Origin of the sequence: Vibrio sp. 10N.261.55.A7 (genome assembly GCF_002877365.1) — a bacterium.
Taxonomy (GTDB): Bacteria; Pseudomonadota; Gammaproteobacteria; order Enterobacterales; family Vibrionaceae; genus Vibrio.
The window spans coordinates 1-57,671 of record NZ_MCWZ01000298.1 but is presented as its reverse complement, the minus strand read 5'-3'; the positions used below and the strand labels follow the sequence as shown (position 1 = coordinate 57,671).

Below are 57,671 nucleotides of genomic sequence, written 5' to 3'. Positions count from 1 at the left end.
ACTATCCATAGTGACCAATCCTTGTAAATAATTGCTTTGAAATAGGAAGCCCTGAGCAATGAGCTTCTTGTTTTAATTGGTATTCGTTTCAATTCTGCTGCTGAAGCAGTAGAGGTTATGCCGCTATACCTTCAGGCAGCATGACCTGTATGGCATTATCACTTTGGCGTATTGGATACGTTGATAATTGAACGTTTGGCTCTTCAATGCAAATCCCTGTTTCTAAATTAAAATGCTGTTTGTACAAAGGCGAGGCCACACATGGTTGCTCATCAAGTGAGCCAATGATCCCTCGTGAGATGACATTGACGCCACTGAATGGGTCCAAGTTCGAGAGCGCATACAATTTGCGGCTTCGACCGCAGTAGAAGATGGCGACTTGCTGTTCTTCTACTTTGGCGCAGACACCCATGTTGGGGAGTAAATCGTCGGTTGAGCAAACGGTAATCCAGTTCTTCATGATGTTTTTCCTAATAAATGCTGACTTAAATTGGGTTCATTACACTTCAACAACGTCGATCTCTTCGCCGAAATCGTGCTTGGCAACGGGCGTCGGAAAGCGCTGTTCACGAATGGTGGTGAACGTTAGGTTTTGATCGGTTTGCTCGCTGTTGACGAAGTGCTTAAAGCGTTTCATTTTTTGCGGATTTTCGATGGTGGTTTTCCACTCACATTGATACTTGGCAATGTTGTTTTCGATCTCTCGCTCTAGCTCTTCGCCAAGACCAAGCTTATCTTCAATCACGACCTGCTTGAGGTAATCAATGCCACCCTCAAGGTTTTCAAGCCAGACAGAGGTGCGTTGAAGACGGTCGGCCGTTCGAATGTAAAACATCAAAACACGGTCAATGTATTTCACTAATGTTTCGGTATCGAGATCGCTGGCAAATAGATCAGCATGGCGCGGCCTCATACCACCGTTACCACATACGTACAGGTTCCACCCCTTATCGGTGGCAATGATGCCGATGTCTTTTGATTGCGCCTCGGCACATTCACGGGTACACCCTGATACTGCAAATTTGAGCTTGTGGGGAGAACGTAGGCCTTTGTAGCGATTTTCAATATCGATAGCGAAGCCAACGCTGTCACCCACGCCATAACGACACCAAGTGCTGCCGACACACGATTTCACGGTGCGAACCGACTTGCCGTATGCGTGTCCGGTTTCAAAACCAGCGTCGATGAGCTCTTTCCAAATGTCTGGTAATTCATTGAGTTGCGCGCCAAATAAATCAACACGTTGGCCACCAGTGATCTTGGTGTAAAGGTTATATTTCTTAGCGACTTCGCCCAATACGATCAGTCGATCTGGTGTGATCTCACCGCCCGCAATACGTGGGACAACGGAATAGGTCCCGTCTTTTTGCATGTTGCCAAGGTAAACATCGTTAGTATCTTGCAGTTCGATGTGTTCATCTTCCAGAATGTAGTCATTCCAGTAAGACGCTAAGATAGAGCCAATCGCGGGTTTACATAAGGTACAGCCAAGGCCCTTACCATGGGACGCTAATACGTCATCAAACGTCTGAATCTTGTTTACCCGAATAATGTCACTCAGCTCTTGTCGCGAGTAAGCAAAGTGTTCGCAGATGTCGTTGTTCACTTCAACGCCAAGGCTGCTTAGCTCGCTATCCAGCACCTGTTTTGCGAGTGCACTACAACCGCCACACCCTGTTGATGCGTTGGTGGTTTCTTTTAATGCAGCCATGGTTGTGCAGCCAGATGCGACAGCCTGTTTGATATCGCCTTTGGTCACATCAAAACATGAACAGATCATCGCTGTATCGGGCAAGGCGTCGATGCCCAGTGCTGAAGACTCGTCTTGCGCGACATTAGGTAGAATCAATACCGACGGGTTTTCTGGTAATGGCATGTCATTTTGCATCATTTGTAGCAGTGTGCCGTAAGCTTCAGCGTCACCAACAAGCACTGCGCCCACGATCTTCTTGCCATCTTCTGAGATGATTAAGCGTTTATAAACCTGTTCGATCTCGTCGCTGTAGGTGTATGACTGAGCGCCAGGTGTGCGGTCATGAACCTCACCAATACTGGCGACATCGACACCAAGCAATTTGAGCTTGGTGCTCATGTCGGCTCCAGTAAACTCAAGATCGCTCGATGAATCGACCAACACATGCGTTGCCGCCACTTTCGCCATTTGATAACCCGGCGCGACTAAGCCGTAGATTTTCTGATCCCAAAGAGCACATTCACCAATGGCGTAAACGTCAGGCAGATTGGTTTGACAGTGATTGTTAATCACAATACCGCCACGCTCACCCAGCTGAATGTCGGTGTCACGAGCCAACTCATCTTGCGGGCGTATGCCGGCAGAGAAGACAATCATGTCGGTTTCAATATGGCTACCATCAGCAAAGTTCATTCGGTAACGAGACGTCTCGCCCGCAATAATTTCTGTGGTCGCTTTTTCGGTATGAACCGTTACGCCTAGGTCTTCGATTTTTCGTTTAAGCAGCTCACCACCACCGGCGTCAAGCTGCACCGCCATAAGTCGTGGCGCAAATTCGACCACGTGTGTTTCAATGTCGAGGTTTTTCAGCGCGTTGGCCGCCTCTAGACCTAAAAGCCCCCCACCGATAACAACACCCGTTTTACTTTGCTTGCTAGACAGTGCGATGGCATCCAAATCATCCAGTGTTCGGTATACATGACAATGTTCTTGATCGTTGCCCGGAATAGGTGGAACAAAAGGGAATGAGCCCGTGGCAAGAATCAGTTTGTCATACGCTTCAGTGCGACCACTGGCAGTGATCACTTGTTGGTTATCCGTATCGAGCTGCGTGACTTTCTCGTTCACCACGTAACTCACCCCGTTTTCTTGGTAATACGCCTCGCTGGTTAAGGCGAGATCCTCTGCACTTTTTCCTTCGTAGTATGACGTCAGTTGAACGCGATCATAAGCGAGATATTGTTCTTCACTAAAGGTGATGATCTCAACATCGTCAGTGGGAGACTGAATTAATGTATCGATGAACTTGTGGCCAACCATTCCGTTGCCCACGACGACAATCCTTTGTTTACTCATTTGCTTACTTCCTATGTAATAATTCTTTGTTGCGTGTCTAAAGCGAAACGTTTTAAACTTAAAACGCTAAGCTGACAGTCTTAGGTGATGCTCTAATTGGTCACTATCCGCGATATGTTTGGTGCGCTGTTCCAGCCATTGCATTTGCTCTGAAATAGAAACAACGTGGCCGATAACAATGAGCGCAGGAGACTGAATATTGTGTTGCTCTTTGATTTCCGTCAGGTCGGCGAGTGTGCCGGTGATGGTTCTGTGCGCCGCGGTGCATCCTTTTTCAATAAAGGCGATTGGCGTCTCTTTATCCATTCCTGCCGCGAGCAACTGTTGGCGAATCATATCGGTTTGGCTCAACCCCATGTAAACGACGAGCGTTTGTTTTAATGCCGCCAGTGCGCCCCATTGAATGTCGAGCTTCTTATCAGCATGGGCAGTAATGAATGTGCACCCTTGAGCGATACCACGGTGTGTTAATGGAATCTGAGAGTAGGTTGAACAACCTGAAGCGGCGGTTATTCCTGGAACCACGTTCACTCGTACGCCGTTTTGAGCCAGAAGCAGCATCTCTTCGCTGCCACGACCAAACACGAACGCGTCTCCGCCCTTAACTCGACAAAGGTTCTTTCCTTGCGTAGCGAGGTCGATCATTAACTCATTTATTTCGAATTGTGTTTTGCTGTGGCTGCCTTTCTTTTTGCCCACATAGATCTTTTCAGCGTGGTTGGGGAAAGTGGCACGAATTTCTTTGCTGACTAGATTGTCATAAATGATGACTTCGGCGTTATCTATCGCTTTAGCGCCTTTAATTGTCATTAACTCAGGATCGCCTGGGCCTGCGCTGACTAAGGTGACAACCCCGTATTGTTTGGCTTTCATCTTCATTGCGTTACTCCATTAACTGCAAGGTGTTCGGGTTGAAATTGATTAATAGGAGTTGAGCAAAGAGAGTGCCAGTTAGCCGAATAAGAGTAATGGAATATTTATTATTAATTTAAATCAGTGACTTAAGTTTGTTTATTGTCATATTCAGTGAATTTATGTTTGAGAGGATAGGCTGAAAATTGTGAGTTATTGTCCACTATTGGTGCAACTGGCTGTAACTTGGTGCAAAAAAGCATTCTAAGTTATTGATTGATATACCTATTTAGGGGTAGGCGGATAAGGGTGGGAACTTAACTTTCTGATATATATAGTATTTAAATGAGTGCCTTGGGGTCTTGGGATTCATCCCGTGTCTGGCGTAAATGTTGCTACTTGAAAAGTAGGAAGAGATTAAGCTCAACATGGATGAGGCAACAATGAATAATAATAACGAAGGATGGATAAAGACGACGTGCGCCTATTGTGGTGTGGGTTGCGGAGTAGAAGCGCGTCCAATGTCGTCAGGAAAGCTGGAAGTACGTGGTGACCAAAGCCACCCCTCAAACTTTGGCAAGCTGTGCACGAAAGGGATCGCGCTCGGAGATACAGTGATACATGATGGTCGATTGCTTCACCCTACTCAAATAGTCGATCGACAATACCATTCTCAAACCAATAGAAAACAGCTTCAGTGGGACGAGGCAACCGAGCTCGTCGCCAACAAGTTTACGCAAGCGATAGCGGAGCATGGGCCAGACTCTGTTGCATTTTATGTGTCAGGTCAACTGCTGACAGAAGATTATTACGTTGCCAATAAGCTGATGAAAGGTTTTATTGGAAGCAGCAATATCGACAGCAACTCGCGCTTATGCATGGCCTCATCAGTGGTGGGACACAAACGTGCTTTTGGTACCGATACCGTCCCCGTCACCTATCAAGATCTTGAACAATCTGAATTGGTCGTCATTGTGGGCTCCAACCTTGCCTGGTGCCATCCCGTCTTGTTTCAACGTCTTCGTCAGGCAAAGCAAGCGAATTCAGCAATGAAAGTCATTGTTATTGATCCTAGAGAAACCGAGACCTGCACGATTGCGGATCAGCATTTGGCGATTAAGTCGGGCGCTGATGTCGCATTATTTAATGGCTTGCTTAAGTACTTAGACGACAATGGAAGCGTGGATCGTGAGTTCGTGGCTACGCACACCCAGGGTTTTGACAGTGCGATTGCGCAGGCAAATGAATACATAGATATTGAGCACATTACGGGTTTAGAACTCGCTGAATTAGCCGACTTTTACCACGCGTTTTCGAACACAGAGAAGGTAGTGACGATTTACTCGCAAGGCGTTAACCAGTCAAGCCAAGGCTGCGATAAGGTCAACAGCATCATTAACTGCCACCTGGCGACAGGAAAGATTGGTAAGCTAGGGTCTGGCCCATTCTCGGTGACGGGTCAACCCAATGCGATGGGCGGAAGGGAAGTGGGTGCATTGGCCAATACATTGGCAGCGCACATGGAGTTCGACGATCCACTTCAGCACCAACTGATCAGTCAATTTTGGCAAACCGATACGCTTGCCAAACAGCCGGGTCTTAAAGCGATTGAACTCTTTGATGCGATGGCCGATGGCAAGATCAAAGCGGTATGGATCATGGGAACCAATCCAATGGTTAGCCTGCCTGACAGCGCAAAAATTAAAGCCGCGCTAGAAACCTGTCCCTTTGTCGTTGTCTCTGATTGCATTGAAGATACCGAAACAACGCGCTTGGCAGATGTCTTATTGCCTGCTCAGGGGTGGAGCGAAAAATCGGGCACTGTCACGAATTCTGAGCGCAGGATTTCAAGGCAACGACGTGTGCTACCCAGCCCTGGAAGTGCCAAGCCAGATTGGTGGATCATCAGCTCAGTGGCAAAGAAAATGGGCTTTAACGATAGTTTTGACTACCGCCATGAAGGTGAGGTGTTCAAAGAGTATGCGGCGTTGACGTCGATAGGGCACGAGCATAAACCGAGAGACCTAAACCTTATCGGTTTAACTCAGCTGGATGACTTTGGCTACAGTCGTTTGACTCCGCAACAGTGGCCAGTCACTGAACTTCAGTCTGAGCCTGCCTATCATACTTTGTTCCAAGACCATCGCTTCTTTACTGATAGTGGCAAAGCCAACTTTGTGGCCGTGAAGCACGCTAAGCCGCTAGGTGAAACCAGTAGGCATTATCCTTTGGTCTTGAACAGCGGTCGAACGCGAGATCATTGGCATACCATGTCTCGTACTGGGTTATCCGCGAGGCTCGCTTCTCATTCTCCAGAGCCTTTTGTGCAAATTCACCCAGTAACGGCTCAGGAATACGGAATCATAGACAAACAGTTGGTGGAAGTAACGAGTGACATAGGAAAAGCGGTCGCTCGCGCCTGTGTGACTCACGAGGTTAGCCAACAGCAATTGTTTATGCCTATCCACTGGAATGCTGTGACAGCAAAGCAGAGTAAACCCTGTGAGCTCATTCTACCCATCAGCGACAAGTTATCAGGGCAGCCAGAGTTTAAACACACACCTGTTAGTGTCGCGCCATTATCCATGGTATCAACGGCGGTTATCTTGTCGAGAGTGACGCTTGATTGTGACCCGTTTGACTATTGGAGTCGCCAAAAGGTGGAAGGTGGGTATTTGTACCGAATAGAGTCTTATTTAGAAGAGAGTGAACTCACTGCGTTAATTAAATCATCAATGTCTCAGTCGACAGGCGAGATGATGGAAACAAAAGGAACGAATTTTTACCGTTCAGTGAACGTGTTGGAGGACAGTTGCCAGCGACTGGTTTGGGCGGGGGCGGACATTAGCGAAGTCGAGATAGAGGGTTTGATTGAACAATTCAATAAAACTTACGATGAGCAAACCAAGTTTGATGCTGTGTTGGTTTCAGGCGAACAAAACGCTGCGTAATCATCGAGTCGGTCATTATGCCCGACGGTTTAAAAGTTAGCTGAGTGAAATCCGTTTGATGGCGTCTGTCTTTCTCTTCTATCTTTCTTTTAGCGCGTAGAGTTGGAGGGTAATGACATTGCGTGTAAATTTGCGACTTTGATTCTCGTGTCGAATTTCTTGTTTGATATACTCATTGTTCACCGATACAGAGGATAGTGATGATATGTCGAAGACCGCTAAGATATTGAATGAAGATAAACTGGTTAAAAAAGCGCTAGATGTCGGTTTTAAGATGGCAAAACTACAGGGACTTGATTTACCTGCTTCATCTGCGCCGATTAAAGTGAAAGCGGTGTATTTGTTTTTAGTTGAGGTTAACCAAATTACCCCTCTACCAGACAGTAAGTTAGATGGCGCTAACATCAAAAAGCGATTGGCGTTATGGATGCACAATGCCTTACCTGATAACGATCCATTGAAGTAATTCGAATTTCCAATAAAAAGAGCCAAGTCAGTGACTTGGCTCTTTGCGTTTTACTTACCTTTTTCTGTATTAACTAGTACGTTGCTTCACGTTCTTCAGCTGCTTTCTCCCAGTTAGGCACAATGGTTTTTAAGAACTCTTGTTTCTCTTTATTCATTGCTTCCATATCCATACCTAGCGCTTGCTGTGCTTTCGCTTTGGTTGAAATGTCTGGTATTTCAATCGGCTCAGTAATGCCTTTCGTCGCGAGTAAGCGGATCAACTTGGTTCGTGCATCTGCCGCACTGTCGACGGCTGTACCAAGAACCTCAAGTGCAATTTCAGGCGCATGCATGTGAATACCATGCGATGCGATAGCGTAGTCCCAGCGCCATTGAGCATGACGAATATCCATGAGAATAGGTGCCATTTCTTCTTCTGTCGCACCGGCATCCCATGCCGCGCCTGCTTCAAAGTGAGCAGCAACGATTTGTTTCTCGGCAGTCAGTTTCATGTTCAACACTTGCGCTTTACGTGATGACACGATCTCTCTTAGCTGATCTTTTGTTTGCGTGTGGCATTGTGCACACGTGTCTTCGAATCGATCAAATGGGTTACCTACCTTATGGTCGGTATAAACAGTGCCATCTTCCTTGGTGACTTTCGGCATATGACAGTCCACACACACGACCTTATTCTTGCCATGAATACCATCGCGCCATGTTTCGTAACCTGGGTGCTGAGCTTTTAGCATCGGCGCTTTCGACACTTTATGTGTCCAGTCTTTGAAGTTAAGTGCGTCGTAGTACTCTTCCATTTCGCTCACTCGAGTTCCTCTATCCCACGGGAACTTCACCGCTTTCGTTGGGCCTGTGAAGTAGTACTCTACGTGACACTGGGCGCACACTGAGGCTTGTTGATCAAGACGAGATTGATGCTCAAATGGCTTATCAATCGCTTCGAACGCGCGTTCAACATAAGGCTTGGTAATGGCGAGTGCAGGCTCACCGTTTTTGAACTCTTCGCTGCGAGTGTCATGACAATCCGCACAGCCGATAGGGTTGGCGATTTCAGCGCCTAGACGAGCCCATTTTCCTTCAAAGTAACCATCTTCACCGCGCTCTTCTATCACTCGGCCTACGTCTGGGCTTTTACAGCTCCAACATGCCATCGGCATAGGACCCGATGCTTCGTCGGTTGGGCCTCCGGTACGAAGGGTTTGGCGTACATCGTCTACAGCAAAAAAGTGGCCGCGTGCCTTATTGTAATCTTTAGCAAACCCGTAGCCTGCCCACATGATGACCATATTAGGGTCTTCTGCTAAGGCATCTTCTAGGTGTTCACTTTCTGAGGTCGCTTTCCAAGATTGGTATTGATCAGGGTGTTTTTGCTCGTAGGTATGGTTACGAGGGTCAGCTTCAGCTAATCCTTTTTCTTCAGATGCAGAAACGCTAGTAGCGCCAAATATAACGGTGGCGACTAATATCATTGCTGCAGCGGAATTAGGAATCCAATGCAATTTTTTCACAGTGTTATCTCCGTATTCTGTTTGTTATAAACAGCGTTGTGAACTGGCCATACCAAAATAAAGAATTGGAGAACTGTGAGAGAGTGTAATAGAAGTAACAATAAATAATAATTGCTTACATTAAATAGGTTGTTTTAGATCAATTCCTAGTGGTGATGTAGCTCACGATTATCCCTTTCTAACCCTAAAGTGGTACCAATGTGTTTTTTTAGATCAAATTTATCAATAACTTAGTGTTATTAACCTTGTAATAAATAAGGTGATGAGTGTCTACTTTTTGAACTGTATTTCTACCTCTAAATAGGCATGAGAGTATTATATTTATATAGCGTTGTGGCTTATCCCGAAATAAGAATTGATATCATTTAGAGTTTGAATTTAATAACTCTGGAAGACGTTAAATTTGATCAGTAAATAACAATTGCGAATAGTTATCATTATTAATTTATATTTTGTAAGACTTTGAATTAATTAGTGGCTACTTGTTTTGGTTAGCGCTGATATAAGGAAAGGATAAAATGGGCAATATAAAGTTGGCCATAGCCATTATGCTGAAGTCTCTTCTTGCATTTTGCCTCTATGGTTATTCTCTTCATGCCGTTGCCGATACTTCAACCTTGCAGTCTGAAGATACGACAGGTAGACATGAAGTTACGCTTATCCGTGACAAGGATTACAAATGTGTCCAATGTCATAAGGATTCAAAGGAAACGCTTGCAGGCTCTCACGGAGAAGAAGCACACAGTGCGCTTGGCCGAGAGGTTAACTGTACCGACTGCCATAATGGAATAGGCCCTGATCACCGAGAAGGTGCCCCTGAAGTCAATAAATTCTCTAGTGCACAATCTAAACAAGGCACGGATAAGGTTTTTCTCGATCCAGAATTAATTTTGGATGCGAACAGCCAATGTACGGAGTGTCATACCCCTTCTAAACTGCAAGAGAAAAATTGGACGCACGATGTCCATGCTAAAAATCTAACCTGCTCAAACTGCCACGATGTGCACGCGAATAAAGCGAAGGTGCTGGGTATCGAGCGCAAAGAAACCATTCAAATGTGTGTTGATTGCCACTCTGACTTTAACCAAAAAGAAGAGGAGAGGTAGTATGAGCTGTTCTAGACGAAATTTTTTAGCGGGAGCGGGTGCGGTCATTATGACCACCGGCGTCGCGGGTACTGCTGTTCTCAATAGTCGAAAAACATTGGCTAATGTTGAACAAGAGGGTGGCAAGCTATACGGCATGGTTCACGATGAAACCGCGTGTATTGGTTGTACGGCCTGTACCGATGCCTGTAGAGATGTGAATAAGGTTCCAGAAGGTGTGTCTCGATTAGAGATTGTGCGAAGTGAGCCAATGGGTGAGCACCCTGATGTCGAGTACCGATTTACTCGAAACTCTTGTCAGCACTGTGATAATGCACCGTGTGTCATGGTTTGTCCGACAGGCGCAGCCTACAAAGATGAAAAGACGGGCATTGTGGATGTGCACAAAGAGAAATGTGTCGGTTGTGGTTACTGTCTATTAGCGTGCCCTTACCAAGTTCGATTCTTCCACCCTGAAAATGGCTCTGCCGACAAATGCAACTTCTGCCGTGATACCAACTTAGCACAAGGAAAATTACCTGCGTGTGTTGAATCTTGTCCAACCAATGCCCTCGTGTTTGGTGACCTAAATGATCCTGCGAGCGAGATCAGTAAGTTACTGAACAATGAAATTGTCTACCGAGACAAGCTGCATTTAGGTACCAAACCTAAGTTGTACAAAATACCACATCAGAAAGGGGAGGTTTCATCATGAGTGCATGGGATACCGCATTTCAATCTGGTACGGTTGTATGGGATTGGATCATAGCTATCTATCTGTTCTTGGCGGGAATGTCAGCCGGTGCAGTAATGATTTCAATTTACTTAAAAAGAAAAGTCATTGAAGGCGATGCTGCTGATAATGGCATCTTAAAAGCCACTGCGTTCTTAGCGCCCTTTGGCATTGTTGTTGGCTTGACGATTCTCGTCTTTCACTTAACGAAGCCATTAGATTTTTGGAAGATCATGATCTTCTATAATCCTACGTCTGTAATGTCTATGGGTGTGATGCTCTTTAATGTCTATATGGCGGTGCTGTTCGTTTGGATTGGTATCATCTTTAGAGTGCCGATCGTTGGTTTCTTAAAAGGAAAGTTGGGTTTTGTCGATGGCCTTCTGGTTAAGTTTGGTCAGTTTGAAAACGCAATAGAAGTCTTCCTCGGAATTCTAGCGGTGACACTCGCAGCCTATACAGGTTTCTTGCTTTCAGCGCTTCAGACTTTTCCTATGTTGAACAACCCTGTATTGCCAATACTGTTTCTGTTCTCTAGCTTATCTTCTGGCGCAGCGGCGTGTTTACTGTTCGGGATTCTTGTATTTAAAGAACCGGCAAGCAGTGCCAGCGTAAAATGGGTACACGGGTTTGAACGTCCAGTGGTTCTGTTTGAGTTGTTTGTTCTGTTGACCTTTTTTACTGGCCTTATTTTCAGCGGAGGACAAGCTGAGGTAGCCGCATGGAATGCGATTGGCAGTGGCTTCTGGGCGCAGTGGTTCTGGGTCGGCGTGATCTTTATAGGCATGTTATTACCTTTGACCCTAAACGCAGTGACACCGAAAGAAGTTCAGCATAATAATGGCTTTATCTTGGTCGTTACAACGCTAAGCCTTCTGGGTGTACTGATGTTAAGAACATTCATTCTCTATGCCGGTCAAATGACAATGGTATAAATATCAAAGATGCTGAAGATTAAGAGGTTATAAGCGAGGAATGATAGGAGAGCTAGGCTTCATCACATTGTTATTGGTCGCAGTATTGAGCTCGTTCATCGCACTTTATTATGGTGTTGAACGGTGGTTCACAAGCCATGGGCAACTCAGCTTACTGCTTCCAGTAACACGGATTAATGCTTTGCTCTCGCTAACAAGTCTATGTTTGTTAGGAATCGCATTCGTCACAGACCAGTTTGGACTAGAGTACGTGGCTTCCCATTCAAACTCTCAATTACCTGTATTTTTTAAAGTCGCGGCGATTTGGGGTGGGCACCAAGGCTCAATGTTATTTTGGGTCATGACATTGTGCTGCTGGGCCGCTGTCATCTCATTTATTCAGCGAGTTGATTCCGTTCAAGGCAAATCCAGTTACCTACACGATGTGCTGTGGGTGATGAATTTGCTCATTGCAGCGTTTGGCTGGTTCACGGTATTTGCTTCCAATCCTTTTGAATCATCCAGCACTTTGCTAGCTGAAGGCCGAGATCTCAATCCAATGCTTCAAGATGTGGGTTTGATTTTTCATCCGCCTCTTCTTTATCTTGGTTATATTGGTTACTCAACGGTTTTTGCGTTTGCTTGCGCAGCAATGATGCAAGGCGAGGTTAATAACCATTGGCTGATACTCAGTCGTAATTATACGTTAGCCTCTTGGGTATTTTTGACGGCAGGGATTGTTCTAGGCTCTTGGTGGGCGTATTACGAGCTAGGATGGGGCGGCTGGTGGTTTTGGGATCCTGTCGAAAATGCCTCTTTATTACCCTGGTTAACTGGGACAGCGTTATTGCATGCTCACCTAGCGGCGCATCGCTATAACATGTTTCATCTTTGGTCGATTGGGCTGTCGATTACGACGTTCTGTTTCAGTATATTAGGCACCTTTATTGTCCGCTCTGGGGTGCTGACTTCGGTTCATGCATTTGCCGTCGATCCAAATAAAGGCATTGCGCTCTTACTGATTCTGGTGATTGCGTTACTGGGGTCGTTAGGGCTCCTTATCTTGAAATACGATTCATTAAGCAGCCAGCCTTTGAAAGCGTTAGTGAGTAGAAGCTACCTGCTGTTAACCTCGATTGGATTGTTGGTCGTTGCAACCTTTACCGTTTTTCTCGGCACCTTTTACCCCATGGTTTATGAGCTGATGGGGTTAGGCAGTATCTCTGTTGGAGCGCCCTATTTTAATACTATGATACTGCCTATCACGGTTCTAGCGTTAGTGGGGATGGGATTGGCCCCTTTGCTAAAGTGGTACAGGGGCAAAGCGGTTGATACCAAGGTGTTCGCATTCTTAGCTTGCTCCGCTTTGCTTTTGGGCACGGGCGTTTACTGGTTATTGCTTACCTTCATTCAATACCCACAAGTCGCAGCGGATGACTTGCTTGTAGACCAGTTTAGTGCTCTTGCGTGGTCTATTTGGGTGCTTGCCATGTGGGTGGGGGTGACTCATGTGTATTCGTTTGCGATGAGTCATTTTAACGCTAAGCAGTGGCCAACTGTGTTCGCTCATATCGGTCTTGCAGTCGCATGTATAGGCGCTGTCATGAATAGTGAGCACTCACAAGAAATAGGTCGTAAATTATCGAGTGAGACGCAATTTAGTTTCCAGCAGTGGCAAGTTGTTTATCATGATACGCATTGGGTTATTGGCCCGAATTATACGGCGGAACAAGCTGAAATTGAGCTCTTTGACTTGAATGGACAATCCATTACTTTATCGCCAGAGCGTCGACACTATCCTGTACGCGTCATGAATATGAGTGAGCCAGCAATCAAAATCTTCTGGCATGGTGATGTTTATGTCACGTTAGGAGATAAGCTTGGCTCTAACAGTTATGCCGTCAAAATTCAGTATAAGGCGTACATTCGCTGGGTTTGGTTTGGCAGTCTATTAATGATGTTAGGCGGTGCTATGAGCGTATTGTCGTCGAAAAAGGTGAAAATAAAACGACATGAAGAAATCCAAAGTACGTAACCTATTCCTCTTATGCTTATTGATTTTTGGCTTTGCCAGTGTGGTCATGACAGGCATCTTTCAACAAGAGGCCAGCGGTGTTGTCGCTGGCAAAGATCGTGAATTCCCTCATTTTCAGTCAACCAGTTTACTTGAGGATACCCTTATCATCGATGAACGCATGGTTTCGGGGCAGGGTTATCAACTGATTAATGTATGGGCAAGCTGGTGCGGCGTCTGTTTGAGTGAACACGATTTTCTTGTTGAGTTGCAGTCTCAAGGCATTCCAATTATCGGCTTGAATTATCGCGATAAAAAAGCACCGGCAAAAGAGTACTTGGTCGAACAAGGTAACCCTTATACCACCGTTGTTTTCGATCCTAATGGCCAACTTGCTATCGATCTTGGTGTGATTGGAACGCCAGAAACCTATTTGGTTGATAATGATGGGGTCATCATTAAAAAGGCGCTCGGTCGGTTAACGGACAAGGTTTGGAAAGACCATTTCGAATCGTACTTTAATGAAGGCTAGCAATATGAAAGTACTCGTCATCTTTTTATTATCGGTATGTTCAAGCTTCTCTCTGGCCTATGCACAAACCGATGGAATCTTTGCTGCGCCAACGAAAGAAGCCACGGAGTTGGTGGAACTGTTTGAATTCAAAACACCAGAATATCAAAAGATTGCCGTGAGTTTAGCGAAGTCATTGCGTTGCCCTCAGTGTCAAAATCAAAATTTAGTGGAATCCAATTCCCCCATTGCCAAAGATCTTCGGTTCATTGTATTTACTAAGATTAATCAAGGTGAATCTGAGGAGCAGGTGATTGAGTTCATGACGTCTCGCTACGGGGAGTTCGTATTGTACAACCCACCTAAAACATTGAAGAACGCGCTGCTTTGGGGATTGCCTCTACTTGTTATGCTCTTATTTGCGTTGTTCTCTTATCGCTCAATATCAACCCACTCTACGGATGAAAAGCACCACGAATAAGTGTCGGAGCTGAAGGCTAATACTAGGCAGTAACCATTCGGCCTGATACTTGTCAAAATACATCACGTCATTTTTCATCTTTTACCTACCATTGCGGTTGGACACTTCCAAACGGTTATTGAAACTGGACGATAGAAGCTGAAGCCGTTTCGTTCGCCGCTGCTTTTATCTAACGTTCCTCTTTTATCGTACGTACCTCTCTTATCTAAGGTTACGACAGTACAAAAGAGTTTGACCCTAATCATGGGGCACTCAATAACCATTCAATCCCCCTATTTTTTTGTTAGAAATTACGAAATTGACATCACAGAGTGGAGTAATTGCGGTAAAGTGATGGCAATTCGAACCATCAATTAATAAGACTGTGTGTGCGTTATTCTGTAGAACAACATGATAAAAATGGCTTTTTAAAAGCGCCTCTTTGGCTTTGGTTAGGGTGGCTATTTCTCGCGAAAGCTTGGATTGTATTTATCGTGGCCGGAGCCAGCAGAGAGAGCGGGGCGAAAATTCTCGGCATTGTCTATCCTGATCAAACTACGCTCTATATTGGATTGGCGATGGGAGTACCCAGCATCATCTTCATGTGGTTCATTGGTTTACGTAATGTCGAGCGTCATTGGATAAACAAAATTGTAAGCTGGGGACGCTCGATTACGCTGTTAACGGTATGTGCTCAGTTCGCGCTTACCGTCTATCATGTGCATTTAGAACATGGTGCGTTCACCTGGGCAAATGGTGTGACCCTAATGCTATTATTATGGCTTGCGATCTATTTAGTAAAAAGCCGCAGTGTTAGAGATAGCCTCAGCATCCCTTCACTGACCTAGCGATGCAAAATTGGGTAACCATGTTGAATAGCGTTGATCAGGGTGTTGTATGAAGCACGGTCAAAATTAATTTAAACCGGGCTCTCAACAGAAAGAGCCCTGATGCAAAGAGCAAAAAAGTGTCAAGAATTCAAAATCAGAGGACAAGTTAATGTCACAACCACAAAGTGCAATTCTTCCTGAAGCAGGACCATTTGCGCAATATACACTGTTAAAGATTAAGCAAAACGCAGCAAACGTCATTAGCCGCTTACAGGCACTCCCTTCTCTCATCGAAGGGTTGAATGACACACAACCTGACGCGGGCTTAACGGTTTCAATCGCATTTACCAAATCATTTTGGTCGCAATTAAATCAACAAACACCGAGTGAGCTGATTGATTTTCCTGCCCTGGGCAGTGGTGACATCACGGCACCAAGCAGCGATGTTGATGTGTTGATTCACTGTCATTCAAATCGCCATGATTTGCACTTCTATGTATTGCGAAAGCTGCTGGCTGATATTTCAGAAGATGTGGATGTAGTCGATGAAACCAATGGCTATCGCTACTTGGACTCACGCGACATGACCGATTTTGTCGACGGGACTGAAAACCCGAAGAATGAAGTTCGAAATGAAGTCGCTATTATTCCTGAAGGTGACTTTGCTGGTGGCAGTTACGTGATGGTTCAGCGATTTGTGCATGATCTTCCGGCGTGGCATCGACTGAATGTGGCAGCGCAAGAAAAAGTAGTGGGGCGCACTAAACCCGACTCTATTGAGCTTGATGATGTACCCGCGGCTTCTCATGTGGGTCGTGTTGATATTAAAGAAGATGGCAAAGGGGTGAAGATTGTTCGTCACAGTCTGCCATACGGAAGCGCAAGCGGTGAACATGGCCTATTGTTCATTGCTTATTGTAACCGTATTCACAACTTCAAAGTGATGCTAGAAAGCATGTATGGCGTCACAGATGGCAAGACGGACCAATTGCTGCGCTTTACCAAAGCGGTAACCGGCGCTTATTTCTTCGCACCTTCTGCGGAAATGCTGCAAACGCTAGCGCTAAAATAGTCGAATAGGACTTTAATAGAAAACGAGCCATGTGCTCGTTTTTTTGTTAAAGATTCAACCGAATTGACCGATAAATACTTAAGCGCCGATCTTTCATCGAGAAATGTCAGTGCCGATTTATTGTTGAGCGAACAACTATCGATTTGAACACTAGAGGAAAGCATGGCCATCACCGTTAATACCAATGTTTCAGCACTGACAGCGCAGCGCCATTTGGGCAATGCGACCAACATGCTGAATCAATCTCTTGAGCGTTTAGCTTCAGGGAGCCGTATTAATAGTGCAAAAGACGATGCGGCAGGCTTGCAAATCTCGAATCGATTAGAATCTCAGATGCGTGGTCTTGATGTTGCGGTTAGAAATGCCAACGACGGTATTTCTATCATGCAAACTGCGGAAGGCGCGATGCAAGAATCAACCAACCTTTTGCAACGCATGAGAGATCTCTCATTGCAGTCCGCGAACGGTTCAAATAGCGCATCAGAACGTATTGCCCTACAAGAGGAAATGAGTGCTTTAAACGCAGAATTGAACAGGATTGCTGAAACCACCTCTTTTGGTGGTCGAAAACTGCTCAATGGCTCGTTTGGAGAGTCTTCCTTTCAGATTGGGGCGAGTTCGGGTGAAGCGGTACAAGTGTCCTTAAATTCCATGCGTTCGGATAATATGGGCATGGGTGGCTTTAGCTACATCGCTGCTGGAAAGGCAGACTCCAACTGGCAAGTAAAACCGGGTTCACAATCCTTGACCATGCAATACACCGATGCCGTTGGTGAGCAACAGACGATTCAAATCGAGGCCAAAGTGGGCGATGACATTGAGCAGCTTGCGACCTATATTAACGGGCAAACGGATCAGGTATCTGCGTCAGTTAATGAGCAAGGACAGCTTCAGGTTTATATGTCGGGTAAGGAAACATCGGGCACCATCGCATTCTCAGGAGATCTATCGTCAGAGCTTCAATTGTCACTCGCGGGCTATGAAGCGGTTGATAATGTAGACATTACTGACGTTGGTGGGGCGCAAAGAGCGGTCTCTATCATTGATACTGCCCTTGAGTACGTTGATAGCCACAGGGCTGAACTGGGTGCAATGCAGAATCGGTTTAGTCACGCCATCAATAATCTCGATAACGTTCATGAGAACCTGGCGGCCTCGAACAGTCGTATTAAAGACACCGACTATGCGAAAGAAACCACGCAAATGATTAAGCAACAAATCTTGCAGCAGGTTAGTACGTCTATCTTGGCTCAAGCTAAACAGCAGCCTAATCTCGCGCTTACCTTATTAGGGTAGGACATACGCAACTCGTCTATTATCCCGTCTTTTTTACAAAATAATCCTTCTCGACTACACCGACAACAACCCCATTTTCTTGAGCTAAAAATAAACACATTGTTTTCTTTTTGTACGAAAGATCACCTTTTTACCTCCAAACGCATTTTATTTATAAAAAACTTAAAAAAAGTCTCAAGGTTTGGAAAATGGTGCCGTTAATTTAAATAACTTTAAAAGAACAGCTTGGTTTTTCGAGACATCGAAAACCTGAAGTAACGAAAAATCAATTGGAGATATACCATGGCAGTGAATGTAAATACTAACGTATCAGCGATGACAGCACAGCGTTACCTAAACAGCGCGAACAATGCACAACAAACATCAATGGAACGTTTATCGTCGGGCTTTAAGATCAACAGTGCAAAAGATGACGCTGCTGGCCTTCAAATCTCGAACCGATTAAATGTTCAAAGTCGTGGTCTTGATGTTGCAGTACGTAACGCAAATGACGGTATTTCAATTGCACAAACCGCTGAAGGTGCAATGAATGAAACAACCAACATTCTACAACGTATGCGTGACTTGTCTCTGCAATCAGCGAATGGCTCAAACTCAAAATCAGAGCGTGTAGCGATTCAAGAAGAAGTAGGTGCACTGAACAACGAATTGAACCGTATCGCAGAAACCACGTCTTTCGGTGGTAATAAACTACTTAACGGCACGTTCGACACTAAATCATTCCAGATTGGTGCAGACAACGGTGAAGCGGTAATGTTGTCTCTAAACAACATGCGTAGTGATAACTCTGAAATGGGCGGCACAAGCTACAAAACGACGAACGGTCAAGACAAAGACTGGTCAGTACAAGCTGGCGGCAGCGACCTAACCATGACGTTCAAAGATAAGTACGGTCAAGATCAAGCTCTTACCATTAACGCTAAAGCGGGTGATGATATCGAGCAACTTGCGACTTATGTGAATGGTCAGCAAGACTTCATCAAAGCTTCTGTAAATGAAGACGGCCAACTGCAAATGTTAGCCGGCAGCAATAAAGTAGATGGTGACGTAGCATTTGGTGGTGCATTAGCGGGTGAACTTGGCTTTGAAGCTGGCCAAGCGGTAACGGTTAACACGATTGACGTTACTTCAGTTGGTGGTGCTCAAGAGTCAGTGGCGGTTATTGATTCTGCATTAAACTTTGTCGATAGTCATCGTGCTGAATTGGGTGCATTCCAGAACCGTTTTGACCACGCAATCAGCAACTTAGACAACATTAACGAAAATGTGAACGCGTCTAAGAGCCGAATCAAAGACACTGACTTTGCTAAAGAAACGACGGCACTGACTAAATCTCAAATTCTTTCGCAAGCATCAAGCTCTATTCTTGCTCAAGCGAAGCAAGCACCGAACTCAGCGCTAAGCCTTTTAGGTTAAGCCTAGTGGAATCAGGCTTGGTTCTTACACCAAGCCTTTGAGACGAAATTCTCAAAGTGGCTCTTCATTGAGCAAACCAAAAACTCAGCCTCGGCTGGGTTTTTTTTGTTTTCGGTACGGGTGAACGTAACAAAAAATTTGCATTTAATTTCTAAAGTGGTTTTGTCTTGATTTTAAGGCAACAACGCACATAACCTGAAATGAAGGAAATTATTTTTTACCGTACTGTCATTCTAATTATTTGTTCTTACTCGACTTTTTGTTCAGTTAAGAATTAAATGAAAATAATTTTAATTTTTTCCTAAAGCTTATTTCCTCTTGGCCGTTACAGGACTGAGAGAAATGAGATGCGTCAAAGTGAGGTGAGAGACACGACGGCGCATCAACCTAAATGCCGAAGGAGATCAATAATGGCAATTAACGTAAACACAAATGTGTCGGCGATGACCGCGCAGCGCTATCTGAATGGTGCTGCCGACGGGACTCAGAAGTCGATGGAGCGCCTATCGTCCGGTTATAAAATCAATAGCGCAAGGGACGATGCGGCAGGTCTTCAAATTTCCAATCGTCTAACCTCGCAAAGTCGTGGTTTAGATATGGCGGTTAAAAACGCCAATGATGGTATTTCGATTGCTCAAACGGCTGAAGGAGCGATGAACGAAACAACCAACATCCTCCAACGTATGCGTGATCTATCCCTTCAATCTTCTAACGGCTCTAACTCCCGTTCTGAACGTGTCGCGATTCAAGAAGAAGTCACGGCCTTGAACAACGAGCTGAACCGTATTGCGGAAACCACCTCATTCGGTGGTAACAAGCTGCTTAATGGTTCTTTTGGCAACCAATCGTTCCAAATCGGTGCCGGTTCAGGTGAGGCTGTTATGCTGAGCATGAACAATATGCGTTCTGATACCATGGACATGGGCGGTAAAAGCTATGTGGCGACGAACGGCCAAACTCCAGACTGGAGAGTCGATGCCGCAACAGACCTTACCCTGGACTATAATGATCAGAACGGTGAAGCAAAAAGCCTAACGATTAATGCCAAGCAAGGTGACGATATCGAACAGCTTGCGACCTACATTAATGGTCAAAGTGAAGACGTTAAGGCTTCCGTTGGTGAGGAAGGTAAACTACAACTGTTCGCATCAAGCCAAAAAGTATCGGGTGATGTGACCATTGGTGGTGGTTTAGGCGGTGAGATTGGCTTCGGCGCAGCGCAAGACGTAACGGTTGCCGACGTTGATGTGTCGACCGTTGCAGGTTCACAGTTGGGTGTGTCAGTGATTGATGGCGCACTAAAAGCGGTGGACAGCCAGCGAGCATCTTTAGGTGCATTCCAAAACCGTTTTGGTCACGCAATCAGTAACTTGGACAACATTAACGAGAACGTGAACGCGTCTCGTAGCCGTATTCAAGATACCGACTACGCGAAAGAAACAACGCAAATGACGAAATCGCAGATACTGCAACAAGCGAGTACGTCAGTGCTAGCTCAGGCGAAGCAGTCACCATCTGCAGCCCTTAGCTTGTTAGGTTAATCGGTAGGTTTCGTCAGGAGCTTATTGGGAACGGTGACCGAAATGGTAACCAACCTATAAGGTGGAAGGGAGATTGTTATGGAAATATCATCCAACACATCGAACATCCAGCCTTACGGCTCAAATGGTGGCATTAAATTTGCTTCAGAAAACAATGGTGCCCCGAACGTTTCCTCTCGAACAGAGGGTAGTAAAGCGTCAGAAGTAAACCAGAAGCACGTTCAATCTGTTGAAGCAACAATCGAGCTCGTCAAACAGCGAGAAAAGCTTAACAAGCAAGAACGTGAAATGATGGTAGAACAGATGAATGATTTTATCTCTTCTATTAATACTGGTTTATCTTTCCGAGTTGATGAACAATCAGGAAGGGACGTTGTTACCATCTATGAAGCCAGTACTGGTGATATCATTCGCCAGATACCGGAAGAGGAGATGTTAGAGGTGTTGCGACGCCTTCGAGATCAAGCCGCCCGTTATTCATCTGGGCTGGTTATTGACAAGGTATAGAATCGTGTTTTTTGAGGTGATTTAATGAGTTTAGGCCCTATGGGGATGAATACTGGCATGGATATCAATTCCATGGTCAGCAAAATTGTCAATGCGGAGCGTGCGCCGAAGCAGCAACGTATTGATAATGAGCGGACCAATATTGATGCTAGTATCAGTGCCTATGGTCGGCTCAAAGAGTCGCTGGATACGATGAAAAATCTCATGGCTAGCTTTCGTCAAGAGAAAGCGTTTGCAGCTAGAACTGTCGGCACTACGAATGAAAGTGTCGTCGCTGCAACCGCGACTACGGAAGCGATGGCTGGGAGATATGCTGTCGATGTGTTGCAGCTTGCGCAGAGTCATAAAGTGGCGTCTGATGTGTTATCTACAGACGACAAATTTGGCCCTGGTAAGCTGCAGATTCAACTTGGCAGAGATGACTTCACGATTGATGTCAGAGAAAACGCCACATTGGTTGATGTGGTTAGAGAAATAAACAACAACAAAAGTAACCCAGGCGTTCGTGCCTCGGTGATTAATGATGTCGAAGGGCCAAGGCTCATCGTTGCATCAAACCTGTCTGGAGAAGAAAACTCCATCAAGATCTCCGCTGAGGCGGGATTCAATGACCCTCTAAATAAGCTTGAATACAAAACGCTTGAAGAGCGAGTCAAAGACCTTGAAAAAGCCCGTGCAGCAGCACAAGAATTAATAAACCCTTTGTCTCCCCTTGAGCAAAAGTTTGCTCAAAAAGTTGCGGACACCATCAGTGACGCGGCAAAAGGGATTGATGAAGAGCTCGCTGATGAAGCGTCAGAAGCGGCGTTGTCTGTCGACCCATCTGCAGATAAAGCCGGGAATGAACTCTCAAAAGAGGGCATCACAGCAGCGGCAGATGCGAACAAATATTTAAAACCGCAAGACCGAATTCCAGGGTGGACTGAAACCGCTTCAGGCACACTGCTGGATTCTTATTACGAGCCAGAACCTGAATTAGACGCCAAAGCGTTAGAGAAAGCGCCAGATGTACCGGGGTGGAACAACAGTGCATCGGGCACATTAACGGACTCGTACGTCACGCCTAAAGAAGCTAAGCAAGCACTTGACCGCAAGCTCGCAGACGAGAAAGCTGCGATTGAGCGTGCAGTAGCGTCAGGTGAAATGACGCCAGAGCGTGCAAAGCAACTTGAGCGTTCAAAACTGTCACCAGAAGAGCGAACTTATCTTGAGCGTGTTGACCAAGCCGATGCTGATCTTTTGTCTGCGCAGAAAGCCTTTGATACTTATGTTGGTATGACTCAGGTTCAGGCAGCACAAGACTCTAAAGTCATGCTCGATGGCGTGGCTCAGCTTTCTAGTCAGAATAATGTGATTGAGAATGCTATTGAAGGCGTAGATTTGACCGTTAAAGGCAAATCGGAAGTGGGCAAAGCACCTGCCGAAATCGACATCGAATATGACAGACAAGGTGTCCGAGAAGACATTGAGCAGTTTGTTGCTGCGTATAATCAGTTCTATCAAACCAGCAAAGAGCTAGGCAGTGTTGATCCACGAACCGGTCAGGCAGGACCGCTTGCGGGCGATAGTATCGTCAGAAGCGCAGATTCAAGGCTAAAGTCGGTGTTCTCATCGAGCATTGAGCCTGCTCCTGATGAATTAAAGAGTTTGACCGAGTTTGGTATCACGACGACTAGGCAAGGTACACTCGAAATTAATTACAATATGCTGGATCGCCAACTGAACAATAACTTCACTAAGATTGGTGATTTCTTTGGTGGAAACCAAGGTTTTGCTAAAAAAGTTGAAGATGCGATCAACAGTATGACTAACGCAACGGGTTCGATTCGAACTCGAGAGCAAAGCTTAGTGGAGAAAAATTACCGCTTAAACGACGACCAAGCGGCACTCGATCGCCGTATGGACGGTTTAGAAAAGCGTACCCACTCAAAATTTGCCAGCATGCAAGACACAACCAGCAAAATGCAGTATCAGTTAGCCGGAATGATGAACGCATTAGGACAATAAAAAGCAATGAGCTTTAGGAAAAGGCGATGGTGTTAACTGAGGTTATGGTGCAAACCCGAGATATTCGTGAGATCGATCACCAAATTACACTGACTTTGCAGAAAAATGACTTTGATGCTGAAGAAATCGTTGGGCTGGTCGATAAAAGGGAACAGATATTGCAAAATATCTTAAACTATATAAAAGAAAATCCGAGTTTTGCTGAGTCAGAAGATTGGCTCTCTTTAGTTGAACAGACCAAAAAGGTTGTTGCATTAATGCAGTTAGAAACAACACAGCTTGGTAATAACTTGAAAAAATACCGTTACGGTAATAAGTCGGTTCAACAGTACAAGAAGTTTTTATAAAAGAGGATAGCTATGCGTGGTTCATTACAGGCATACAAGAAGGTATCAGTAGACAGTCAGCTAAGTGCAGCATCGCCGCACAAGATTGTTCAAATGCTAATGGCTGGCGCGATTGAAAGACTGATTCAAGGTAAAGCCGCAATGCAGCAAGGAAACATTCCTGTAAAAGGGGAGCGTTTAGGTAAAGCATTGGACATCATCATTAGCTTGAGAAGTTGCTTATCGATGAGCGATGGCGGAGACGTGGCTAAAAATTTGGACCAATTATATGAATTCATGATCACTCAAATCTCAGCGGCAAATCATCAAAATGATCCACAGCCAATTGATGATGTGATTGATATTATCCGTGAAATAAAGTCAGCGTGGGATCAGATTCCAGCAGAGTATCATAATTTAACTGCTACTGACGTTGGCATGTAATAACTAAGCAAAAGATGACATTACGCTCACATCGAGCAATTGCTTTGTTGCCTTATTTTTTTAATCAAATAAAATAGAAGCCACTACAAATTGTTGTAGTGGCTTTTTTGTTGCTGATTTATATAAATTGTCTATCGTTATAATAGCCCTTTTCAAAGTAAGCGCCCCGTTTCCGGTATTTAGATTTAGCCACCAACTTATCAAAATGAAGGCAATCGTTCTCACCTATGCATGGTTTAGCAAAAATACTAGTCATTGAAGATGACGCACAAATGCGAACTAATCTAAGTAATATTTTAGAATTCGTTGGAGAGCAGTGTGAAGTCGTGACGTCTGATCAAATCGAAGCTATCGATTGGTCAAAGTTTGCAGCAGGATGCATTATTGGCTCTATAAAAGGGCAAGCTCTACCTTCAAGCTTGAGCCAACAGCTGTCGACCGCTCATCATATTCCTCTGCTTATTGCGGGTAAGAACGCCTATCCAGTAGACGACTATCCTCAATATGTTGGTGAGCTAGATTTCCCACTGAATTACCCTCAACTAAGTGAAGCGCTCAGACATTGCAAAGATTTTCTGGGTCGCAAAGGTGTACAGGTTTCAACTGCATCGCGTAAAAACACCCTGTTTCGCAGTCTTGTCGGTCAAAGTTTAGGTATTAAAGAAGTACGCCATCTTATTGAGCAGGTCTCAGATACCGAGGCTAATGTCCTGATTTTGGGTGAATCGGGTACCGGGAAAGAGGTGGTTGCTCGCAACATTCACTATCACTCGACTCGTCGAAAAGGCCCTTTTGTTCCGATCAACTGTGGTGCTATTCCACCCGACTTACTTGAGAGTGAGTTGTTCGGGCACGAAAAAGGTGCCTTTACGGGGGCTATCACATCACGTAAAGGCCGGTTCGAGCTTGCAGAAGGCGGTACACTGTTTCTAGATGAAATTGGCGATATGCCAATGCCTATGCAGGTTAAATTACTGCGTGTACTTCAAGAACGTTGCTTTGAGCGTGTGGGTGGTAACACCACGATTCGCGTGAACGTTCGAGTGGTGGCTGCAACTCATAGAAATCTTGAAAGCATGATTGATGATGAGTCATTCCGTGAAGACTTGTACTATCGCCTTAATGTCTTTCCGATTGAAATGCCGGCATTGAAAGAACGTAAAGACGATGTCCCTTTACTGATCCAAGAGCTCATGACGCGAATGGAAGCTGAGGGTAGCCAACCAATTTGCTTCACTCCTCGCTCTATCAACTCCTTAATGGAACACGATTGGCCAGGTAATGTTCGAGAGCTTGCGAATTTAATCGAAAGGATGGTGATCTTATATCCAAACAGTTTAGTGGATGTGAATCATCTTCCAACGAAGTATCGCTACAGTGATATTCCAGAATTTCAACCTGAGAAAGCAAGCTTTGCTTCGATTGAAGAACAAGAGCGTGATGTATTTGCAAACATATTCTCAGAAGATTTTAGTTTGGATGCCGCTCAGCCTTTCCAAGATCATGTCAATGAACATGCACCGCAATCTCTTCCTCCGGAAGGACTAAATTTGAAAGAACTGTTGGCTGAACTTGAAGTCAATATGATCAATCAAGCGTTGGATGCCCAAAGTGGTGTGGTCGCAAGAGCAGCCGATATGCTCGGGATGAGACGAACGACTCTCGTTGAGAAAATGCGTAAGTACAATTTGCAGCGATAAACTGTCAATAACTTGTCGCAACCATAACTTGTTGATAAATAATATAAATAGCCTGGCTTGCTAATTGCATGTCAGGCTATAGTAGTTTTATTGGCAGAAAGTCGACATGCAAATACTAGATTCAACGGAACATCATTCACATTTAGGATCACTGGAAGAGCAGGTTGAGCGCTATAGGCAAGTGCTTGATGTGATGCCAGCAGGTATGATTTTGCTCGACACTCAGGGTGTGGTTCAAGAAGCCAATCCTGAAGCGCAGAAGTTGCTAGAAGTTCCATTGATTGGAGAAAAATGGTTTACCATCATTCAAGCTGCGTTCTCTCCACGCGAAGATGACGGCCATGAAATCTCACTGCGCAACGGGCGGAAAGTGAGACTAGCCATATCTGCGTCGAACACAGGTCAACTTATTCTTATTACTGATCTTACCGAAACTCGGCTGTTGCAATCTCGCATTGGCGACCTGCAACGCTTATCGTCTTTAGGTAAAATGGTGGCATCACTTGCTCATCAAGTAAGAACCCCGCTGTCTAGCGCGATGCTCTATGCTTCAAATCTGGCCGCGCCTAATCTACCGAGTGCCACAAAAGACCGATTCCAATCAAAGTTGATGGATAGGCTTCATGACCTAGAAAAACAGGTCAATGATATGCTGCTGTTTGCCAAAGGTGGCGATAATAAAGTCGTCAAACCATTTAGTATCGGTGATTTGGTTGCCGAGTTTAACCCTATGGTTGAAACAGCGCTGAAACACAACCAAATTGATTTTTGCCTAGAAGTGGAACAAGAAGAAACGACGCTTCTGGGCAATGCAAACGCAATCGCATCTGCACTGAGTAACCTCGTATTGAATGCGATTCAAATTAGCGGAAAAAATTCACAAGTTGATGTATTTTTCCGCCCAGTCAATGGCACGCTAAAGATATCAGTTCAAGACAGTGGCCCCGGTGTCCCTAAAGAACTGCAAAGCAAAATCATGGAACCCTTTTTTACGACTCGCTCTCAAGGTACAGGCTTAGGGCTTGCAGTAGTACAAATGGTTTGCCGTGCCCACGACGGCCAATTAGAGCTTATTTCAGAACAAGGCGACGGGGCATGTTTCACCATGTGTATACCCCTGCAACAAGAACGTTCTGAAGCTCAAGAATCACCTAATGGAGAATAACAATGGCACAAAGTAAGGTCTTGATAGTTGAAGATGATGAAGGTCTACGCGAAGCTTTGGTCGATACATTGGCACTCGCAGGCTACGAATGGCTTGAAGCTGACAGCGCAGAAGATGCGCTTGTTAAACTGAAAGCTAATTCAATCGATATTGTTGTTTCAGACGTTCAAATGGCGGGTATGGGCGGCTTAGCTCTATTGCGAAACATCAAACAGCACTGGCCAAATCTTCCTGTTCTCCTGATGACGGCCTACGCCAATATAGAAGATGCCGTCTCTGCCATGAAAGATGGTGCGATAGACTATATGGCGAAGCCATTTGCTCCAGAAGTTCTGCTCAATATGGTGAGTCGATATGCGCCTGTTCGTTCAGACGATAATGGCGATGCCATCGTCGCGGATGAGAAGAGTCTTAAGCTCTTGGCATTGGCAGACAAAGTGGCTAAAACTGATGCTAACGTGATGGTACTTGGTCCGAGTGGCTCTGGTAAAGAAGTCATGTCTCGTTATATTCATAACGCGTCGAACCGTAAGAATGGTCCTTTCGTTGCGATTAACTGTGCAGCTATTCCAGACAATATGTTGGAAGCCACGTTATTTGGGTATGAAAAAGGGGCATTCACCGGCGCCGTTCAAGCCTGTCCTGGCAAGTTTGAACAAGCGCAAGGCGGCACCATTTTACTTGACGAAATCAGTGAAATGGATCTGAATCTGCAAGCCAAACTTCTGCGTGTGATTCAAGAAAGAGAAGTGGAACGTTTAGGCAGTCGTAAAAGTGTTCAATTGGATGTTCGCGTTCTTGCAACGAGTAACCGAGATCTTAAGCAGTATGTATTGGAAGGCAACTTCAGAGAAGATCTGTATTACCGATTGAACGTTTTCCCAATCACTTGGCCGGCATTGTGCGAACGAGTTGGAGACATAGAGCCTTTGGCGCAGCATCTAGTAGAGCGCCACTGTAAGAAGCTCGGCTTACCTGTTCCTCAATTTAATTCAGAAGCGGTGAGAAAACTGCTGGGCTATACCTGGCCTGGGAATGTCAGAGAATTAGATAACGTCGTTCAGCGTGCGCTGATTCTAAGTGATAACCAGAACATCACCGGTGAACATATTTTACTGGAAGGCATAGATTGGCAAGACGCAAATAGCCTACAGCAGGTGGTGGAGTCTGGTAGCGCCGCGCCTACGGTTAAGCCAGTGGCGGAAGTGGATTCTCCCTATCAAAACTCAGTCTCGTCTTCCGGCCTCGGCGGTGAGCTTAGAGATCAAGAGTACAGCATCATCTTAGACACGCTTGTGGAGTGTAATGGTCGCCGCAAAGAAATGGCGGAAAAATTGGGCATAAGCCCGAGAACGTTACGCTATAAGTTGGCGAAAATGAGAGATGCAGGTATCGATGTTCCTGGCTAAATATGTATCAAATTAGTCGTTTACAATATGGCGTAATAATTGCATTAATTGGTTAGGAATTAGCATAAGTCAAAGAATTGGCATTAGAGGTTGTTATGAGAATCGATGGTCTTCAGGGAGAGATGCAAGCGCTTAAGCTTGAGGCGACAAACACAAAGCCTACGGCCACTGGACACACGGTAGGTGCGGATTTTGGCAATATGTTGACCAAGGCGATTAATAACGTGAATGGTTTACAGAAAGCATCGGGCAATTTGCAGATGCGCTTTGACCGCGGTGACGAAGACGTTTCTCTTTCAGATGTCATGATTGCTCGAAATAAATCGAGTGTTGCTTTTGAGGCGACAATACAAGTACGAAACAAGCTTGTTGAATCGTACAAAGAACTTATGAACATGCCAGTATAGATTAGGTAATTGACCGTGGCCGACGATACCCAAACAACAGACTTAGCGCTATCAGATTCAGCAGACAGTACCGCGATGGTGAGCTCTGATCTTGATGCGCACGCACAGAACCCCGATCTAGACGAAAAGAGTTCATCGAAATTTGATATGGCAATCGGTGATTTAGATTTGCTTCGTCAAGTGGTTCTCGTCCTTTCTATTTCTATCTGTGTCGCTCTAATAGTCATGTTGTTTTTCTGGGTTAAAGAGCCTGAAATGCGCCCATTAGGTGCCTATGAAACAGACGAACTTATCCCGGTTTTAGATTACCTCGATCAACAGAAGCTGGAATACCGACTCGACGGTAACACCATACTTGTGCCTGTTGGCGAATATAACAGTTTGAAGCTTAATCTATCTCGCGCTGGTCTGAACCAAACGAGCAACGCTGGCGATGAGATTTTAATGCAAGACATGGGCTTTGGCGTATCACAGCGCCTAGAGCTAGAACGTCTTAAATTAAGCCGTGAACGTCAGCTTTCCAAAGCAATGGAAGAGATGAACCAAGTGCGAAGAGCACGCGTGTTACTTGCATTGCCTAAGCAGAGTGTGTTTGTTCGACACAATCAAGAAGCCTCTGCATCTGTTTTCCTTACGCTTAGAACCGGCACCAATTTACGACAGACAGAAGTTGATTCTATCGTCGATATGGTTGCGAGTGCTGTACCAGGAATGAAACCAACTCGCGTGACGGTGACCGATCAACACGGTCGATTGCTCAGCTCTGGCTCTCAAGATCCAGCGTCAGCCGCTCGTCGTAAAGAGCATGAGTTAGAGCGCAAGCAAGAACAAGCGATGCGCGAAAAAATTGACTCTGTTCTTATCCCAATCTTAGGTTTTGGTAACTACACCGCGCAAGTGGATATTGAACTGGATTTCAGTGCGATTGAGCAGACAAGAAAACAATTTGATCCCAATACCCCTGCGACTCGAAGCGAATATACGCTAGAAGATTACAATAACGGAAACGTTGTTGCGGGTGTTCCTGGAGCGCTCAGTAACCAGCCTCCAGCCGATGCGTCCATCCCTCAAGATGTTGCTCAAATGAAAGATGGCTCGCTACTGGGTCAAGGCTCTGTGCACAAAGAAGCCACTCGAAACTTCGAACTTGATACCACGATTAGCCACGAGAGACGACAAGCGGGCACTGTGAATCGACAAACCGTTGCGGTCGCGATCAAGAACCAAAGTTCCGTCAACCCTGAAACGGGCGAGACGACGTATACCGCATTGAGTGAAGGTGACCTAAATTCAATTCGTCAGGTGTTGATTGGTGCGGTTGGTTTTAACGAAAGCCGTGGTGATTTACTCAATGTATTGAGCATGAACTTTGCTGTACCAGAGATGGAAACCATTGCTGATGTGCCAATTTGGGAGCACCCGAACTTCAATGATTGGATTCGCTGGTTTGCGAGTGCATTAGTCATCGTTGTTGTGATTCTTGTGTTGGTTCGCCCGGCTATGAAGAAACTGCTCAACCCTGCTGCTGATGAAGATGAAGGGATGTACGGACCTGATGGCATGCCAATCGGTGTGGACGGTGAAACTAGCCTGATTGGCGGTGACATTGAGGGTGGCGAACTGTTTGAGTTTGGTTCAAGCATTGATTTACCTAATCTCCATAAAGACGAAGATGTACTTAAAGCGGTACGTGCATTAGTGGCTAATGAACCTGAGCTTGCTGCTCAAGTTGTGAAGAATTGGATGGAAGATGCCTAACGATATTGTACCCCAAGAAGATGGGGCCAACGGTGACGAACAGACCGTCGACATTTCAACGATCACGGGTGATGAAAAAGCCGCGATTCTGCTGTTGAGTCTTAATGAAGAAGATGCTGCGGGTATCATTCGTCACTTAGAACCGAAGCAAGTTCAGCGTGTTGGTAGTGCCATGGCGCAAGCCTCAGATCTTAGCCAAGAAAAAGTGGGTGCAGTGCATCGTGCATTTTTGGAAGACATCCAGAAATACACCAACATTGGTATGGGCAGCGAAGACTTTATGCGTAATGCACTTGTTGCTGCTCTTGGTGAAGACAAAGCCAACAACCTTGTTGACCAAATATTGTTGGGTACGGGCTCTAAAGGTCTGGATTCATTGAAATGGATGGATCCACGTCAAGTGGCCAGCATTATTATTAATGAACACCCTCAGATTCAAACTATCGTTCTGTCCTATCTAGAGGCGGATCAATCCGCTGAGATCTTATCTCAGTTTGCGGAACGTGACCGTTTAGATCTCATGATGCGAATTGCTAACCTTGAAGAAGTTCAACCATCTGCACTGGCTGAGTTGAACGAAATCATGGAGAAACAGTTTGCTGGTCAAGCTGGTGCTCAAGCAGCCAAAATTGGTGGCCTGAAAGCAGCCGCTGAAATCATGAACTACATGGATACCAATGTTGAAGGGGCGCTTATTGACCAAATTCGCGACCAAGATGAAGATATGGCAACGCAGATTCAAGATCTTATGTTTGTCTTTGAAAACCTCATCGAAGTTGACGATCAAGGTATTCAAAAGTTGCTGCGTGATGTCCCTCAAGATGTCCTACAAAAGTCTCTTAAAGGGGCTGATGATGGACTACGAGATAAGATATTCAAGAACATGTCGAAACGTGCTGCTGAGATGATGGCCGACGATTTGGAAGCAATGCCTCCAGTAAAAGTATCGGATGTAGAAGCGGCGCAGAAAGAGATCCTTGCGATTGCAAGACGCATGGCCGACAACGGCGAAATCATGCTTTCTGGTGGTGCGGACGAGTTCCTATAATCATAGTGATCGCTTGAGTCTAAAATTTGAATGGCGCTTTGTGGCGCCTGTTCTCCAATTTAACGTGCAGAGCTCGACTATTTGATACGACGACGTCTCACGTATCTCGAATAAAGAATTAAGGTACGCCATGTCAGGTGAAAGAAAACGAGGCTTTTTACGCCTCGATAACGACTCCGAAGCTCAGCCTAAAAAATGGGGCTTACCTGACTATGGGGCAGAGGTAAATAAAGAAGCCAAAGACACGGCCATGAACTACGACCCAGGGTGGGTGCCTAGTTTTGATGAACCGGTTGAAGAAGCCCCCGTTGAACTCACCGACGCAGATATTGAAAATATTAAGCAATCGGCGTATCAAGAAGGCCTACTGCAAGGGCAAGAAGCCGGCTTCAAACAAGGCTACGAAAAAGGCAAAGAGCAGGGGCTAGAAGAAGGCCATAAAGAAGGCCTAGAATCTGGCCAGACTGAAGGCTTAGTGGCCGCTCAGGAACAGATAGATCAGCAGGTGCAAACTTTTGTCGGCCTGGCTAACCAGTTCGCGCAACCTCTTGAACTTATGAATGCTCAGGTTGAAAAGCAGTTGGTAGACATGGTGCTTATCTTAGTCAAAGAAGTGGTTCACGTAGAAGCGCAAACCAACCCTCAAGTCATCCTCGATTCTTTAAAACAATCTGTGGAAGCGCTGCCTGTTTCTGGTCACGCAATCACCCTAAAACTTCATCCAGAAGATGCAGAGATCATTCGCCAGTCTTATGGTGAGAAAGAACTCGATTTTCGTAATTGGACGCTGCATACGGAGCCTGCCCTTAACCGTGGCGATGTACAAATTGAAGCGGGTGAGTCGAGCGTTAACTACCGACTGGAAGAGCGCGTTCGCTCGGTTATCTCTAGCTTTTGTGGCAGTAATCGTCATCAAGGTGGCGAGTAATGTTGCCATTAGCCGAACGCCTCAACCAATACAAAACTCATGGGGTCAGCTGTAAACCGGTTGCATCTGGGAAATTGGTGAGAGTGGTAGGGCTGACCTTGGAAGCGACAGGGTGTCGTGCGCCAATTGGCAGCTTATGTTCGGTTGAAACCATGTCTGGTGAAATGGAAGCTGAAGTCGTTGGCTTCTCAGGTGATAATCTCTATCTCATGCCAAGTGAGCAAATCACGGGCGTTTTACCCGGTGCGAAAGTGACGCCACTGACGACGGACGTTGGCCTGCCTGTGGGCATGGAGCTGCTTGGCCGTGTCATTGATGGTGTCGGAAACCCGATCGACGGTCTTGGCGCTATCTATACCGAAAAGCGCGCCGCTTTTAATTCCGCTCCTATTAATCCACTGTCACGTAAACCCATCACTGAACCGTTAGACGTAGGCCTAAAAGCGATAAACGGCCTACTCACCGTCGGCAAGGGCCAACGAATTGGGCTGTTTGCCGGTTCAGGTGTCGGTAAGTCAGTCACTCTCGGAATGATGACCAGAGGAACAACGGCTCAGGTTGTCGTTGTTGGCCTGATCGGTGAGCGTGGACGAGAAGTGAAAGAGTTTATTGAAGAGATCCTAGGAGTCGATGGACGACAGCGTTCCGTTGTTGTTGCCGCGCCTGCTGACTCTTCACCATTGATGCGATTAAAAGGTTGCCAGACGGCGCTCACGGTTGCGGAATATTTTCGAGATCAAGGGCTCGATGTTCTGCTTTTAATGGATTCACTAACTCGATTTGCCCAAGCTCAGCGTGAGATTGCACTGTCAGTCGGTGAGCCTCCCGCCACGAAAGGCTACCCGCCCTCGGTATTTGCGAAATTGCCTGCGTTGGTGGAAAGAGCAGGTAACGGGAGTGAAGAACAAGGGTCGATTACCGCTTTCTTTACCGTATTGACTGAAGGTGATGATCTGCAAGACCCCATTGCCGACGCCTCACGTGCCATATTGGACGGTCACGTGGTACTTTCTCGTGAAATGGCTGATGCAGGGCACTATCCGGCGATTGATGTAGAAAAATCGGTAAGTCGAGTGATGCCTCAGATCACTTCTGAAGAACACATGTTAATGTCGAAAGCGGTGAGACAAGTGCTGTCAATTTGTCGCAAAAACCAGGACTTGGTTTCAATTGGTGCTTATAAACCAGGCAGTGATCAGGCGATAGACAGTGCATTTACGCTCAAACCTCGATTGGACGAGTATCTGCAGCAAAGTATGAAAGAGAGCGTACCGTACGCAATGTGCGTGGGCATGCTTAAAAACGTACTACAGATAGAGTCATAGCGATATGGATAATGCGTTAGGGTTCTTGCTGGAACAATCTAAAGATCGCGAAGACCAAGCGGTATTGGCACTTAACCAGGCTCGCTCTGAACTCGATAATTATTACGATCAACTTTCACAAATTGAAAAGTATCGCCTTGATTATTGCCAGCAATTGATCGATCGCGGAAAGCAGGGGTTAACGGCCAGTGAATATGGCCACCTTAATCGATTTCTAACCCAATTGGATGAAACGCTCGCCAAACAAAAACTGGCAGAGGAGCACTTTAAAAGCCAAGTGGATAACTGCCAAGAGCACTGGTTAGAAGTGCGAAAACAACGTCGTTCTTATGAATGGTTATTAGAAAAGAAACAGTCCGAGCAGCAGAAGCTTCAAGACGCTCGAGAGCAGAAGCAACTGGATGAGTTTTCAACCCTTCAGTTTAGTCGCATCAAATCGAAGCGAGATCTCTTTTAGCTAAAACTCTTGGCGTACTTCTTGCAATTATCTTGAGTTAAATAGCGTTTAGGAGCTTCCATTCATCCTATTTGCCGCTGAGATAATGAGAACGAAGTAAACCGTTTCCTTGCTAAGAGTGTTACCGATATGAATATAAATCTTACGCCAGTTTCCGATAGCCCAAAAACTAAAGCCACTGCTTCTGTTGGTAGCGGGGCTGCATCTGAAGTGTCTGATGCAACTTCGACTGAATCGGGTGGCTTTTTTGCTGCATTCTCTGAGATGGTAGGTGATTTAATCGATGGTGATGAAACGGCAAAGAATGCGCCAGTAGATGGGGCCGAGAAGGAAGGGCAAGCCGTTGATTCTGAAGGGGCGGATGGAAAGAGTGTCGCTAAAGCAAGTGATTCAGAAAGCGATGAAAGTGCCGATGCACTTTTAAAGCAAGCGAATGCATCTGATACTGATAGCAAGGCAGTAAAGAGCGCAACCGATGAGGAAGATAAGTCGCTCGATAAAGCGGTGACCATGGCTAAGTCAGATAAAGAAAACCAAGAACAAAGCTCTAAGAGTGCGTCTCAGACGGTGAGCGAGAGTGATGAGTTACTCGATCGTTTGAATGAATCAAATAACGCACTTAAGGGGAATAACGGCAAACCATTGCCTCAGCAAGAAGATGATGGTGATCCTGCCGCCAAAGTTCCAGCGGTAGCAACCGGGACCAAAGAGCAGGAAACCCAAGCTATCAAGCAGGCGGCGAACAAGGAAAAAGTAGATTTGACTATAGAAGGTGGTCAAAGCACTGCGGCGGAACTCCCTGAATCAATCAAACCCTTTATACAAGGTGAACAGCTCGACAGCAGTCTGGCTAAAAGTGATGTTGCCACTATGTCAGTGCAAGACGGTTCAGCAAAAAATACAGATAAAGACATGCTAGCGGCGGCAGTAGCGGGTAGTCAGATGGTCAATCAAGACGATGAGATAGCCAACGCTGCGCAGTTAACTCAGGTATCCCCTTCTAAAGGTCAACCAGTAGAAGGTGTTGACCCACGAGCAGATACACAGGCAATGCAGACGGTCGGTTCAGTGAGCGCTGCTGATACGAGCCAAATAGAGCAAGAAGCCATAGTCGCAGCAGGAATGGGAGCCAGTGCTATTGCTTGGAATAACCCAGCTTCGGCTGAACAGGCTGCGCTTGATGAAGTCGCAATGAAAGCGTCGAGAGGCCAAGTACCTGTTCCACAAAATCAAGCTGCAGTTGCTGCCTCAGTCCAGCAGGCGCTCAATCAACAACATCAAACAGCAGCGCAAGCAATGTCTCCATTGGATAAAATCGCAATGGAAAATATGGCCTCTTCTATGCCTGCTGATTTAACGCAAGCTCAATTGCAACAAATGGTGGCGGCAAACAGCGCACTGCCAACGGGTGTGCATGGTCAAGCGAGCAATCAGGCTGCGTTGAAAGCAGCATTAGGATTAAAAGCGGCCAATGGGATTAACTCAGCCCAATCAAATGATCCAAAAGACGCGGCGTTAGCTCAACAAATTGCGCAAGCAGCAGGCCAGCAGCCGGGTATCACCGCAACACGTACAGATGCAGCGGCACAGGCACAAGCCCCTATGCCACTGAATAGGGAAATGGCCACGGATCAAATGGCTGAGCGTGTGCAAATGATGATGTCGAAGAACCTGAAAAATATTGATATTCGACTTGACCCACCTGAGTTGGGAAGAATGCAAATTCGCATGAACATGAATGGCGACAATACCGCGGTTCACTTTACAGTCAGTAACCCTCAGGCAAGAGAAATGATAGAGCAATCCATGCCAAGATTACGCGAAATGTTGGCTCAACAAGGCATGCAATTGGGGGATTCTTCTGTTCAGCAGCAAAGTGCTGGGCAACAACAAGGTCGTTATGCCGCACAAGAAAACCAACAATCTGGTCAAGCTTCAGGCAGCCAAGCCACAAATGGTGACGAAAACCTTGATTCAGGCACAAAAGTTGATTTGAATGTCACAACAAAGCGTGATGGAATCAGTTATTACGCTTAAACTATACAAAACAGAATGATAGAAAGAGAAAATTGAGACGGATATGGCTGACGAAGAATTAGAACAAGAAGCACCCAAAGGAAAAAGTAAACTCTTAATCATTATTATTGCTGTCGTTGTATTGCTCGTTGGCGGCGGTGGTGCTGCATTTTTCTTGATGGGTTCAAGCGAACCTGATGGCGCTGAAGCTGAAATGCAAGCTGCGGTGAATATTCCAGAAGAACCTGTCGCGTATGTAAATATCCCCCAACCGTTTTTATTCAACGTGACTGGGGATTCTCGCGATAGGCTGGTACAAATAAAAGTTCAGTTAATGGTGCGCGGCAGTGAAAACGAAAATCTCGCTCGCTATCACTCTCCACTTATTGAAAGTGCTTTGCTAGGGACTTTTGCATCTGCAACGGTTGATCAGCTGCGCAGTGCGAATGGTCGTGTAGAGTTGCGCGAAAAAGCGAGCGAAGACATTAAAGCGAATTTGACGCGTGCGGTTGGTCACTCTGTGATTGAGCGAGTCTTGTTTACCGATTTTGTAATCCAATAGGTGTGACGTGACCGATCTATTAAGCCAAGATGAAATTGATGCGCTCCTTCACGGTGTTGATGATGTCGATGAAGTGGAAGATGAAGCTGAGGTAGATAATGCCTCGGCGGTTAACTTTGATTTCTCTTCGCAAGACCGAATTGTCCGCGGACGAATGCCGACGCTTGAGCTCATTAACGAGCGTTTTGCGCGGCACTTGAGGATCAGCCTATTTAATATGCTGAGAAAAACGGCGGAAGTGTCAATTAACGGCGTACAAATGATGAAGTTTGGTGAATACCAAAATACATTGTATGTCCCAACCAGTTTAAACATGGTTCGATTCAGACCGCTGAAAGGAACGGCGCTCGTGACAATGGAAGCGCGACTGGTGTTCATCCTAGTAGAGAACTTTTTCGGTGGTGATGGACGTTTCCATGCCCGTATTGAAGGTCGTGAATTTACGCCAACGGAAAGACGAATCGTTCAGCTCCTACTCAAGATAGTTTTCGAAGATTACAAAGAAGCTTGGTCTCCGGTAATGGGGGTCGAATTTGAGTATCTGGATTCAGAAGTAAACCCAAGCATGGCGAATATTGTCAGCCCAACAGAAGTGATTGTTGTGAGCTCCTTCCACATTGAAGTGGACGGTGGCGGTGGTGACTTCCACGTTGTGATGCCTTACTCCATGGTTGAACCTATTCGCGAGCTGCTTGATGCGGGTGTTCAATCGGACAAAATGGAAACGGACATTCGTTGGAGCTCTGCACTCCGTGAAGAGATCATGGATGTTCCCGTTAATTTCCGAGTGAACTTACTAGAACAAGACATTTCTCTGCGTGATCTGATGGAGCTTCAAGCAGGGGATATTATTCCGATTACCATGCCAGAACACGCCACCATGTTTGTTGAAGAACTGCCGACGTACCGAGTCAAGATGGGCCGATCCGGTGAAAACCTAGCAGTTCAAGTATCAGAAAAAATTAAACGCCCAGATGTAGTTAAAACGGATCTCGCTTTCCTCGGCAAAGACATCATGTCCGAGTTTGAAAATGATGATGGCGACGATGATGACGAGTATTAAGAGTAGGTAATAAAGAATGAGTGAACCAAGTGACGACCAGAAACTAGCCGACGAATGGGCTGCTGCGTTAGGGGAAGATCCGGCTGCGCCAGAAGTTGACGTTGACGATATTCTTGCTGCTCCGCTTGATGAGTTACAAGATACATCTTCACCAATTTCAGATGATGAACGTCGTAAGCTTGATACGATTTTAGACATTCCAGTGACTATTTCTATGGAAGTAGGGCGATCTCAGATTAGTATCCGAAACTTGCTGCAACTGAACCAAGGTTCGGTTGTGGAACTTGAGCGCGTTGCGGGTGAATCGCTTGATGTATTGGTTAACGGTACGTTAATTGCCCACGGTGAAGTCGTTGTCGTCAATGACAAGTTTGGTATTCGTTTAACCGATGTTATTAGCCAAACTGAGCGTATTAAGAAGCTTCGATAATCCAGCTTGTAGATAACCGAGAAGTAAACGTAATTAATGAAATTCGCAGTATTAGGGCTATCTTTAATGTCATTTAGCTCGATGGCAGCAACGGGTACTCAGTTAGATTTAGCGACCACGGTAGGGTCGCTTTTATTCGTTATTGCTTTGATTGTCGTGTTGGCCTGGGCGTTAAAAAGAATGCGCGTGCCAACAATGATGAACCAGAAAGGGCTGAGTATCGTTCGTCAGATATCAGTTGGCACGAAAGAACGAATTATGATCGTGCAAGCTGGGGAAGATCAGTTCTTGGTTGGTGTCACAAGTCAGTCGATACAACTTATCTCAAAGCTTGATACCCCGATTACTCAGGAGGAGTTAGCGTCCGGATCGTTTGCAGACCAAATGAGCCAGCTATTGAAGAAAAATGGTTAAACTTAAACGTTTCATGCCACTGATACTCGCTTTTGTATTGGCAATTTTTGCTTCGGCATCTTTTGCTCAAGAAGAACTAGAGACGCCGATTCCTTCTACAGCAGCGGGCGCTTCGAGCGTGACTGTGACCGCGATGGAAAACGATCAAGGCGCTTCTCGCAGTACCGCTTCCGGCAGTGTGAGTGGAGGCGGTGGCATTCCTGCGTTTACGATGACCGCAAACCCAAACGGTGGTGAAGACTACTCGGTTAATATCCAGATACTGGCACTCATGACCATGTTGGGCTTTTTGCCTGCCATGGTTATTTTGATGACCTCGTTTACCCGTATCGTGGTGGTCATGTCGATTTTGCGTCAAGCAATGGGTTTACAACAAACACCATCGAATCAAGTGATCATTGGTATCGCTATCTTCCTGACCTTTTTCATCATGTCACCGGTGATCAATAAGATAAACGAGGACGCCGTACAGCCATACTTGAACGAATCCATCACGGCGAGACAAGCGTTCGACACGGCGCAAGAGCCGTTAAAAGCCTTCATGCTGAAACAGACACGTGTTAAAGATCTCGAAACGTTTGTGAAAATCTCTGGCTCTACGGTCAATCAACCGGAAGATGTCTCCATGGCGGTCTTGATTCCAGCGTTTATTACGTCTGAGCTCAAGACGGCTTTCCAAATTGGCTTTATGCTCTTTTTGCCTTTCTTGATTATTGACCTTGTCGTGGCGTCCATTTTGATGGCTATGGGTATGATGATGTTGTCACCCATGATCGTATCTTTGCCATTTAAACTCATGCTGTTTGTACTTGTCGATGGATGGAATCTTATACTCTCCACCTTGGCCGCAAGTTTTGCATTGTGACGGGAGATAACCATGACTCCTGAGCTGTTTGTTGAAATCTTTAGAGAAGCCCTTTGGATGGTGCTGTTGATGGTTTGTGCCATCATCATCCCTAGTCTTCTGGTGGGTTTAGTGGTTGCTGTCTTTCAGGCGGCGACATCAATCAATGAACAGACACTGAGCTTTTTACCTCGTCTAATCGTCACGCTTCTTGCGTTAATGCTGTTTGGCCATTGGATGATGCAGATATTAATGGACTATTTCTTTGGCATTATCGAACGATTGCCGCAGTTGCTCTATTAGAGGCGGCTTATGGAATACCCTGCTGATGTTGTTTTAGAGTTTATTGCCAACTTCTTTTGGCCGTATACTCGAATAGCCGCCATGTTGATGGTGATGTCGGTAACCGGAGCTCGATTTGTCCCTTCTCGTGTTCGTTTGTATCTAGGCTTAGCAATCACGCTGGCAGTATCTCCGGCCATTCCTACTGTACCTAAAGAGCTTGAATTGCTCTCTTTTGAAGGTTTTCTTACGGTTTTAGAGCAGGTTATCATTGGCGTTGCGATGGGAACCATCACTCAGTTCATGATTCAAACGTTCATCATCTTAGGTCAAATATTGGGTATGCAATCGAGTTTGGGTTTCGCATCCATGGTTGACCCAGCCAACGGACAAAGCACGCCGTTACTTGGTCAGCTTTTTATGTTCTTGGCGACAATGTTCTTCTTATCGACTGATGGCCACCTAAAAATGATTCAACTCGTGGTATACAGTTTTGATAGTTTGAAAATTGGTTCGGGATCGCTCACCACGGTTGATTTTCGTGAGATTGCTTTGTGGTTGGGTCTGATGTTTAAGACGGCATTGAGTATGGCGCTGTCGGGCATTATTGCCTTGCTAACCATAAACCTTTCTTTTGGCGTTATGACGCGTGCTGCGCCACAATTAAACATATTCTCACTCGGTTTTGCTTTTGCTCTATTGGTTGGTCTATTGATTTGTTGGTACATCTTAGGGGGGCTCTTCAGTCATTACGAACTATTTTGGATCGAAGGTGAGCAGCAAATATGTCGTTTGATTCAATTGGATTGTTAGCGCTCGGGAAATTAGGAAATTAGATGGCAGAAGATTCAGGTCAAGAACGCACAGAAGACGCCACGCCCAGACGCTTGCAGCAGGCCCGCGAAAAAGGGCAGGTTGCAAGGTCAAAAGAACTGGCGTCAGTATCGGTGTTGATCGTTGGGGCTATTGCTCTGATGTGGTTTGGCGAGTCGTTAGGAAAAGAGCTGTTTAACTCGATGAGTCGCTTGTTCACTTTAAGCCGTGAAGAAGTGTTTGATATGAGTAAACTGGGCGAGATTGCTGTCGGTGCTTTGGCTAGCCTGCTCGGGCCACTTATCTTGATTCTTTCAATGTTATTTGTGGCGGCGCTTATCGGCGCAGCGGGTGTTGGTGGCGTGAATTTCTCGATGAAAGCCGCAATGCCTAAGGCTTCGAAAATGAACCCGCTAAGTGGCTTGAAAAGAATGGTTGGTGTTCAGAGTGGGGTTGAGCTTCTTAAGTCGATACTCAAAGTATCTCTTGTATCGGGCGTCGCGTTTTACCTGATTAATGCGTCGAAGAATGACCTTTTCCAATTGAGCATGGATGTCTACCCCCAGAATATTTTCCACGCCCTCGACATCTTATTGAATTTCATTCTTCTTATTAGCTGCTCATTACTGATTGTCGTCGCGATAGATGTGCCATTTCAGATTTGGCAGCACGCCGAAAAGCTTAAGATGACGAAACAAGAAGTGAAAGACGAACATAAAGATACGGAAGGTAAGCCAGAGGTCAAAGGGCGCATTAGGATGCTTCAGCGCGAAGCGGCCCAACGTCGAATGATGGCCGATGTCCCTGAAGCTGACGTCATTATTACTAACCCGGAACACTTTTCAGTCGCACTTCGTTATAAACAAAATGTCGATAAAGCGCCCGTTGTTATCGCGAAAGGGGCGGATCACATGGCACTCAAAATTCGAGAAGTGGCACGTGAACATGATATCTACGTGATACCTGCGCCACCGCTTGCAAGGGCTCTTTACCATACCACTGAGTTAGAGCAAGAGATCCCAGACGGGCTCTTTACCGCTGTCGCCCAAGTTCTTGCGTACGTTTTCCAGTTGAAGCAGTTCCGAAAACGAGGTGGGCAGAGACCTAAACTCGATGAAAACACGATGACGATACCAACGGACCTTCGCCACTAAACTTTACTCACGCAGTGAGTTTCCCTAGCGCTACTTTTCAGGAATCGATAATAAGATGAGTAACGCGCCATCTCCGCCAAATTCAAGCGGTGCCTGGTGAAATGCCATCACATCAGGGTGTTGGGCTAACCACAATGGCGATTTCTGTTTAAGAATATGTTTGCCAATACCGTGTTGAACACAGGCACAGTGGACATCATTCTTAATACAATAAGCAATCATCGCCCCCAACTCTCTTTTGGCTTCATTCTGAGTCATACCGTGCATATCTAAAAAGACATCCGGGACATACACACCACGACGTAGCCTTTTGACTTCGTACGTAGATACATCATCGCGTGCATAGCGTGTTGGCCCGTCTTGGCTTAAAAGTGGCACAAACTCGTCAGAGAAATAGAATTCAGTATCACTGGCTTCTCGAGCCGTGCGTTTGACTTCTTTTTGTTTAGCGTTTCTTTTTGGTGGCTGGACTATGGTATCCTGTCGCAACTTTTTTACGCCCTTTACTGCTTCAGTAAATAACGCAAAATCGTCATCCATATCGGTGTCTTTTTTGCTCATGTTTTGCTCATTGTCTTGCTAGTCGCTTGATAGCTTAACGTTTTAAACTTTAATAGCAGTATTGTAGCGCTTTTCGGAGGCAATTTTGGATAAGATTTTTGTAGAAGAAGCGGTATCGGAACTTCATACCCTTCAAGATATGATTCGTTGGACAGTCAGTCGTTTTAATGCCGCTAACTTATTTTACGGTCACGGCACTGATAACGCATGGGATGAAGCGGTTCAGCTTATCCTACCAACGTTATACTTACCTATTGATCTTCCTCCACATGTTTTGAACTCTCGCCTGACGAGCAGCGAGCGTCTGCGCATTGTTGAGCGTGTTGTGAAACGCATTAACGAGCGCACTCCTACGGCTTACTTAACCAATAAAGCTTGGTTCTGCGGTTTAGAGTTCTTTGTTGATGAGCGTGTTCTCGTGCCTCGTTCTCCAATTGGGGAGCTGATTGAGGCGCAATTCCAACCTTGGTTAACCGAAGAACCAGCGCGTATTATGGACATGTGTACTGGCAGTGCGTGTATTGCTATCGCGTGTGCTCATGCCTTCCCTGATGCGGAAGTCGATGCGATTGATATCTCAACCGATGCACTTCAAGTCTCTGAGCAAAACGTACAAGATCATGGGATGGAGCAGCAAGTTTTCCCTATTCGCTCCGATCTATTCCGTGACTTACCAAAAGATAAATATAATCTGATTGTGTCTAACCCACCGTATGTGGACGAAGAAGACATGAACAGCTTGCCGGATGAGTTCACTCATGAACCAGAACTAGGCCTAGCGGCAGGTACAGACGGGCTTAAGTTAGTACGTCGTATTTTATCAAATGCACCCGATTACCTAACGGATGACGGCATTCTTATCTGTGAAGTGGGTAACTCTATGGTTCATATGATGGAGCAATACCCTGAGATTCCATTTACTTGGATTGAGTTCTCGAACGGTGGCCATGGCGTCTTTATGATGACTCGCGATCAACTTGTCGCTTGCGCTGATGAGTTCGCTATCTATAAAGACTGATTCGCTTTCGGCAACGTCAAAATGTTAGAAACGTCAGCGTAATGCTGGCGTTTTTTATGAGCGTTACTTTCTGTGGCTCTAGAAAACCGAAATAGCGTGACTTTAGGGGTTTACATCAAACCGTATTAACGCCACTATGAAATAACTAAAAATTGAAGTGTAAAGCCCAATATACAGGGCCAAAAAGGTTGAGGAAGCAATGGCAGGAAACAGTATCGGACAACATTTCCGAGTCACGACATTCGGAGAAAGTCACGGTATCGCACTAGGATGTATCGTAGATGGGTGCCCACCAGGATTAGAAATCACTGAAGCTGATCTACAAAAGGATTTAGACCGTCGTCGTCCAGGTACTTCACGCTATACCACTGCACGCCGCGAAGCGGATGAGGTAAAAATTCTATCAGGTGTATTTGAAGGCCAAACGACAGGCACTTCGATTGGCCTATTGATTGAAAATACCGACCAACGCTCGAAAGATTATTCAGAAATAAAAGACAAATTCCGCCCAGGGCATGCCGACTACACATACCATCAAAAGTATGGGGTGCGTGATTACCGTGGCGGTGGCCGTTCGTCGGCGCGTGAAACCGCCATGCGCGTAGCTGCGGGGGCAATTGCCAAGAAATATCTGAAACAAGAATTTGGCGTTGAGGTTCAAGCGTACCTATCTCAAATGGGTGACGTTTCAATCGATAAAGTGGATTGGAATGAGATTGAAAACAATGCGTTCTTCTGCCCTGATGCCGATAAAGTTCCTGAGTTTGACCAGATGATTCGTGACCTTCTTAAAGAAGGAAACTCGATTGGCGCGAAAATTCAGGTTGTCGCAACGAAAGTACCCGTAGGACTCGGTGAGCCTATATTCGATCGTCTGGATGCGGATATTGCTCATGCCCTGATGAGTATTAATGCCGTGAAAGGCGTGGAAATTGGCGATGGTTTTGATGTTGTTAATCAAAAAGGCAGCGAACATCGTGATCCGTTAACGCCAGAAGGTTTTGCGAGTAATCATGCCGGCGGAATTCTTGGTGGTATCTCAACGGGCCAAGATATTGTTGCAAGTATCGCATTGAAACCGACATCGAGCATCACCGTACCAGGTGATACGATTACCAAAGAGGGTGAGCCTACACAACTGATCACTAAAGGTCGTCATGACCCTTGTGTCGGCATTCGTGCTGTCCCAATCGCAGAGGCGATGTTAGCGATTGTTCTGCTTGATCACTTGCTTCGTCATCGTGGACAGAACTTTGGTGTCACAACGGAAACGCCAAAGATCTAAGCTTTCATATTGAATAGAAATAGCGCCCTTAGTTGGCGCTATTTTTTTGAGCAAAATGTGGAGTCAAAAGGGTGACCAGTTCCTCCCATACCGCCTCACTGGCTTTTGAACGCGTTGTTCTTCCCAAGCAAACCAACTGAATTGGCACCGTTTCATCCGTTGTAAACGGCGTCAGTATCTTCACTAATTCACCGCTTGCCAATTCTTCGGCAATGAAATTGGGATCTATCATGGCTATTCCAAGCCCTGACTTTAGCATCTCGACTAACGCTCTCGCATCATCACTGGTTATCGCGGCCTCGACGTTGATGGACTCCATCGCCCCTACGGAGTTTTTGAATTGCCAGCAGTCGTGTGTGGTTGTGTTGTTTTTAAAGACAAGGCACTGGTGAGACTTTAGTTGGCTTGGCTCGCTAGGTGTACCCATATTCTCAATATAGTCAGGGCTTGCGACAAAGCACCACCGCTTAATACCAATCGCTCTCGCCACCATCGGAGAGTCTGGTAAGTTGCCTATTCGAATGGCGATGTCTACTTTGTTCTCCAGTAAGTCCGTGTTGTTATCATCAAAACTCAATTCCAGTCGGATCTGAGGAAATCGCGCCATAAGCGACTTAACATGGCTAAGTAAGTAACGTTGACCGATTAAGGTGGAACAACTGATGCGAACGAGGCCCTTAGGTTCAGCGTGTTGTTTCGAGATAAAGTCATCAACATGATTGAGAATGCTGGGCAGGGATTCAGTGATGCGCAGTAGATCTTCACCACTTTCTGTTAATGCAAGCTTACGGGTCGTTCTTTGCATCAACCTTTGGCCAACTAGCTCTTCTAATTGACTTATCTTCTTGCTCACTGAAGGTCGAGGTAAACCCATCTGATTGGCTGCGGCTTGAAAACTGCCGAGTTTTGCAACCAACCGAAAGACGGCAAGGTTCGGGAGCAATTTATGCGTATCATTGTCATTGGTAATCATATGGAACTAAATTGTTGACTTATTGGTATCTTATTGGAAATAAAATAATCCTTTATTCTTGGTTTAAAATCAACCAGAAGGAAAAGGTCATGACGCCAAAGACATATTTAATAACGGGTGGAACTGCGGGTATTGGTTACGCCACGGCCAAGAGCCTAAGCAAACAAGGGCACAGTGTTGTCATCACGGGTCGTAACGCAGAGAAAATTGAAAAAACAGTACGAGAGATACATGGCGATGTGATTGGAATCTTATGTGATAGTGCAAAGCATGAGGACACGACTGGTTTGGGTGATGCGCCTGAACTGCAGGGGATGAAGCTTGATGGTGTGGTGTTGAATGCTGGGGTTTATTTCCCTAATCAGTTCGGAGAAACGACACTGGATCAATTTTCTCAAACATTCGATGTTAACTTTAGAGCGCCGTTCTTTAGCCTGCAATCACTTTTGCCGCGGTTGAATGACCAGTGCAGTGTTGTCATGGTGTCTAGCTTGGTCGTGAACAAAGCGTTTGCCGACTCTTCCTTGTACAGTGCCAGTAAAATGGCATTAGAGGGATTCGTGTCGACTTTGAATGTAGACCTAGCCGCCAGAGACATTCGAATCAACAGTGTTAGGCCCGGTGTGACAGCGACTGAGATTCAGGGGAAAGCGGGCATGACGAAAGAGACACTAAGTGAGTTGAGAGAAGCGATGACAGCCACTGCGCTTGGCAGAATATTGGAAGCGTCCGATATTGTGCCTTCTATCGAATTTTTATTGTCCGACGCATCACTTGGAATGAGAAGTGCGGCGATTGATATCGATGCAGGGTTTGGCTTATAGCATTTTAAATATATTCAGTCTGACGGTGTTGCCGACAGACTGAATGTAAGATCAATGCACTGAGCCTTCGTGTTCTAAATGGAATGAGGGTAAGCGCCATTTGAATCGTACGGCAGCCATGCGTAACGTATAACCGAAGACTAGGGTTACGATGGTGGCAGTGACATCATTAATGCCAAACTCTAAAAGAGAGAGGTAGAGTGCAGAGGCCATTAACGCGACGGATGCATATAACTCTTGATGTAAAACCAAAGGCGTTTGTCGGCAAATAAGATCTCTCAACAGCCCTCCAAATACACCAGTGACAATCGCAGACACTAGGCAAATACCAATATGAAGCCCATTCCAAGCGCGACTTTTGTACCAATAATACTAAATACGATTAACCCAAGCGCATCTAAGCGTATGAATATCCCCTTGAGTTTGATGACCCATTTGGCAAGCCCTGTCGTGACGACACCCGCGATACACGTAATCGCTAAATACTCTGGGTTTTCTACCCAACCTAGAGGGTAGTGACCAAGCAGGATATCTCTCACGGTTCCGCCACCTATAGCCGTAGCACTAGCAACCAGCATGACACCAAACCAATCCATCTTTTTTTTGCCCGCACTTAAGGCGCCAGTCATGGCTTCTGCGGTAATCCCAATAATGTACAAAACGCTGAGTAACATATCGCGCTCTCTCTCAGTCAAATACAACACATCAAGCCGTGTGGCATGAGTAAAAAATGAAGCGAGAGTGTAGTAGTAATTGAGTTTTGTGACGAATGAAAATATGTACGCCAAATTCGTCTTTCAGATTAGGTATTGTAATGGCTTAGTGTGAATAGAGCGCTTTACCTTCGAATCAAAAAGCAGCAAAATGTTCGCGTTTACCGTGACCAACTTTTGAAATCCATGACTCATCAATATCAAGATATTATTGCTATTTTCAATCAGACCTTTTTTAACTCGTACAACACCAAGTTAGAGTTGGGGGGAGATGAGCCTGTTTACTTACCCGCCGACGCAGCAACTGCGTATCATCGAGTGATATTTGCTCGAGGTTTTTATGCTTCTGCACTGCACGAAATTGGACACTGGTGCGTGGCGGGGCCTCAGCGCCGTTTATTGGAAGATTTTGGCTATTGGTATGAGCCTGATGGTCGAACTGAACAAGTGCAAGCCGAGTTCGAAAAAGTTGAAGTTCGGCCTCAAGCGTATGAGTGGATACTATCAAAAAGTGCAGGCTTTCCTTTTACAGTGAGCTGTGACAACCTACACGGCGATTTTGAACCTGACCGTTTGGCTTTTATGAGCAAGGTTCATAAAGAAGTGTTAGGAATATTAGAACAAGGGTTACCTAAGCGAGTCGAGATGTTGTCAAACGCACTTCGCCATCACTATCAAGTTGAACCATTAAGCACTAGCCAATTTATCGTAAAATAAGAGAACACAAGGTATTTATAAAGAATGATTATTGAATTCGAAGAGCAGCTTTTAGAACTTATTGATGCACGAATAGAAACTGCTTCAGACGATGAACTTTTTGCTGGAGGCTATTTACGAGGCCATATTTCTTTATCTGTCGCATCGTGTGAAGAAGAAGGCATTGAGGATGTGTCGGTCGTTAAAACGCGAATTGAACAGAGTTTAGCGGATGCAAAAACAGAGCTAACGCCCGCTGATAGTGCCATTGTTCATGATCTGTGGTTAGAACTGCAAAACCTTGCATCTTGATTCATCGTTGTCGTGATATCAGACTCATTCAAAAATATTGAATGACTCAGTAGGATTATTCCTCTTGTTAGAAAATATAGGTCGGTTATTCTGAGCCTACTTAAACGAAACGACGAAGGGTCCATCATGAAAGTTATCGCATTCGGTGCTAGCACCAGCTCAACATCTATCAATAAAGCTCTAGCAACTTATTCAGCAAACTTGATTGAAGGCGCTGAAGTTAAGGTCTTAAATATCTCAGATTACAATGTTCCTATCTTCAGTGAAGACAAGGAAAAAGAGATCGGTCAAGCAGAAGGTGCTCAAGCTTTTCTTCGTGACCTATCAGAAGCGGATGCTTTTGTTATTTCATTTGCTGAGCACAACGGCCATTATCCAGCCGCGTATAAAAACCTATTTGATTGGGCGACACGAATTGATCGTTCAGTCTTCGGTGAGAAGCCAGCCGTTTATCTAGCAGCTTCACCCGGCCCTGGTGGCGCACAAACGGTACTAGGTGCAGCAGTGGGTTCAGCGCCTTACTTTGGTGGCAATGTAAAAGCGTCGGTTTCTGTACCAAGTTTCTACGATAATTTTGATTTTGAGACAGGTTCAATTACTGACGAAGGTCTTGCGGACAAAATCAAGCAAGCTGTTGCCTCATTGAGCTAACTCGTTGTTCATTGCCTCATTTAAAGGGGTCATGTGAATAATGAAACGTATCTAGTGAACAGTAAAAGCCCGAATAACATAATGTTACTCGGGCTTTTTAATTTCAGGTCTGAGGCTACGGTTATTATCTTTAGCCTGAACCACACCAATTAAGATTGCTTGTTCTTGTCTGCAACCCAACCCGCGGTAAGTGCCTTTCCTTTGCGCAAGCGTCTTACCCACATTCGGCTCGGGTGAATGGCTTCTAACACATCGGCGGGTAGAGGGAGCGGATCTCCACAAATTTGTGAGGCTAGCACTTCAGCAAGCAGTGGTGCGGAGCTTAATCCTCTAGAGCCTAAACCAATGAAGCAGTATAGGTTAGGGTAGCTGGTGACCGGTTTGATGGCATCTAAAGAATCGCGCTTAGGATTGAATTTATGCAGGTCCTGATATTGTGTTTTGATCGCATCAAGGTCGCCAACATTCCCCACAAATGGCAAGTGATCGCGACTGACGCTGCGGATACCTTGTCGTGATAGGTTGTCACTAGTATCCACTTCTTGGGCCCACGTTTGCTCAGGCAGACAGGCAGCAAGTCGCTTACCATTATGAGCTTGAACTTCTGCGTCAAATGCTTGATTGATATTACTTTTATCGTAGTTAGCGCCAATGCAGTGGTGGTTATTGTTGGTATTGTAAGGCGTTAAATATCCATCGAAACAAAGGACAGTCCTGAGCTTTTTCAGGTTTTCTGTCGTTGGAATGTGACTGACCTGCCCCTTAACGGGAGTGAGAGGGATGGTTTGAGTCTGCTCAAACTGGGTGAATTTATGACCGTTCGCAATCACAACTTGATCATGATGAGCAACAATATCACCGCTGGGTGTTTGTATTGTGAGTTGCCACTGACTCTTATCGTTCAACCATTCCAGGTTTGTGACCTGATGTTGGTAATTCGCCGTAATAGCAGAATATTCCTCAAGCGAATGAATCAGACCTTGAGTGAGTTGCAAAGGGCTAAGCCATCCACCAAGGGGAAAGTGGACACTTTCCATATTTGTGTCTAATCCAACGGTTTGATTGGTTTGTTCCGCACTTTGGTGGGCAATGAGATCTGTATGAAAACCTCCCTCTAGCATTCGTTCGAGCTTTTTACGAGAGCTATCATCCCACATCAATATGTTTACGCCGCACCAGTTGTGATCGAATGGAATATTCTCCGCGGCTTGATCTATAAATTGGCGAGCAAATAGCAACCCAGGGCCAAAAACACGAGAAACGTTTGAGGTGGATTCACTTAACAGTGGGTAAATAGCCCCTTGATTGTTACCAGAGGCATTGCCTGCAGGTTGGTCGTGCTCACAGTACAGAGTAATGTGTTTCCCTCGACGGCTTAGTGTTTTGGCGAGCGCAGCTGTCGCCACTCCGCCACCAATAATCGCAATATCTTTCGAACTAGAGGGCTCTGAAAGGTGGTACCAAGGCTTGATGTTCGTGTGATCTTGTTTGGTGTTTAGTTGGCCAGCAATCATTTCCCGCTTTGTTCCAAACCCTTTGACTTTCTTCATTTCAAAGCCTGACTCGATAAGACCTCGACGCACGAACCCTGCGGCTGTGAAAGTGGCGCAAGTACAGTCTTTTTTGGCCAGTTTTGCCATACCGTCAAATAGCGCTTGGTTCCACATTTCTGGGTTCTTACTGGGAGCAAAACCATCCAGGAACCAAGCGTCAACGAGCCCTTTCTTTGGTGTAGGGACGATAGGCATGCAATCCTTTATATCACCAAACCACAAATCAAGTGTCACAGCACCATCATCAAGAACGATTCGGTGGCATTCCGGTAATGCAATTGGGTAGTGTTCCTGCAATTTTTTTGCGTATTCTGCTAGCTCTGGCCACGACTGATGGGCCTTTTCCAAATCCGCGATGCTAATTGGGTATTTTTCGAAGCTAATGAAATGCAGCTCTTGTAATGCTGATGTAGGATTTTGAGTTTTAAATAAATCAAAACGCTGCCATGCAGCAAGAAAATTCAATCCAGTACCAAATCCGGTTTCGGCAATCACAAAGCGACGTTGTTGAGACTCAACCCAACGTTGATTGAGATGATTTTGGTCGAGAAACACATAGCGTGATTCTTCAAGACCGTTTGCATTCGAGAAATAGACATCATCAAATTGATCTGAAACGGGGGTGCCAGTGTCATTCCAGGCGAGTTGAGCGTGAGTAATTGAGGTCATATTGATTGAAATTCGCGATGTTGAGCCATATATATGAGACGATTGTACGAATTTATGGGAAAGCTGACCACTTTTGTTGGCCTTCTTAGTTATTATCTAGCGGAATTTTGAATTATAGGAAGGTCACATGAAACGAGTCGTAATCACCGGTATGGGTATTGTTTCAAGTATCGGTAACAACGTCGAAGAAGTTTTAGCATCTCTAAAAGCGGGCAAATCAGGTATCACAGCTTCAGAACAGTTCAAAGAAAAAGGCTTACGTTCTCAAGTTTGGGGTAACCTAAAAATGACGCCAGCTGAGCACATTGATCGCAAGAAAATGCGTTTCATGGGTGATGCGGCTGCGTTTGCGTACCTTTCTATGGAACAAGCTATTGCAGATGCGGGCCTGACTGAAGAGCAAGTATCGAATGATCGTACGGGTATCGTTGCGGGTTCTGGTGGTGCTTCATCACTAAACCAAGTCAATGCAGTCGATATTTTACGTGAAAAAGGCGTTAAGCGCGTAGGTCCTTACATGGTTCCACGTACGATGGCTTCAACGGTTTCTGCATGTCTTGCAACCCCATTTAAAATCCGTGGCGTGAACTACTCTATGAGTTCTGCATGTGCGACATCAGCACACTGTATTGGCCACGCAATGGAGCTGATCCAACTTGGCAAACAAGATGTTGTGTTTGCTGGTGGTGGTGAAGAGCTTGATTGGTCTTTGACTATGATGTTTGATGCGATGGGTGCACTGTCTTCAAAGTATAACGATACTCCAGAGCTGGCTTCTCGTACTTACGATGCAGACCGTGATGGTTTCGTCATCTCTGGCGGCGGCGGCATGCTGGTTATCGAAGAGCTTGAGCACGCAGTGGCTCGTGGCGCAAAAATCTACGGCGAGATCGTGGGTTACGGTGCGACTTCAGATGGCTACGATATGGTTGCTCCTTCTGGTGAAGGCGCGGTTCGTTGTATGAAAATGGCAATGCAAAACGTTGATGGCGTTGACTACGTGAACACTCACGGTACTTCAACTCCTGTTGGTGACGTGAAAGAACTTGGCGCTATTCAAGAAGTCTTTGGTGGTAACAGCCCTGCAATTTCTGCAACTAAAGCGATGACTGGTCACGCTCTAGGTGCTGCTGGTGTACACGAAGCGATTTACTCAACGCTGATGCTAGACAACGGATTTATCGCACCAAGCATTAACGTTGCAAACCTAGACGAAGCTGGCGAAGGCCTAGACATCGTAACAGAAGCTCGTGAACAAGAGCTAACAACAGTGATGTCTAACAGCTTTGGCTTCGGTGGAACGAACGCAACATTGGTCATCAAAAAATACCAAGGTTAGTGTTTCTCTATAACTGAGAGCACCAAAGCTAAGAACTGAATGACGCTCGAAAGAGCTCGACAGTTTCCAGAGCTGACTGACCTATTTTCTAGGTTGGTTGAACAGACGCAAAATTTTGTCCCAAGGAGAGCGGGACAAATTCCTTTTGTTCTGGATGTTTGCCCGATTGATTATTCAATCGGGCATTTTTCGTTTTAGGGATGCCTATTTCAAATATCGATACGGATTCAGCCCTTTATTTATAATGTATTCCAATTGCGACTCGACACCGTGTGTGGAATTTAGCACAATCATTTCAATTCATATTTGGGTCGATAGACCCCAACAAAAGTACTCTCTAAATGAAAATCTTAATTGACGAAAATATGCCTTATGCTGAAGCGCTTTTTAGCCAGCTAGGGGAAGTGACTATGAAGTCTGGCCGCACATTAACGGCTGACGACCTAGTTGACGTAGATGCCTTGATGATCCGCTCTGTCACCAAGGTAAATGAGTCATTAATCAGCAAAGCTAATAAGCTAAAGTTTGTCGGTACTGCGACGGCTGGTATGGATCACGTCGACCAAGAATTGATGAAAGAGCGTGGTATTTTCTTCACTGCGGCACCAGGTTGTAACAAGGTGGGTGTGGCTGAGTATGCGTTCAGTGCGATGATGGTGTTGGCTCAGCAACACGGTTTTTCAGTTTTTGATAAAACGGTTGGTATTATCGGCTGTGGTCAAGTGGGCAGCTACTTAGCGAAATGCTTAGAAGGTATTGGTATTAAAGTCTTGCTTAATGATCCTCTAAAACAACAAGAGGGCGATACTCGTGAGTTCACTGAATTAGACACTCTGCTTGAGCAATCTGATGTCATCACATTGCATACGCCAATCACTAAAACAGGTGAATTCCCAACGCATCACTTGATCAATGAGCAAGTGCTCAACAGTTTCCGCGCGGATCAAATTCTGATTAATGCCGCTCGCGGCCCAGTTGTTGATAACCAAGCACTAAAAGCTCGCCTGCAAAAAGGCGATGGTTTTACTGCGGTTCTGGATGTGTTCGAGTTTGAACCTGAAGTCGACTTTGAACTTCTTCCGCTACTCGCTTTTGCCACTCCTCACGTAGCGGGCTACGGTTTAGAGGGCAAAGCGCGCGGTACTACGATGATATTTAACAGCTATTGTGAATTTTTAGGTACTGAACAGCGTGCTTATGCGAGCGATCTTCTGCCGACAGCGCCTGTGCCTCAAATGAAATTAGATAGAGCTTGGGACGAAGCAACACTGCACAATTTGACTCAGTTGATCTATGATGTGCGCAAAGACGACGCCTTATTCCGTCGCAATATCGCTACGCCGGGTTCTTTTGACAAGATGCGTAAAGAATATTGGGACCGCAGAGAGTACAGTGCAGTCGAGTTAACGGGCGGTGAATCTTGTAATTTAACGCCGTTATCTAAACTCGGTTTTATGGTAAAGCCAACTTTATAAAAGAGAGAAACAATGAGCCAAGAATTTAATATTGCTATTTTAGGTGCGACTGGTGCGGTTGGTGAAACCATTCTTGAAGTACTTAAAGAGCGTAAATTCCCTGTCGGTGAAATGCACTTACTAGCAAGTGAACGTAGTGAAGGCAAAACTTCCCGTTTTAACGGCAAAACAATACAAGTACAAAACGTAGAAGACTTCGATTGGTCTCAAGTACATATTGCGTTTTTCTCTGCAGGTAGTGAACTTTCAGAGCGTTGGGCTCCAATCGCGGCTGACGAAGGTGTTGTCGTTATCGATAACACATCACGTTTCCGCTACGAGTACGATGTTCCTCTGGTTGTGCCAGAAGTGAACCCTGAAGCGATTGCTGAGTTCCGTAACCGTAACATCATCGCGAACCCTAACTGTTCTACTATCCAAATGGTAGTGGCTCTGAAACCAATTCACGATGAAGTTGGGTTAGAGCGTATCAACGTATCGACCTATCAGTCGGTTTCTGGCGCCGGAAAAACAGGTATTGATGAGTTAGCTGGTCAAACGGCTAAGCTTTTGAATGGCACGCCTGCAGAAACGGACGCATTTCCTCAGCAAATCGCATTTAACTGTATCCCTCAAATCGATGAGTTTACCGAAAACGGTTACACTCGCGAAGAGATGAAAATGGTGTGGGAAACGCAGAAAATCTTCAATGACTCGTCCATTACCGTTAACCCAACGTGTGTTCGTGTGCCAGTATTTTACGGTCACGCCGAATCACTTCATGTCGAGACTCGTTCTCCAATTGGCGCAGAGCAAGCTATCCAGCTGCTAGAGGACACGGAAGGCGTTGAGGTTTTCCAGAATTTGGACTTCCCAACTCAGGTACGTGATGCAGGTGGTAAAGACCATGTCATGGTTGGACGTATTCGCAATGACATAAGCCATCATAGTGGAATCAACATGTGGGTGGTTGCGGATAACGTTCGTAAAGGCGCAGCAACAAACGCCGTTCAAATCGCGGAAATATTGATCAGAGATTACTTCTGATCACTGCTTTAAGCACGTAAGCCTTTTATCAATAAAGCCTCTCTGACGCGAGAGGCTTTTTTAATGGGTGTAAATAATTTGAACAAAATTCTGTGAGATTACTGCTAATATTCCATCAGCCACACATTTTTAGCCTCTCACCCTATAGTTTTGCTAGGTTTATCCGATATATTTAACAGATCGTAACTTTTTTCTCTTACAGCACAAAACTGAGCCTTCATATGCGTCAAATTTTAAAACGACTGTTATTGCCATTCGCAATAGTTGCCGTGACTCAGACTTCAATCGTTAGTGCAGAAAGCATTCGCCTGAAAGGTCCAAATGGTGAGGTGCAAACATCGCCCCAATTCTCTGAACAAATTACTCGCGCTCAAAGCAGCGAACCTGCTCGTTTTTATGGACCAACGACGTCATCAGACACATTGTGGCGGATAGCCTCACGAGTCAAGCCTGCTCCGAACCTAACGGTGCAGCAAACTTTGCTCGCGATTTACAATCTAAATCCACGAGCATTTGAAAACCAAAATATACATAGCCTCATTCCTGGTAGTAATTTACGTATTCCTTCGTTAGCGCAAGTCAACAGTGTGTCGACTCAAGAAGCCGTTAACGTAATGACGGCTCACCAAGCCAAGTTAGACGGAGTGGCAGCGACACCGGCACCCGCAAGTCCTTCATCATCGGTTTCCGTTCAACCTCAGACTGAGTTGCCTAAAGCTCAGCCCAAAAACACTGAATCGAAAGACTCTATGGTGGAAATGGAAGACGTTAAACCTTCCAAGGCAACCTCTACGAACAAACCACCACGTGTTGAACTGTTAGAAAATGAGTTAGAGCTTTCAGAAAGCGAACTCATGGCTTTAGAGGAGAAAAACCATCAGCTGCGTTTGATGCTTTCACAAGTACAAACAGAAGTAGACGGATTAAAAGACGAGCTTGGAGACGAAAACCGAATTCGTTCCGAAGTTGAAAAACTGCTGAAAGAAGAACGAGATCGCCTTGCTGATCAGAAGATGGAAAAACCGTCTATCTTGGATCAGATATTATCGAATAACCTTCTCGTTGCCGCGATGGCGATCATCCCAGGGCTATTGGTTGGCTTGATTATCATTCTTCTCATTGGACGTCGTTCTAAGAAAGATGAGCCAGCTGAGCAAATGGCCACTCAACAAGAGGCGCCACAGGCTCCAGTTATCCCACCTCAGACGTTGGACGAAAGCATCGATGACGACCTATTGCTCGATGACGACCTCTTTGGAGACGATGTTGATATTGCTCTCGATGATGATCTGGACATTGATGACACGGCATCAGCAGAAGATGATGTCTTCGCCGGCCTAGATGACGACGATCTTGATTTCAACCTTGAAGGCGAGGATGACGAAGACCCATTTGCTGGTGTCGGAGACAATGGCGATCTAGAGGCTGAACTCGAAGATATCGACATGAGTTCAAATGGCATCAGCGTAAATAGCGAAGATAAAGCGTTAGGCCTAGAGGAAATGGAACGTGCATTAGATGACGTTTCGATGGATGGCAATGACGAAGAGGCCGAGTTTGATTTATCAGATGATGGTGAGATGTCTCAAGACGACATTGAAGCGCTATTGTCAGGGGAAGATCCAACCGAAGACTTACTTGACGATGAACTTGACCAGTCACTTCTTGACGAGCTCCTAAGTGAGGCTGTTGATGACGATGATGATGAGATCGATTCGTTGCTGGAAGAGTCCGCTGATGACTTCAATCTTGATACTGAAGAGCCAAGTGGTACATCAGATAGCGAAATCGATGACATTTTTGCTTCGGTAGAATCAGAGAATGACTTAGACCTTGGCGATGCGCCACTGGCAAGTGACAGCGAAATTGATGATTTGTTTGCCCAAATTGAATCTCAAGCTGATTTAGAGACGCTGGAACAACAATCGGTCGATGACACTGCTCTATTAGATGAACTATTGGAAGAGTCGTTTGATGTTGATGAAGACAGCACTGAACTACTTGATGAGCTGATCGACTCGAACAATGTCGAACCAAAAGAAAGTGATCTTGAAGAAGTTGAAGAGCTTGACGACAACAGCACCGATTTACTTGATGAGCTTCTATCCGAGTCCGTTACGGAGGAAGAGAGCAATACTGACATTCCCGATGAGTCGACACAAACTCTAGATGAAGTGCTAAACGGTGAAGCCGAAGCGGACAAAGTCACCATTGAAGAAGACAGTACGGACTTGTTGGATGAGTTGATTGATTCTGTTGAAGAAGATAATGACCTTGCTGATTCGACGGAGACATTAGATGAGTTAGTTGACTCAAATGACGAGTTTGAATCTGACGGCACTGAGCTGTTTGATGAACTTTTGGAAATTGAACAACAGTCTACAGAACAATCACTAGAAGCTGATTCAGCCGATGCGACCCCGAGTGAAGTCGAACCAGAAAACTCTGAGGCATTGTCCGTTGGAGATGAAAACAGTGATGGACTGGTTTCTGATGATGGATTGTCGGAATCAGGTGATGCACTAGCGGACGTATCCAATGACATTGGTGCTGAAGAAGCGGTTGACGAATCAAATCCGTTAGAAAGCGCCGCTGAGCTAGAAGAACCTGAAGAGTTTTCTAGTGAAGAATTTATCGATGACATGCTAAGTGCCGCTCCTGACATTGATCCACTGCTTGAAACCATGGAGATTTCGGATAACTTCGATAACGAGCCAATTACTGACTCTGAATCTGTTGAGGATAATATTGGAGACGTTACATCATTAGAGGTTGACGTTGACGAGCTTCAAACACAACCTGCAGAGCCAGAGCCAGAGC

Annotated in this window: 53 protein-coding genes and 1 pseudogene (1 of these 54 running past the window's edge); 45 read left to right on the top strand and 9 right to left on the bottom strand. The window is 45.5% G+C overall.

Features of this window, described 5'->3' with window-relative positions:
* The 4 genes from BCU12_RS16600 to cobA all read right to left on the bottom strand — a co-directional run.
* A protein-coding gene (locus BCU12_RS16600; RefSeq protein WP_102405373.1) for a NarK family nitrate/nitrite MFS transporter crosses the window boundary here: on the bottom strand, positions 1–9 show its 5' portion. It extends 1,461 nt beyond the left edge of the window; 9 of the gene's 1,470 nt are visible here — the first part of the coding sequence; the start codon lies at positions 7–9; the stop codon falls past the left edge of the window.
* Between the two features lie 106 nt (positions 10–115).
* Positions 116–460, bottom strand: a complete 345-nt coding sequence (gene nirD, locus BCU12_RS16595) for a nitrite reductase small subunit NirD (protein ID WP_102405372.1) — start codon at positions 458–460, stop codon at positions 116–118.
* Positions 461–499: 39 nt separating this feature from the next.
* Entirely contained in the window at positions 500–3,049 is a 2,550-nt protein-coding gene (gene nirB / locus BCU12_RS16590; RefSeq protein ID WP_102405371.1) for a nitrite reductase large subunit NirB, read from the bottom strand.
* 66 nt (positions 3,050–3,115) lie between these two features.
* Positions 3,116–3,928 (bottom strand): uroporphyrinogen-III C-methyltransferase, encoded by an 813-nt coding sequence (cobA, locus tag BCU12_RS16585; protein ID WP_102405370.1) that lies wholly within the window; start codon positions 3,926–3,928, stop codon positions 3,116–3,118.
* A gap of 416 nt (positions 3,929–4,344) precedes the next feature.
* On the opposite strand from cobA, the gene BCU12_RS16580 reads away from it, so the two are divergent.
* Positions 4,345–6,852, top strand: coding sequence for a nitrate reductase (locus BCU12_RS16580; RefSeq protein WP_102405376.1), 2,508 nt, complete (start codon positions 4,345–4,347; stop codon positions 6,850–6,852).
* Between the two features lie 205 nt (positions 6,853–7,057).
* Positions 7,058–7,318, top strand: a complete 261-nt coding sequence (locus tag BCU12_RS16575; protein ID WP_102405369.1) for a DUF5062 family protein — start codon at positions 7,058–7,060, stop codon at positions 7,316–7,318.
* 73 nt (positions 7,319–7,391) lie between these two features.
* On the opposite strand, the gene nrfA is transcribed toward BCU12_RS16575, so the two are convergent.
* Entirely contained in the window at positions 7,392–8,825 is a 1,434-nt protein-coding gene (gene nrfA / locus BCU12_RS16570; protein WP_102405368.1) for an ammonia-forming nitrite reductase cytochrome c552 subunit, read from the bottom strand.
* 518 nt (positions 8,826–9,343) lie between these two features.
* Between nrfA and nrfB the strand changes: the two genes are divergently transcribed.
* The 33 genes from nrfB (at position 9,344) to flhB (ending at position 41,756) form a co-directional block, all read left to right on the top strand.
* Entirely contained in the window at positions 9,344–9,931 is a 588-nt protein-coding gene (gene nrfB, locus BCU12_RS16565; RefSeq protein ID WP_102405367.1) for a cytochrome c nitrite reductase pentaheme subunit, read from the top strand.
* Between the two features lies 1 nt (position 9,932).
* Positions 9,933–10,625 (top strand): cytochrome c nitrite reductase Fe-S protein, encoded by a 693-nt coding sequence (nrfC, locus tag BCU12_RS16560; protein WP_102405366.1) that lies wholly within the window; start codon positions 9,933–9,935, stop codon positions 10,623–10,625.
* Complete coding sequence (nrfD, locus tag BCU12_RS16555) at positions 10,622–11,578, top strand: cytochrome c nitrite reductase subunit NrfD (RefSeq protein WP_102405365.1); 957 nt, start codon at positions 10,622–10,624, stop codon at positions 11,576–11,578. Before nrfC ends, nrfD begins: the two co-directional genes overlap by 4 nt.
* A gap of 40 nt (positions 11,579–11,618) precedes the next feature.
* Positions 11,619–13,592, top strand: coding sequence for a heme lyase CcmF/NrfE family subunit (locus tag BCU12_RS16550; RefSeq protein ID WP_102405364.1), 1,974 nt, complete (start codon positions 11,619–11,621; stop codon positions 13,590–13,592).
* Positions 13,570–14,103: a DsbE family thiol:disulfide interchange protein gene (locus BCU12_RS16545; RefSeq protein ID WP_102405363.1), complete on the top strand. Its 534-nt coding sequence runs from the start codon at positions 13,570–13,572 to the stop codon at positions 14,101–14,103. The genes BCU12_RS16550 and BCU12_RS16545 overlap by 23 nt, the downstream gene beginning before the upstream one ends.
* Positions 14,104–14,107: 4 nt before the next feature.
* Positions 14,108–14,563, top strand: a complete 456-nt coding sequence (locus BCU12_RS16540; protein ID WP_102405362.1) for a cytochrome c-type biogenesis protein CcmH — start codon at positions 14,108–14,110, stop codon at positions 14,561–14,563.
* Positions 14,564–14,931: 368 nt separating this feature from the next.
* Positions 14,932–15,390 carry a DUF2919 domain-containing protein gene (locus BCU12_RS16535; RefSeq protein WP_102405361.1) on the top strand — a complete coding sequence of 153 codons (459 nt, stop codon included), beginning with the start codon at positions 14,932–14,934 and terminating at the stop codon, positions 15,388–15,390.
* A gap of 151 nt (positions 15,391–15,541) precedes the next feature.
* On the top strand, positions 15,542–16,444 hold the full coding sequence (locus BCU12_RS16530; RefSeq protein WP_102405360.1) for a Dyp-type peroxidase: 903 nt from the start codon (positions 15,542–15,544) through the stop codon (positions 16,442–16,444).
* A gap of 162 nt (positions 16,445–16,606) precedes the next feature.
* Complete coding sequence (locus tag BCU12_RS16525; RefSeq protein WP_102405359.1) at positions 16,607–17,740, top strand: flagellin; 1,134 nt, start codon at positions 16,607–16,609, stop codon at positions 17,738–17,740.
* Positions 17,741–18,022: 282 nt separating this feature from the next.
* Positions 18,023–19,156 carry a flagellin gene (locus BCU12_RS16520; RefSeq protein ID WP_102405358.1) on the top strand — a complete coding sequence of 378 codons (1,134 nt, stop codon included), beginning with the start codon at positions 18,023–18,025 and terminating at the stop codon, positions 19,154–19,156.
* A gap of 410 nt (positions 19,157–19,566) precedes the next feature.
* On the top strand, positions 19,567–20,697 hold the full coding sequence (locus tag BCU12_RS16515; protein WP_102405357.1) for a flagellin: 1,131 nt from the start codon (positions 19,567–19,569) through the stop codon (positions 20,695–20,697).
* A 78-nt stretch (positions 20,698–20,775) separates the two neighbouring features.
* Positions 20,776–21,204 carry a flagellar protein FlaG gene (gene flaG, locus BCU12_RS16510; protein ID WP_102405356.1) on the top strand — a complete coding sequence of 143 codons (429 nt, stop codon included), beginning with the start codon at positions 20,776–20,778 and terminating at the stop codon, positions 21,202–21,204.
* 24 nt (positions 21,205–21,228) lie between these two features.
* Positions 21,229–23,211, top strand: coding sequence for a flagellar filament capping protein FliD (gene fliD / locus BCU12_RS16505; RefSeq protein WP_102405355.1), 1,983 nt, complete (start codon positions 21,229–21,231; stop codon positions 23,209–23,211).
* A gap of 26 nt (positions 23,212–23,237) precedes the next feature.
* Complete coding sequence (locus BCU12_RS16500; RefSeq protein WP_102405354.1) at positions 23,238–23,558, top strand: flagellar protein FliT; 321 nt, start codon at positions 23,238–23,240, stop codon at positions 23,556–23,558.
* Between the two features lie 12 nt (positions 23,559–23,570).
* Positions 23,571–23,981 carry a flagellar export chaperone FliS gene (fliS, locus tag BCU12_RS16495; protein WP_102405353.1) on the top strand — a complete coding sequence of 137 codons (411 nt, stop codon included), beginning with the start codon at positions 23,571–23,573 and terminating at the stop codon, positions 23,979–23,981.
* A 227-nt stretch (positions 23,982–24,208) separates the two neighbouring features.
* Positions 24,209–25,681: a sigma-54 dependent transcriptional regulator gene (locus BCU12_RS16490; protein WP_102405352.1), complete on the top strand. Its 1,473-nt coding sequence runs from the start codon at positions 24,209–24,211 to the stop codon at positions 25,679–25,681.
* A gap of 106 nt (positions 25,682–25,787) precedes the next feature.
* Entirely contained in the window at positions 25,788–26,846 is a 1,059-nt protein-coding gene (locus BCU12_RS16485; protein WP_102405351.1) for an ATP-binding protein, read from the top strand.
* A 2-nt stretch (positions 26,847–26,848) separates the two neighbouring features.
* Positions 26,849–28,255, top strand: coding sequence for a sigma-54 dependent transcriptional regulator (locus tag BCU12_RS16480; RefSeq protein ID WP_102405350.1), 1,407 nt, complete (start codon positions 26,849–26,851; stop codon positions 28,253–28,255).
* Positions 28,256–28,350: 95 nt separating this feature from the next.
* Positions 28,351–28,662, top strand: a complete 312-nt coding sequence (fliE, locus tag BCU12_RS16475) for a flagellar hook-basal body complex protein FliE (protein WP_102405349.1) — start codon at positions 28,351–28,353, stop codon at positions 28,660–28,662.
* Between the two features lie 15 nt (positions 28,663–28,677).
* Entirely contained in the window at positions 28,678–30,420 is a 1,743-nt protein-coding gene (fliF, locus tag BCU12_RS16470; protein WP_102405348.1) for a flagellar basal-body MS-ring/collar protein FliF, read from the top strand.
* Positions 30,413–31,468, top strand: coding sequence for a flagellar motor switch protein FliG (fliG, locus tag BCU12_RS16465; protein WP_102405347.1), 1,056 nt, complete (start codon positions 30,413–30,415; stop codon positions 31,466–31,468). The genes fliF and fliG overlap by 8 nt, the downstream gene beginning before the upstream one ends.
* Positions 31,469–31,598: 130 nt before the next feature.
* On the top strand, positions 31,599–32,396 hold the full coding sequence (gene fliH / locus BCU12_RS16460; RefSeq protein ID WP_102405346.1) for a flagellar assembly protein FliH: 798 nt from the start codon (positions 31,599–31,601) through the stop codon (positions 32,394–32,396).
* On the top strand, positions 32,396–33,721 hold the full coding sequence (fliI, locus tag BCU12_RS16455) for a flagellar protein export ATPase FliI (RefSeq protein ID WP_102405345.1): 1,326 nt from the start codon (positions 32,396–32,398) through the stop codon (positions 33,719–33,721). The genes fliH and fliI overlap by 1 nt, the downstream gene beginning before the upstream one ends.
* 4 nt (positions 33,722–33,725) lie before the next feature.
* Positions 33,726–34,178, top strand: a complete 453-nt coding sequence (gene fliJ / locus BCU12_RS16450; protein ID WP_102405344.1) for a flagellar export protein FliJ — start codon at positions 33,726–33,728, stop codon at positions 34,176–34,178.
* Between the two features lie 129 nt (positions 34,179–34,307).
* A complete protein-coding gene (locus tag BCU12_RS16445) occupies positions 34,308–36,215 on the top strand; it encodes a flagellar hook-length control protein FliK (protein WP_102405343.1) in 1,908 nt (635 codons plus the stop codon).
* A 43-nt stretch (positions 36,216–36,258) separates the two neighbouring features.
* On the top strand, positions 36,259–36,756 hold the full coding sequence (fliL, locus tag BCU12_RS16440) for a flagellar basal body-associated protein FliL (RefSeq protein ID WP_102405342.1): 498 nt from the start codon (positions 36,259–36,261) through the stop codon (positions 36,754–36,756).
* 7 nt (positions 36,757–36,763) lie between these two features.
* Complete coding sequence (gene fliM / locus BCU12_RS16435; protein ID WP_102405341.1) at positions 36,764–37,819, top strand: flagellar motor switch protein FliM; 1,056 nt, start codon at positions 36,764–36,766, stop codon at positions 37,817–37,819.
* Between the two features lie 16 nt (positions 37,820–37,835).
* Positions 37,836–38,249, top strand: coding sequence for a flagellar motor switch protein FliN (gene fliN, locus BCU12_RS16430; protein ID WP_102405340.1), 414 nt, complete (start codon positions 37,836–37,838; stop codon positions 38,247–38,249).
* Between the two features lie 36 nt (positions 38,250–38,285).
* Complete coding sequence (fliO, locus tag BCU12_RS16425) at positions 38,286–38,663, top strand: flagellar biosynthetic protein FliO (protein WP_102405339.1); 378 nt, start codon at positions 38,286–38,288, stop codon at positions 38,661–38,663.
* Between the two features lie 13 nt (positions 38,664–38,676).
* On the top strand, positions 38,677–39,528 hold the full coding sequence (gene fliP, locus BCU12_RS16420; protein WP_241909859.1) for a flagellar type III secretion system pore protein FliP: 852 nt from the start codon (positions 38,677–38,679) through the stop codon (positions 39,526–39,528).
* Positions 39,529–39,540: 12 nt separating this feature from the next.
* Positions 39,541–39,810, top strand: coding sequence for a flagellar biosynthesis protein FliQ (gene fliQ / locus BCU12_RS16415; RefSeq protein WP_102405337.1), 270 nt, complete (start codon positions 39,541–39,543; stop codon positions 39,808–39,810).
* 9 nt (positions 39,811–39,819) lie between these two features.
* Positions 39,820–40,602, top strand: a complete 783-nt coding sequence (gene fliR / locus BCU12_RS16410; protein WP_102405336.1) for a flagellar biosynthetic protein FliR — start codon at positions 39,820–39,822, stop codon at positions 40,600–40,602.
* A gap of 23 nt (positions 40,603–40,625) precedes the next feature.
* Entirely contained in the window at positions 40,626–41,756 is a 1,131-nt protein-coding gene (flhB, locus tag BCU12_RS16405) for a flagellar biosynthesis protein FlhB (RefSeq protein ID WP_102405335.1), read from the top strand.
* 30 nt (positions 41,757–41,786) lie between these two features.
* Here flhB and smrB read toward each other — a convergent pair whose 3' ends face one another.
* Complete coding sequence (gene smrB / locus BCU12_RS16400; protein ID WP_102405334.1) at positions 41,787–42,317, bottom strand: endonuclease SmrB; 531 nt, start codon at positions 42,315–42,317, stop codon at positions 41,787–41,789.
* 85 nt (positions 42,318–42,402) lie between these two features.
* Between smrB and prmB the strand changes: the two genes are divergently transcribed.
* On the top strand, positions 42,403–43,335 hold the full coding sequence (gene prmB, locus BCU12_RS16395; RefSeq protein WP_102405333.1) for a 50S ribosomal protein L3 N(5)-glutamine methyltransferase: 933 nt from the start codon (positions 42,403–42,405) through the stop codon (positions 43,333–43,335).
* A 199-nt stretch (positions 43,336–43,534) separates the two neighbouring features.
* Positions 43,535–44,620, top strand: coding sequence for a chorismate synthase (gene aroC / locus BCU12_RS16390; protein ID WP_102405332.1), 1,086 nt, complete (start codon positions 43,535–43,537; stop codon positions 44,618–44,620).
* Positions 44,621–44,648: 28 nt separating this feature from the next.
* Here aroC and BCU12_RS16385 read toward each other — a convergent pair whose 3' ends face one another.
* Entirely contained in the window at positions 44,649–45,593 is a 945-nt protein-coding gene (locus tag BCU12_RS16385; RefSeq protein WP_102405331.1) for a LysR family transcriptional regulator, read from the bottom strand.
* An 89-nt stretch (positions 45,594–45,682) separates the two neighbouring features.
* Between BCU12_RS16385 and BCU12_RS16380 the strand changes: the two genes are divergently transcribed.
* Positions 45,683–46,417, top strand: coding sequence for an SDR family oxidoreductase (locus tag BCU12_RS16380; protein ID WP_102405330.1), 735 nt, complete (start codon positions 45,683–45,685; stop codon positions 46,415–46,417).
* A 51-nt stretch (positions 46,418–46,468) separates the two neighbouring features.
* Here BCU12_RS16380 and BCU12_RS16375 read toward each other — a convergent pair.
* A pseudogene (locus BCU12_RS16375) lies at positions 46,469–47,091 on the bottom strand (trimeric intracellular cation channel family protein).
* Between the two features lie 225 nt (positions 47,092–47,316).
* Here BCU12_RS16375 and BCU12_RS16370 point away from each other — a divergent pair.
* From BCU12_RS16370 to BCU12_RS16360, 3 genes are all read left to right on the top strand, one after another.
* Positions 47,317–47,847, top strand: coding sequence for an elongation factor P hydroxylase (locus BCU12_RS16370; protein WP_102405375.1), 531 nt, complete (start codon positions 47,317–47,319; stop codon positions 47,845–47,847).
* 24 nt (positions 47,848–47,871) lie between these two features.
* Positions 47,872–48,138, top strand: coding sequence for a YfcL family protein (locus BCU12_RS16365; protein WP_102405329.1), 267 nt, complete (start codon positions 47,872–47,874; stop codon positions 48,136–48,138).
* A gap of 126 nt (positions 48,139–48,264) precedes the next feature.
* On the top strand, positions 48,265–48,789 hold the full coding sequence (locus BCU12_RS16360) for an NADPH-dependent FMN reductase (RefSeq protein WP_102405328.1): 525 nt from the start codon (positions 48,265–48,267) through the stop codon (positions 48,787–48,789).
* A gap of 149 nt (positions 48,790–48,938) precedes the next feature.
* Here the strand turns inward: BCU12_RS16360 and mnmC are convergent, their stop codons facing one another.
* Positions 48,939–51,011: a bifunctional tRNA (5-methylaminomethyl-2-thiouridine)(34)-methyltransferase MnmD/FAD-dependent 5-carboxymethylaminomethyl-2-thiouridine(34) oxidoreductase MnmC gene (gene mnmC, locus BCU12_RS16355; protein ID WP_102405327.1), complete on the bottom strand. Its 2,073-nt coding sequence runs from the start codon at positions 51,009–51,011 to the stop codon at positions 48,939–48,941.
* A 127-nt stretch (positions 51,012–51,138) separates the two neighbouring features.
* Between mnmC and fabB the strand changes: the two genes are divergently transcribed.
* The 4 genes from fabB to BCU12_RS16330 all read left to right on the top strand — a co-directional run.
* Positions 51,139–52,350 (top strand): beta-ketoacyl-ACP synthase I, encoded by a 1,212-nt coding sequence (gene fabB, locus BCU12_RS16350; protein WP_102405326.1) that lies wholly within the window; start codon positions 51,139–51,141, stop codon positions 52,348–52,350.
* A 341-nt stretch (positions 52,351–52,691) separates the two neighbouring features.
* A complete protein-coding gene (locus BCU12_RS16340; RefSeq protein WP_102405325.1) occupies positions 52,692–53,825 on the top strand; it encodes a 4-phosphoerythronate dehydrogenase in 1,134 nt (377 codons plus the stop codon).
* A gap of 12 nt (positions 53,826–53,837) precedes the next feature.
* The gene (locus BCU12_RS16335; RefSeq protein ID WP_102405324.1) at positions 53,838–54,851 is read left to right on the top strand and encodes an aspartate-semialdehyde dehydrogenase; all 1,014 of its coding nucleotides are present in this window, start codon (positions 53,838–53,840) and stop codon (positions 54,849–54,851) included.
* 467 nt (positions 54,852–55,318) lie between these two features.
* Positions 55,319–57,671: FimV/HubP family polar landmark protein (locus BCU12_RS16330; protein WP_277871283.1), on the top strand; the 2,353-nt coding region annotated here is incomplete at its 3' end.

Excerpts from the sequence above, each read along its gene's own strand:
- BCU12_RS16445 (WP_102405343.1), top strand. The coding sequence starts at position 34,308 with ATGAATATAAATCTTACGCCAGTTTCCGATAGCCCAAAAACTAAAGCC.
- BCU12_RS16545 (WP_102405363.1), top strand. The coding sequence starts at position 13,570 with ATGAAGAAATCCAAAGTACGTAACCTATTCCTCTTATGCTTATTGATT.
- nrfB (WP_102405367.1), top strand. The coding sequence starts at position 9,344 with ATGGGCAATATAAAGTTGGCCATAGCCATTATGCTGAAGTCTCTTCTT.
- mnmC (WP_102405327.1), bottom strand. The coding sequence starts at position 51,011 with ATGACCTCAATTACTCACGCTCAACTCGCCTGGAATGACACTGGCACC.
- BCU12_RS16515 (WP_102405357.1), top strand. The coding sequence starts at position 19,567 with ATGGCAATTAACGTAAACACAAATGTGTCGGCGATGACCGCGCAGCGC.
- BCU12_RS16550 (WP_102405364.1), top strand. The coding sequence starts at position 11,619 with ATGATAGGAGAGCTAGGCTTCATCACATTGTTATTGGTCGCAGTATTG.
- BCU12_RS16530 (WP_102405360.1), top strand. The coding sequence starts at position 15,542 with ATGTCACAACCACAAAGTGCAATTCTTCCTGAAGCAGGACCATTTGCG.
- fliS (WP_102405353.1), top strand. The coding sequence starts at position 23,571 with ATGCGTGGTTCATTACAGGCATACAAGAAGGTATCAGTAGACAGTCAG.
- nrfC (WP_102405366.1), top strand. The coding sequence starts at position 9,933 with ATGAGCTGTTCTAGACGAAATTTTTTAGCGGGAGCGGGTGCGGTCATT.
- BCU12_RS16500 (WP_102405354.1), top strand. The coding sequence starts at position 23,238 with ATGGTGTTAACTGAGGTTATGGTGCAAACCCGAGATATTCGTGAGATC.
- fliL (WP_102405342.1), top strand. The coding sequence starts at position 36,259 with ATGGCTGACGAAGAATTAGAACAAGAAGCACCCAAAGGAAAAAGTAAA.
- aroC (WP_102405332.1), top strand. The coding sequence starts at position 43,535 with ATGGCAGGAAACAGTATCGGACAACATTTCCGAGTCACGACATTCGGA.
- fliN (WP_102405340.1), top strand. The coding sequence starts at position 37,836 with ATGAGTGAACCAAGTGACGACCAGAAACTAGCCGACGAATGGGCTGCT.
- fliI (WP_102405345.1), top strand. The coding sequence starts at position 32,396 with ATGTTGCCATTAGCCGAACGCCTCAACCAATACAAAACTCATGGGGTC.
- fliP (WP_241909859.1), top strand. The coding sequence starts at position 38,677 with ATGCCACTGATACTCGCTTTTGTATTGGCAATTTTTGCTTCGGCATCT.
- flaG (WP_102405356.1), top strand. The coding sequence starts at position 20,776 with ATGGAAATATCATCCAACACATCGAACATCCAGCCTTACGGCTCAAAT.
- fliJ (WP_102405344.1), top strand. The coding sequence starts at position 33,726 with ATGGATAATGCGTTAGGGTTCTTGCTGGAACAATCTAAAGATCGCGAA.
- smrB (WP_102405334.1), bottom strand. The coding sequence starts at position 42,317 with ATGAGCAAAAAAGACACCGATATGGATGACGATTTTGCGTTATTTACT.
- flhB (WP_102405335.1), top strand. The coding sequence starts at position 40,626 with ATGGCAGAAGATTCAGGTCAAGAACGCACAGAAGACGCCACGCCCAGA.
- BCU12_RS16575 (WP_102405369.1), top strand. The coding sequence starts at position 7,058 with ATGTCGAAGACCGCTAAGATATTGAATGAAGATAAACTGGTTAAAAAA.
- BCU12_RS16490 (WP_102405352.1), top strand. The coding sequence starts at position 24,209 with ATGCATGGTTTAGCAAAAATACTAGTCATTGAAGATGACGCACAAATG.
- BCU12_RS16370 (WP_102405375.1), top strand. The coding sequence starts at position 47,317 with ATGACTCATCAATATCAAGATATTATTGCTATTTTCAATCAGACCTTT.
- fliO (WP_102405339.1), top strand. The coding sequence starts at position 38,286 with ATGAAATTCGCAGTATTAGGGCTATCTTTAATGTCATTTAGCTCGATG.
- nirB (WP_102405371.1), bottom strand. The coding sequence starts at position 3,049 with ATGAGTAAACAAAGGATTGTCGTCGTGGGCAACGGAATGGTTGGCCAC.
- nrfD (WP_102405365.1), top strand. The coding sequence starts at position 10,622 with ATGAGTGCATGGGATACCGCATTTCAATCTGGTACGGTTGTATGGGAT.
- BCU12_RS16380 (WP_102405330.1), top strand. The coding sequence starts at position 45,683 with ATGACGCCAAAGACATATTTAATAACGGGTGGAACTGCGGGTATTGGT.
- fliQ (WP_102405337.1), top strand. The coding sequence starts at position 39,541 with ATGACTCCTGAGCTGTTTGTTGAAATCTTTAGAGAAGCCCTTTGGATG.
- fliH (WP_102405346.1), top strand. The coding sequence starts at position 31,599 with ATGTCAGGTGAAAGAAAACGAGGCTTTTTACGCCTCGATAACGACTCC.
- fliG (WP_102405347.1), top strand. The coding sequence starts at position 30,413 with ATGCCTAACGATATTGTACCCCAAGAAGATGGGGCCAACGGTGACGAA.
- BCU12_RS16335 (WP_102405324.1), top strand. The coding sequence starts at position 53,838 with ATGAGCCAAGAATTTAATATTGCTATTTTAGGTGCGACTGGTGCGGTT.
- fabB (WP_102405326.1), top strand. The coding sequence starts at position 51,139 with ATGAAACGAGTCGTAATCACCGGTATGGGTATTGTTTCAAGTATCGGT.
- BCU12_RS16485 (WP_102405351.1), top strand. The coding sequence starts at position 25,788 with ATGCAAATACTAGATTCAACGGAACATCATTCACATTTAGGATCACTG.
- BCU12_RS16340 (WP_102405325.1), top strand. The coding sequence starts at position 52,692 with ATGAAAATCTTAATTGACGAAAATATGCCTTATGCTGAAGCGCTTTTT.
- BCU12_RS16480 (WP_102405350.1), top strand. The coding sequence starts at position 26,849 with ATGGCACAAAGTAAGGTCTTGATAGTTGAAGATGATGAAGGTCTACGC.
- nirD (WP_102405372.1), bottom strand. The coding sequence starts at position 460 with ATGAAGAACTGGATTACCGTTTGCTCAACCGACGATTTACTCCCCAAC.
- BCU12_RS16525 (WP_102405359.1), top strand. The coding sequence starts at position 16,607 with ATGGCCATCACCGTTAATACCAATGTTTCAGCACTGACAGCGCAGCGC.
- fliR (WP_102405336.1), top strand. The coding sequence starts at position 39,820 with ATGGAATACCCTGCTGATGTTGTTTTAGAGTTTATTGCCAACTTCTTT.
- BCU12_RS16360 (WP_102405328.1), top strand. The coding sequence starts at position 48,265 with ATGAAAGTTATCGCATTCGGTGCTAGCACCAGCTCAACATCTATCAAT.
- cobA (WP_102405370.1), bottom strand. The coding sequence starts at position 3,928 with ATGAAGATGAAAGCCAAACAATACGGGGTTGTCACCTTAGTCAGCGCA.
- BCU12_RS16365 (WP_102405329.1), top strand. The coding sequence starts at position 47,872 with ATGATTATTGAATTCGAAGAGCAGCTTTTAGAACTTATTGATGCACGA.
- fliE (WP_102405349.1), top strand. The coding sequence starts at position 28,351 with ATGAGAATCGATGGTCTTCAGGGAGAGATGCAAGCGCTTAAGCTTGAG.
- BCU12_RS16385 (WP_102405331.1), bottom strand. The coding sequence starts at position 45,593 with ATGATTACCAATGACAATGATACGCATAAATTGCTCCCGAACCTTGCC.
- BCU12_RS16520 (WP_102405358.1), top strand. The coding sequence starts at position 18,023 with ATGGCAGTGAATGTAAATACTAACGTATCAGCGATGACAGCACAGCGT.
- BCU12_RS16540 (WP_102405362.1), top strand. The coding sequence starts at position 14,108 with ATGAAAGTACTCGTCATCTTTTTATTATCGGTATGTTCAAGCTTCTCT.
- fliD (WP_102405355.1), top strand. The coding sequence starts at position 21,229 with ATGAGTTTAGGCCCTATGGGGATGAATACTGGCATGGATATCAATTCC.
- BCU12_RS16580 (WP_102405376.1), top strand. The coding sequence starts at position 4,345 with ATGAATAATAATAACGAAGGATGGATAAAGACGACGTGCGCCTATTGT.